At 62.3% G+C, this 57,671-nt stretch carries 49 protein-coding genes (1 of these 49 cut by a window edge); 32 read left to right on the top strand and 17 right to left on the bottom strand.

Translation table 11 applies throughout. The features are described from left to right. Positions 1 to 401, bottom strand: the beginning of a protein-coding gene (locus VOI22_RS00270) for an aminopeptidase P family protein (RefSeq protein WP_323794603.1). Its footprint begins 820 nt before the window's first position; only the first 401 of its 1,221 coding nucleotides appear in the window; the start codon lies at positions 399 to 401; its stop codon lies off the left edge, out of view. Positions 402 to 668: 267 nt separating this feature from the next. Between VOI22_RS00270 and VOI22_RS00275 the strand changes: the two genes are divergently transcribed. The 14 genes from VOI22_RS00275 (at position 669) to VOI22_RS00340 (ending at position 16,057) form a co-directional block, all read left to right on the top strand. Continuing rightward, complete coding sequence (locus VOI22_RS00275; protein WP_323794604.1) at positions 669 to 1,490, top strand: GntR family transcriptional regulator; 822 nt, start codon at positions 669 to 671, stop codon at positions 1,488 to 1,490. Positions 1,491 to 1,530: 40 nt separating this feature from the next. Further along, positions 1,531 to 2,772, top strand: coding sequence for an ABC transporter substrate-binding protein (locus VOI22_RS00280; protein WP_323794605.1), 1,242 nt, complete (start codon positions 1,531 to 1,533; stop codon positions 2,770 to 2,772). A gap of 79 nt (positions 2,773 to 2,851) precedes the next feature. Then, positions 2,852 to 3,751 carry a branched-chain amino acid ABC transporter permease gene (locus tag VOI22_RS00285; RefSeq protein WP_323794606.1) on the top strand — a complete coding sequence of 300 codons (900 nt, stop codon included), beginning with the start codon at positions 2,852 to 2,854 and terminating at the stop codon, positions 3,749 to 3,751. Further along, complete coding sequence (locus tag VOI22_RS00290) at positions 3,748 to 4,794, top strand: branched-chain amino acid ABC transporter permease (protein ID WP_323794607.1); 1,047 nt, start codon at positions 3,748 to 3,750, stop codon at positions 4,792 to 4,794. Before VOI22_RS00285 ends, VOI22_RS00290 begins: the two co-directional genes overlap by 4 nt. Next, positions 4,787 to 5,533: an ABC transporter ATP-binding protein gene (locus VOI22_RS00295; protein WP_323794608.1), complete on the top strand. Its 747-nt coding sequence runs from the start codon at positions 4,787 to 4,789 to the stop codon at positions 5,531 to 5,533. The genes VOI22_RS00290 and VOI22_RS00295 overlap by 8 nt, the downstream gene beginning before the upstream one ends. After that, on the top strand, positions 5,526 to 6,227 hold the full coding sequence (locus tag VOI22_RS00300; protein ID WP_323794609.1) for an ABC transporter ATP-binding protein: 702 nt from the start codon (positions 5,526 to 5,528) through the stop codon (positions 6,225 to 6,227). Before VOI22_RS00295 ends, VOI22_RS00300 begins: the two co-directional genes overlap by 8 nt. A 2-nt stretch (positions 6,228 to 6,229) precedes the next feature. Continuing rightward, positions 6,230 to 7,507 carry a 3-isopropylmalate dehydratase large subunit gene (locus tag VOI22_RS00305; RefSeq protein ID WP_323794610.1) on the top strand — a complete coding sequence of 426 codons (1,278 nt, stop codon included), beginning with the start codon at positions 6,230 to 6,232 and terminating at the stop codon, positions 7,505 to 7,507. Beyond that, positions 7,504 to 7,992 carry a 3-isopropylmalate dehydratase small subunit gene (leuD, locus tag VOI22_RS00310; RefSeq protein WP_323794611.1) on the top strand — a complete coding sequence of 163 codons (489 nt, stop codon included), beginning with the start codon at positions 7,504 to 7,506 and terminating at the stop codon, positions 7,990 to 7,992. The genes VOI22_RS00305 and leuD overlap by 4 nt, the downstream gene beginning before the upstream one ends. Further along, positions 7,989 to 8,867 (top strand): oxaloacetate decarboxylase, encoded by an 879-nt coding sequence (locus VOI22_RS00315; protein WP_323794612.1) that lies wholly within the window; start codon positions 7,989 to 7,991, stop codon positions 8,865 to 8,867. Before leuD ends, VOI22_RS00315 begins: the two co-directional genes overlap by 4 nt. After that, positions 8,867 to 10,603 (top strand): hydantoinase B/oxoprolinase family protein, encoded by a 1,737-nt coding sequence (locus VOI22_RS00320; protein WP_323794613.1) that lies wholly within the window; start codon positions 8,867 to 8,869, stop codon positions 10,601 to 10,603. Before VOI22_RS00315 ends, VOI22_RS00320 begins: the two co-directional genes overlap by 1 nt. Continuing rightward, positions 10,600 to 12,669 (top strand): hydantoinase/oxoprolinase family protein, encoded by a 2,070-nt coding sequence (locus tag VOI22_RS00325; RefSeq protein WP_323794614.1) that lies wholly within the window; start codon positions 10,600 to 10,602, stop codon positions 12,667 to 12,669. Before VOI22_RS00320 ends, VOI22_RS00325 begins: the two co-directional genes overlap by 4 nt. Next, positions 12,669 to 13,277, top strand: coding sequence for a cysteine hydrolase (locus VOI22_RS00330; RefSeq protein ID WP_323794615.1), 609 nt, complete (start codon positions 12,669 to 12,671; stop codon positions 13,275 to 13,277). Before VOI22_RS00325 ends, VOI22_RS00330 begins: the two co-directional genes overlap by 1 nt. After that, positions 13,274 to 14,650: an FAD-dependent oxidoreductase gene (locus VOI22_RS00335; RefSeq protein WP_323794616.1), complete on the top strand. Its 1,377-nt coding sequence runs from the start codon at positions 13,274 to 13,276 to the stop codon at positions 14,648 to 14,650. The genes VOI22_RS00330 and VOI22_RS00335 overlap by 4 nt, the downstream gene beginning before the upstream one ends. A 225-nt stretch (positions 14,651 to 14,875) precedes the next feature. Beyond that, positions 14,876 to 16,057, top strand: coding sequence for an MFS transporter (locus tag VOI22_RS00340; RefSeq protein WP_323794617.1), 1,182 nt, complete (start codon positions 14,876 to 14,878; stop codon positions 16,055 to 16,057). A 58-nt stretch (positions 16,058 to 16,115) separates the two neighbouring features. Here VOI22_RS00340 and fabF read toward each other — a convergent pair whose 3' ends face one another. Continuing rightward, the gene (fabF, locus tag VOI22_RS00345; protein WP_323794618.1) at positions 16,116 to 17,390 is read right to left on the bottom strand and encodes a beta-ketoacyl-ACP synthase II; all 1,275 of its coding nucleotides are present in this window, start codon (positions 17,388 to 17,390) and stop codon (positions 16,116 to 16,118) included. Between the two features lie 44 nt (positions 17,391 to 17,434). Continuing rightward, positions 17,435 to 17,869: a MarR family winged helix-turn-helix transcriptional regulator gene (locus tag VOI22_RS00350; RefSeq protein ID WP_323794619.1), complete on the bottom strand. Its 435-nt coding sequence runs from the start codon at positions 17,867 to 17,869 to the stop codon at positions 17,435 to 17,437. A 159-nt stretch (positions 17,870 to 18,028) separates the two neighbouring features. Here VOI22_RS00350 and VOI22_RS00355 point away from each other — a divergent pair, with 159 nt between their 5' ends. The 4 genes from VOI22_RS00355 to VOI22_RS00370 all read left to right on the top strand — a co-directional run bounded on the left by VOI22_RS00355 (position 18,029) and on the right by VOI22_RS00370 (position 23,355). Then, the gene (locus VOI22_RS00355; RefSeq protein ID WP_323794620.1) at positions 18,029 to 19,189 is read left to right on the top strand and encodes an ATP phosphoribosyltransferase regulatory subunit; all 1,161 of its coding nucleotides are present in this window, start codon (positions 18,029 to 18,031) and stop codon (positions 19,187 to 19,189) included. An 85-nt stretch (positions 19,190 to 19,274) separates the two neighbouring features. Continuing rightward, a complete protein-coding gene (locus tag VOI22_RS00360) occupies positions 19,275 to 20,567 on the top strand; it encodes an adenylosuccinate synthase (protein WP_323794621.1) in 1,293 nt (430 codons plus the stop codon). A gap of 229 nt (positions 20,568 to 20,796) precedes the next feature. Next, positions 20,797 to 22,794: a hypothetical protein gene (locus tag VOI22_RS00365; protein ID WP_323794622.1), complete on the top strand. Its 1,998-nt coding sequence runs from the start codon at positions 20,797 to 20,799 to the stop codon at positions 22,792 to 22,794. A gap of 63 nt (positions 22,795 to 22,857) precedes the next feature. Then, positions 22,858 to 23,355: a hypothetical protein gene (locus tag VOI22_RS00370; RefSeq protein ID WP_323794623.1), complete on the top strand. Its 498-nt coding sequence runs from the start codon at positions 22,858 to 22,860 to the stop codon at positions 23,353 to 23,355. A 20-nt stretch (positions 23,356 to 23,375) separates the two neighbouring features. Here the strand turns inward: VOI22_RS00370 and rpoH are convergent, their stop codons facing one another. Together rpoH and VOI22_RS00380 are read right to left on the bottom strand one after the other, a co-directional pair. Next, complete coding sequence (rpoH, locus tag VOI22_RS00375) at positions 23,376 to 24,263, bottom strand: RNA polymerase sigma factor RpoH (RefSeq protein WP_028465869.1); 888 nt, start codon at positions 24,261 to 24,263, stop codon at positions 23,376 to 23,378. Between the two features lie 165 nt (positions 24,264 to 24,428). Next, the gene (locus VOI22_RS00380) at positions 24,429 to 25,385 is read right to left on the bottom strand and encodes an RluA family pseudouridine synthase (protein WP_416366048.1); all 957 of its coding nucleotides are present in this window, start codon (positions 25,383 to 25,385) and stop codon (positions 24,429 to 24,431) included. Between the two features lie 34 nt (positions 25,386 to 25,419). Between VOI22_RS00380 and VOI22_RS00385 the strand changes: the two genes are divergently transcribed. The 4 genes from VOI22_RS00385 to VOI22_RS00400 are packed head-to-tail and all read left to right on the top strand — an operon-like array spanning position 25,420 to position 29,033. Beyond that, positions 25,420 to 25,833 (top strand): hypothetical protein, encoded by a 414-nt coding sequence (locus VOI22_RS00385; protein ID WP_323794624.1) that lies wholly within the window; start codon positions 25,420 to 25,422, stop codon positions 25,831 to 25,833. 2 nt (positions 25,834 to 25,835) lie between these two features. Next, the gene (locus VOI22_RS00390) at positions 25,836 to 26,918 is read left to right on the top strand and encodes a low specificity L-threonine aldolase (RefSeq protein ID WP_323794625.1); all 1,083 of its coding nucleotides are present in this window, start codon (positions 25,836 to 25,838) and stop codon (positions 26,916 to 26,918) included. Next, positions 26,915 to 28,144, top strand: coding sequence for a CoA transferase (locus VOI22_RS00395; protein WP_323794626.1), 1,230 nt, complete (start codon positions 26,915 to 26,917; stop codon positions 28,142 to 28,144). The genes VOI22_RS00390 and VOI22_RS00395 overlap by 4 nt, the downstream gene beginning before the upstream one ends. Position 28,145: 1 nt before the next feature. Beyond that, positions 28,146 to 29,033: a CoA ester lyase gene (locus tag VOI22_RS00400; protein WP_323794627.1), complete on the top strand. Its 888-nt coding sequence runs from the start codon at positions 28,146 to 28,148 to the stop codon at positions 29,031 to 29,033. A 154-nt stretch (positions 29,034 to 29,187) separates the two neighbouring features. Here VOI22_RS00400 and VOI22_RS00405 read toward each other — a convergent pair whose 3' ends face one another. From VOI22_RS00405 to VOI22_RS00415, 3 genes are all read right to left on the bottom strand, one after another. Next, positions 29,188 to 29,559 carry a hypothetical protein gene (locus VOI22_RS00405; protein WP_323794628.1) on the bottom strand — a complete coding sequence of 124 codons (372 nt, stop codon included), beginning with the start codon at positions 29,557 to 29,559 and terminating at the stop codon, positions 29,188 to 29,190. 166 nt (positions 29,560 to 29,725) lie between these two features. Next, a complete protein-coding gene (locus VOI22_RS00410) occupies positions 29,726 to 31,540 on the bottom strand; it encodes a sodium:solute symporter family protein (RefSeq protein ID WP_323794629.1) in 1,815 nt (604 codons plus the stop codon). Positions 31,541 to 31,552: 12 nt separating this feature from the next. Next, the gene (locus tag VOI22_RS00415) at positions 31,553 to 31,828 is read right to left on the bottom strand and encodes a DUF4212 domain-containing protein (protein ID WP_323794630.1); all 276 of its coding nucleotides are present in this window, start codon (positions 31,826 to 31,828) and stop codon (positions 31,553 to 31,555) included. A 210-nt stretch (positions 31,829 to 32,038) separates the two neighbouring features. Between VOI22_RS00415 and VOI22_RS00420 the strand changes: the two genes are divergently transcribed. The 4 genes from VOI22_RS00420 to ettA all read left to right on the top strand — a co-directional run bounded on the left by VOI22_RS00420 (position 32,039) and on the right by ettA (position 37,673). Then, a complete protein-coding gene (locus VOI22_RS00420) occupies positions 32,039 to 32,680 on the top strand; it encodes a hypothetical protein (RefSeq protein WP_323794631.1) in 642 nt (213 codons plus the stop codon). Positions 32,681 to 32,737: 57 nt separating this feature from the next. Continuing rightward, positions 32,738 to 34,075, top strand: coding sequence for a 3'-5' exonuclease (locus VOI22_RS00425; RefSeq protein ID WP_323794632.1), 1,338 nt, complete (start codon positions 32,738 to 32,740; stop codon positions 34,073 to 34,075). An 8-nt stretch (positions 34,076 to 34,083) separates the two neighbouring features. Further along, complete coding sequence (locus VOI22_RS00430) at positions 34,084 to 35,529, top strand: DUF294 nucleotidyltransferase-like domain-containing protein (protein ID WP_323794633.1); 1,446 nt, start codon at positions 34,084 to 34,086, stop codon at positions 35,527 to 35,529. A 461-nt stretch (positions 35,530 to 35,990) separates the two neighbouring features. Further along, entirely contained in the window at positions 35,991 to 37,673 is a 1,683-nt protein-coding gene (gene ettA / locus VOI22_RS00435) for an energy-dependent translational throttle protein EttA (protein ID WP_323794634.1), read from the top strand. Positions 37,674 to 37,747: 74 nt separating this feature from the next. Here the strand turns inward: ettA and VOI22_RS00440 are convergent, their stop codons facing one another. The 4 genes from VOI22_RS00440 to VOI22_RS00455 all read right to left on the bottom strand — a co-directional run bounded on the left by VOI22_RS00440 (position 37,748) and on the right by VOI22_RS00455 (position 42,229). Further along, positions 37,748 to 38,269, bottom strand: coding sequence for an ABC transporter substrate-binding protein (locus tag VOI22_RS00440; protein ID WP_323794635.1), 522 nt, complete (start codon positions 38,267 to 38,269; stop codon positions 37,748 to 37,750). A 116-nt stretch (positions 38,270 to 38,385) separates the two neighbouring features. Further along, on the bottom strand, positions 38,386 to 39,207 hold the full coding sequence (locus VOI22_RS00445; protein ID WP_323794636.1) for a VacJ family lipoprotein: 822 nt from the start codon (positions 39,205 to 39,207) through the stop codon (positions 38,386 to 38,388). A 227-nt stretch (positions 39,208 to 39,434) separates the two neighbouring features. Next, a complete protein-coding gene (locus VOI22_RS00450; RefSeq protein ID WP_323794637.1) occupies positions 39,435 to 41,186 on the bottom strand; it encodes a hypothetical protein in 1,752 nt (583 codons plus the stop codon). Between the two features lie 113 nt (positions 41,187 to 41,299). After that, entirely contained in the window at positions 41,300 to 42,229 is a 930-nt protein-coding gene (locus VOI22_RS00455; RefSeq protein ID WP_323794638.1) for a hypothetical protein, read from the bottom strand. A 75-nt stretch (positions 42,230 to 42,304) separates the two neighbouring features. Here VOI22_RS00455 and VOI22_RS00460 point away from each other — a divergent pair, with 75 nt between their 5' ends. The 4 genes from VOI22_RS00460 (at position 42,305) to VOI22_RS00475 (ending at position 48,147) form a co-directional block, all read left to right on the top strand. Further along, positions 42,305 to 42,781 carry a thioesterase family protein gene (locus VOI22_RS00460; RefSeq protein WP_323794639.1) on the top strand — a complete coding sequence of 159 codons (477 nt, stop codon included), beginning with the start codon at positions 42,305 to 42,307 and terminating at the stop codon, positions 42,779 to 42,781. A gap of 3 nt (positions 42,782 to 42,784) precedes the next feature. Then, complete coding sequence (locus tag VOI22_RS00465; RefSeq protein WP_323794640.1) at positions 42,785 to 44,593, top strand: chloride channel protein; 1,809 nt, start codon at positions 42,785 to 42,787, stop codon at positions 44,591 to 44,593. Positions 44,594 to 44,920: 327 nt separating this feature from the next. After that, the gene (locus tag VOI22_RS00470) at positions 44,921 to 47,230 is read left to right on the top strand and encodes an ATP-dependent helicase (RefSeq protein WP_323794641.1); all 2,310 of its coding nucleotides are present in this window, start codon (positions 44,921 to 44,923) and stop codon (positions 47,228 to 47,230) included. A 14-nt stretch (positions 47,231 to 47,244) separates the two neighbouring features. Then, entirely contained in the window at positions 47,245 to 48,147 is a 903-nt protein-coding gene (locus VOI22_RS00475) for a 50S ribosomal protein L11 methyltransferase (protein WP_323794642.1), read from the top strand. 96 nt (positions 48,148 to 48,243) lie between these two features. On the opposite strand, the gene VOI22_RS00480 is transcribed toward VOI22_RS00475, so the two are convergent. Continuing rightward, on the bottom strand, positions 48,244 to 48,687 hold the full coding sequence (locus VOI22_RS00480; protein ID WP_323794643.1) for a DUF1127 domain-containing protein: 444 nt from the start codon (positions 48,685 to 48,687) through the stop codon (positions 48,244 to 48,246). Positions 48,688 to 48,954: 267 nt separating this feature from the next. Between VOI22_RS00480 and VOI22_RS00485 the strand changes: the two genes are divergently transcribed. Together VOI22_RS00485 and VOI22_RS00490 are read left to right on the top strand one after the other, a co-directional pair. Then, entirely contained in the window at positions 48,955 to 50,763 is a 1,809-nt protein-coding gene (locus tag VOI22_RS00485) for an aminopeptidase P family protein (RefSeq protein WP_323794644.1), read from the top strand. 27 nt (positions 50,764 to 50,790) lie between these two features. Further along, complete coding sequence (locus VOI22_RS00490) at positions 50,791 to 51,579, top strand: enoyl-CoA hydratase/isomerase family protein (RefSeq protein ID WP_323794645.1); 789 nt, start codon at positions 50,791 to 50,793, stop codon at positions 51,577 to 51,579. Positions 51,580 to 51,975: 396 nt separating this feature from the next. On the opposite strand, the gene ligA is transcribed toward VOI22_RS00490, so the two are convergent. From ligA to lpxC, 4 genes are all read right to left on the bottom strand, one after another. Continuing rightward, on the bottom strand, positions 51,976 to 54,066 hold the full coding sequence (ligA, locus tag VOI22_RS00495; protein WP_323794646.1) for an NAD-dependent DNA ligase LigA: 2,091 nt from the start codon (positions 54,064 to 54,066) through the stop codon (positions 51,976 to 51,978). 13 nt (positions 54,067 to 54,079) lie between these two features. Next, positions 54,080 to 55,744: a DNA repair protein RecN gene (gene recN / locus VOI22_RS00500; RefSeq protein ID WP_323794647.1), complete on the bottom strand. Its 1,665-nt coding sequence runs from the start codon at positions 55,742 to 55,744 to the stop codon at positions 54,080 to 54,082. A 6-nt stretch (positions 55,745 to 55,750) separates the two neighbouring features. Then, a complete protein-coding gene (locus VOI22_RS00505; RefSeq protein ID WP_323794648.1) occupies positions 55,751 to 56,587 on the bottom strand; it encodes an outer membrane protein assembly factor BamD in 837 nt (278 codons plus the stop codon). Positions 56,588 to 56,709: 122 nt separating this feature from the next. Further along, on the bottom strand, positions 56,710 to 57,624 hold the full coding sequence (gene lpxC, locus VOI22_RS00510) for a UDP-3-O-acyl-N-acetylglucosamine deacetylase (RefSeq protein ID WP_323794649.1): 915 nt from the start codon (positions 57,622 to 57,624) through the stop codon (positions 56,710 to 56,712). Between the last annotated feature and the right edge of the window lie 47 nt (positions 57,625 to 57,671).

Here is a 57,671-nt window from a genome sequence, read left to right on the forward strand (position 1 = left end):
TGCAGGGTCAGGTGATCGCCCTCGATGCCGATCCGGTCGGCCCTGCCGATCAGATCGCGGACCGCGCGCCAGAAATTGTCCCGCTGCCAGTCCGTGTAGATGACGTTGTCGGCGATGCTCCGGCGCCAGGGCTGGCCGCCGTCGATATTCGCCGAAACGGTGGTGCAGGCATCCATGGTAACGACACAGCCGAACGGCCGGCCGAAGCTGCAATAGAGGAAGCCAGAATAATAGGCGATGTTGTGCATCGAGGTGAACAGCACGGCGGGCAGGCTGCGCTCGGCCATGACCTCCCGCAACTCGAAGAGCCGGCGCTCATATTCCGCCGTCGAGAAGGGAAGCGGCGCCTTCTCTCCATTGTGCCGGGTGAAATGCGTGGGGCGTTGTTGTGGGGTCATCATCCTGATCTCCATCCGAAACGGACGCGGGCGCGCCCGGTAATCCATCCGGGCGTACAGGATGCTGGATCACCCCCGATTTCTCCCGGAGGCCGCATGCGTGAACCACGTTCGCGGCGACGCCATCGCCGCACATGCTGGTGCGAGACTAAATCCAGGAATCCGCTCCGGTCAACGGCAAGTATCGTGATGAAGTGGGGCTGCAGAATTTTCTGCTTGCCCACTCTCTTAAACGCATATCAATATATCATTTAGCGTTTAGGGGAATTCATGACGGATCGGTCGGTCAATATCAGTGCGCAGGGGGCGAGCGGGGCATTGCGGATGCCGCTCTACCACCAGATCTTCCTGATTCTGCGGCAGCAGATCATGGATGGCTTGCACGAATATGACGCGCTGATCCAGGGCGAGCAGGAGCTTGCCGAGACCTATGACGTCTCCCGCATCACCGCGAAACGAGCGCTGGACGAGTTGGCCGCTGAAGGTCTGGTTGTCCGGGAGCGCGGGCGCGGGACGCGGGTGCGGTACCGGCCGAAGGCGCGGGCTTACAAGGCCTCGATGGACGGGTTGCTGGAAAACCTTATCGCCATGGGCCTGGAGACGGAAGTGAACCTTCTGTCCTTCGGCTATGTCCCGGCGGCGGAAGAGGTCGCGGCGGCGCTGTCCTGCCCGATCGGCCAGGAAGTGCAGCGCTCGGTCCGGGTGCGCAGTGTCGAGGGTCAGCCCTTCTCCTTTCTCACCACCTTTGTTCCCGCCGATATCGGCCGCCGCTATGGCGCCGAGGATCTGGCGAACAAGCCGTTGCTGTCGCTGCTTGAGCGCGGCGGCATTCAGGTCGATGCCGCCAGCCAGCTGATTTCCGCGACCCTCGCGGATGCCGAGGTGGCGGGACATCTCGGGGTCGAGGCCGGGTCCGCCCTGCTGAAGATCAATCGCATCGTGCGCGACCGGGACGGGCGTCCGGTCGAGTACATCACTGCTCTCTATCGCCCGGATCAATACCAGTACCGGATGGTGCTCTCGCGCGTTCAGGGCGAGACGCACAATACCTGGACGCCGAGCCAGGACGCGGCAACGACCGCGGCGGAATGAAACGATAAACCAAACGCGCTTACCAAACAGGGGAATGGCTATGAAAAAGACCTATACGTTCAATCATCTCTCGCGCCGCCAGGTGCTGGCCGGTGTTGCCGCAGGCGGCGCGGTTGCCGCTGCCGGAACGCTCGGCATGCCGCATATCGCCCGTGCTGCCGATGCCGTGAAAGTCGGTGTCGTGCATCCGGTGACCGGCTTCCTGCAGTTCTCCGGCACCCAGTGCCGCTTCGGCGCGCTTGCCGCGATCGAGGAAATCAACGCGTCCGGCGGCATCAAGGCGCTCGGTGGCGCAAAGCTTGAGGCGGTCCTGGGCGATGCCCAGTCGAAAGCCGAAATCGGCGCGGCCGAAGTCGAGAAATTCAACGAGGCCGGTGTCTCCGCCATTGTCGGTGCCTATGCCTCCGGTATCTGCCTCGCCACCACACAGGCTGCTGCAAAATACGGCATCCCGCATGTCGTCGACGTCGGCGTGAACGACAAGATCGTCGGTCGCGGTCTCGAGAACACCTTCCGTTTCGGCCCGGGCTTCGGCAGCATCACCAAGTCTGGTGTCGATCATCTGATCGCCATCAACGAGGCTGCCGGCAAGCCGACCAAATCGGTCGTTATCGTGCATGAAAACACCACGCCGTTCGGCAGCTTCATGGCCGGCCTGCTGGAAAAGAACCTGGCCCCGGCCGGGTTCGAGGTGAAGGAAGTTCTGCCGCACCCGACCGGAAACAAGGACTTCAGCAATATCGCGCTGAAGATCAAGGAAGCGAACCCGGACCTGGTCATTCCGTCCCACTATTACGGTGACGGCGTGCTGTTCCTGCGCACCCTGCAGCGCCAGCGGGTGAAGCCGAAAGCGATCTATTCCGTGCTCGGCGGGGCCTCTTCCCAGTATCGCTTCGTGAACGAGTTCCCGGATGCGGCCGATTACGTGATGGACTGCAATCACTGGTTCGACCCGCGGAAAGCAGCGGCTCAGGCCCTGCGCAAGAAGACTGAAGCGGCAGGCAAGTCCTTCTCTTACGAAGTCTTCCTGGCCTATGAGGCGATGATGTTCGCCGCCGATGCCATGGAGCGCGCCGGCTCCGCTGATCGTGCCAAGATCATCGAAGCGATGGCTTCCAGCACCTGGTCCGACCACTTCATGCCGTATGGCGCAACCAAGATGGTCAATGGCCAGAACGAAGGCGCTCAGGCCATGGTCATGCAGGTCCTGAACAAGGATATCGAAGTCGTCGCACCGAAAGAATTCGCGACCAAGGCCGCGGTGTTCCCGCGCCCGGCCTAAGTACTGGCTCTGACAAACAGCGATGGGGGCGGAGTACCCGCCCCCATCGTTCCACGCGGCCCGAACGCGATAGTAATTCATGGATTTTCTCGGTATCAGCCTGCCGTCCTATTCTCTCGAGACGGTCTTCGGCTCCGCCATCAGCGGTATTTTCCTCGGTGCGATCTACGCTCTGGTCGCGCTCGGATTGACGCTGATCTATGGCGTTTTGCACATCATCAATTTCGCCCATGGCACGCTTCTGATGCTGGCCATGTATGCGGTTTTCTTCCTCTGGAGCGTGTTCGGGGTCGATCCCTATGTCGCCATGCTGATCGTCGTGCCGGGAGGGTATCTTTTCGGCTACGCATTGCAGCGGAGCGTGATCGGCCGGACCAGTCATGGCCGGGACGAGATTATCCTGCTGACCACGCTCGGCGTCTCCATCGTGCTGGAGAATTTCGCCCTTTTCGCCTTCTCCGCGAATGAGCGAAACGTCCAGGTGCCGTATGATTTCGACGGTATTGACCTCGGCGTCGTCTATGTCGTCTGGCCGCAGATCGCGGCGCTTGTCGGCTCCCTGCTGATCACGGCGGCGCTCTGGGTCTTCATGCGCTTCACCGATACCGGCAAGGCCATCCGGGCGGTCGCCAAGGAGCGGCAGGGAGCCCGTCTGATGGGCATCAATGTCGAGCATATCTTCGCCGTCAGCTTCGGCATCGGCACGGCATGCGTTGCCGCCGCCGCCAGCCTGCTGGCGCCCACCTACGCCGTGTTCCCGCAGGTCGGCTACCTCTTCGTGCTGATCGCCTTCACCGTCGTCGTGCTTGGCGGCATGGGCAGCTTCGTCGGCGCTCTCGTCGGCGGACTGGTGATTGGCATAACGGAGCAGATCGGACGGCTCTATCTCGGTGAAAGCCTCGGGCTGATCACCATTTCGGCGATCTTCATCCTGATCCTGCTGTTCCGGCCGACCGGCCTCTTCGGGCAAAGACTATGAGTATGTTCACGACCATGAGTACCGGAAACATGCAGCGGATCGGCTGGGCCGTTCTGATCGGTGCCCTGCTCGCGGCGCCCTTCGCGATCCATTCCGGCCGCTGGATGGAATTCATCGAGCTGACCCTTTTCGCCGCCCTGCTCGGGCAGGGCTGGAACATTCTCGGCGGTTATGGCGGGCAGTATTCTTTCGGTCACGCGCTGTTTTTCGGCACGGCGGCCTATCTGCAGGCACTGCTGCAATACAAGCTCGGCTGGAGCCCGTGGCTGACCCTCTGGATCGCCATCGGCGGCTCGGTCGCGGTCGCTGCATTCGTCGGTTTTCTCAGCTTCCGCTATGGCTTGCGCGGCTCATACTTCGCGCTTGTGACGCTTGCATTTGCCGAGGCGTTCCATGTTCTGTCCCGCTCGCTGGTTTCGGTCACCGAAGGCGGGCGCGGCGTGCAGCTTCCGCTCAATCAGGACCCGGAGCAGGCACTGGCCACATTCCAGTTTACGTTCGCCGGGCCGTTCCTGTCGGAAGCCGGATATTATTACACCATTCTGGCCTTTCTGCTGATTGGCTTCGCGGTCACCGGCTGGCTGAACCACTCCCGTTTTGGCGCGCAGCTCCAGGCCGTGCGCGAGGACGAGGATGCGGCGTCGGCTCTCGGCATCGATCCTTTCCGCGTAAAGATGAGTGCGATCTGCCTCTCTGCCGGTGTCACGTCGCTTGCCGGGATCTATTACGTGCAGAAATTCCTGTTCGTCGATCCGGGCATTGCCTACGGGCCGGGCAAATCGGTGGAGGCGCTGTTCGCGGCCATCATTGGTGGCGTCGGCACCGTGCTTGGCCCGCTGCTCGGCTCGGCCTTCATTCATCTCGTCGGCGAATTCGCCAAGGAAACCATCGGCGCGATGCTGGGGGACCGGCCGGGTGTCGACCTGATCCTGTTCGGGATCATCCTTGTGCTGATGCTGGCCTATATGCCGCGCGGGCTGGTCGGTCTTGTGGAATTGCTCTGGCGGAAACTCATGACGAAGCGGGGAGACGGCAATGCTTGACGTTTCTTCCCTGACCAAGCGCTTCGGCGGCCTTGTCGCCGTCAATGGCGCCAGCCTGACCGTTGCCGAGGGTGAGATCGTCTCCCTGATCGGCCCGAACGGAGCTGGCAAGACCACGCTGTTCGCCTCCGTCGCAGGCTTCCTGAAGCCGAATGAGGGTAGTGTCGTGCTCGACGGAGAGGACATCACCGGACACAAGCCGCACGAGATCTGTAGGCGCGGCATGGTCCGCACATTCCAGGTGGTGAAGCCGTTCGCCGGGCTCAGCGTGCGGGAGAATATCGCCGTCGGCGCGCACACAAGGATCGCCGGACGGGAGGAAGCACTCGCCTTCGCCGGCAAGATCGCCGAGCAGGTCGGCCTCAGCTCCATGCTGGACCAGTCGGCGGGGGACCTGACTGTTGCTGGTCGCAAGCGGATCGAGCTCGCCCGGGCGCTGGCGACGCAGCCGAAGCTGCTGCTGCTGGACGAGGTCATGGCCGGGCTCAACGCGACGGAGATTCTAGAGATCGTCGAGATCATCCAGCAGATCCGGGATGGCGGTGTCACCATCCTTCTTATCGAACATGTCATGCAGGCCGTGATGAAACTCTCCGACCGGGCCTATGTGCTGAATTACGGCGAGATCATTGCCGAGGGCAGCCCGGTCGAGATCGCGCACGATCCGAAGGTGGTTGAAGCCTATCTCGGACACGGGGCGAGCGAGCGGATGAAGTCCGCGGGAGGTGTCGATGCTTGAGATCATGGACGTCAAGGCCGGGTACGGTCATGCGAAAGTGCTGCACGGTGTCTCTCTGAAGGTCGGCGAAGGCGAGCTTGTCGCGCTGCTCGGCAGCAACGGGGCGGGCAAGTCGACGCTGAACAACAATATTTCCGGCATCTACAAGCCGTTCGCCGGCAGCATCCGGTTCGATGGTATCGAGATTGCCGGCGCGCCGGCAGAAGAGGTCGTCGATCGCGGTCTGATCCAGGTGCCGGAAGGCCGCCGGGTTTTCCCGAACATGACAGTGCGGGAAAACCTGGAACTCGGCTCCTACCGTCGTGCCACGCCGAACCGGGCCCGGAACATAGACAAGGTGGTCGGGATCTTCCCGCGCCTCAAGGAACGGTTCGATCAGTATGCCGGCACGCTTTCCGGTGGCGAGCAGCAGATGCTGGCCATCGGTCGCGGCCTGATGGCTGAACCGCGCCTGCTGATTCTGGATGAGCCGTCGCTGGGCCTGTCGCCGCTGCTGGTGGAGGAGATGTTCGCGCTGATCCAGAAGCTGCGTGCCGAAGGGCTTGCGATTTTCCTGGTGGAGCAGAATGTCGTTCAGTCGCTGGAGATCGCCGACCGGGCCTATGTCATGGAGAACGGCCTGATCACGGTTGAGGGACCGGCGCAGGATCTGATGCATGACGAGGAGCTGCGCCGCTCCTATTTGGGGATGTAGTCATGAGCATGACACTGGCGGAAAAGATCATCGCGAAGGCGGCCGGGCAGGACAGTGTCCGGGCTGGTGAAATCGTCACCTGCACCGTCGATCTCGCCATGATCCATGACAGCGGTGGGCCGCGCCGGGTGAAACCGGTGCTGGAGCGCCTCGGCGTGAAGGTCTGGGACGCGAAGAAAGTGGTCGTGATCTCCGACCATTTTGTCCCGGCGGTGGACCAGCAGAGCGCGGCGATCCTGAAACTGACCCGCGACTGGGTGAAGGATCAGGAGATCGAGGATTTCTACGACCAGCAGGGCATCTGCCATGTGGTCCTGCCGGAACGCGGCCATCTGAAGCCGGGCATGTTCGTGGTCGGCGGCGACAGTCACTCCCCGACCGGCGGCGCCTTCGGTTGCTACATGTTCGGCGTCGGGGCGACGGATATGGCGGGTGTGCTGGTCACGGGGGAGACCTGGATCAGGGTGCCGGAAACAATCCGGATCGACTGGTCCGGCGCCCTACCGCGCGGCTCTTCGGCCAAGGACATGATGCTGAAGCTTTGCGCCACCCTCGGCATGGATGGCGGCGATTATCAGGCGGTGGAATATACCGGCAGCACGATCGCCGGCCTCTCCATGACCGAACGCATGACCATGTCGAACATGGCGGCCGAGCTCGGCGCGCAGGCCGGGTTGATCGCGGCGGACAGGACGACGGCGGACTATATCCGCGCTGCCGGTGCCGATCCGGACGAGGGCACGGCCTTCGCCGGGGACGAGGATGCGGCTTACCGCGTGGTCCACAAGTTCGATGCCAGCGCGCTTGGCCCGCAGGTTGCGGCGCCGGACAGTCCCGCCAATTCGGGTCCGGTAGAGGATGCCGACGATGCGCCGGTCGACCAGTGTTATATCGGCGCCTGCACCGGCGCGAAGCTGGAAGACCTGCATATGGCGGCCGAAGTGCTTGGTGGCCGCAAGGTTGCGAGCGGGACACGTCTTCTGTTGGCCCCGGCCTCGACCCGGATTACCGCCGCCGCTGCCGCTGACGGCACGCTTGTGAAGCTGACGGAAGCGGGCGCGATCCTTATGCCGTCCGGCTGTGGTGCCTGTGCAGGCTACGGCGCGGGCGTGCTTGCCGAGGGCGAGACCTGCATGGCCTCGACCGCGCGGAATTTCAAAGGCCGGATGGGGGCGCGCTCCTCGAAAGTCTATCTCGGCTCGCCCTATACCGTTGCCGCGACCGCCGTGCGCGGCCGGGTCGCCGACCCGCGCCCCTTCCTGGCGGAGAACAAATCATGAGCGGTAAGGCTTGGAAATACGGCGACAATGTCGATACCGACCTGCTTGCCCCCGGCGCCTACATGAAGGGCCCGGTGGAGGAGCTGGCGAAACATTGCCTTGAAGCCATCGACCTTGAATTCGCGCCCAACGTGCAGCCGGGCGACGTCATCGTCGCGGGCCGGAATTTCGGCATCGGCTCCAGCCGGGAGCAGGCGGCGGAAGTGCTGGTTCTGCTCGGCGTGAAGGCGGTTATCGCCAAGAGCTTCGGCGGCATCTTCTACCGCAACGCCTTCAATCTCGGCCTGCTGGCGCTGGTCGCCGACGCCGAGGCGGATATCGAGGCAGGGCATGTGCTGGACCTCGATCCGGCCAGCGGCACCATCAGCAACACAACCACCGGCGCGCAGATCGCCGCCGAACCCGTTCCCGAGCATCTCCGCCGCATTGTCGCGGCCGGCGGGCTCGTTCCCTATCTCGAGCAGAAACTGGAGAAACACTCATGACGCCTTCAAGCGTCCTGAAACAGCGGCTGAAACAGCCCGAGATCCTTGTTGCGCCGGGCGTGTTCGACGCCTTCAGCGCCATGGCGGCGACCAATGCGGGCTTCGAGGCGCTCTATGTCTCCGGCGCCTCGATCGCCTATACCCGTCTCGGCCGCCCGGATATCGGCCTGTTCGGGCTTGAGGAAGTGGCGGACGTGGTCTCGCATATCTCCGAGCGGGTCGACCTGCCACTGATTGTCGATGCCGATACCGGCTTCGGCAATGCGCTGAACGTCCAGCGCACAGTCCGTCTGCTGGAGCGTTCCGGCGCCGCCGGGATCCAGATTGAGGATCAGGCAATGCCGAAGCGTTGCGGCCATCTGGACGGCAAGGCGCTGGTCTCTAAGTCCGAGATGGCGGGCAAGATCCGCGCGGCCGTCGATGCCCGGCGGGACGAGGCGACCCAGATTATTGCCCGCACCGACGCTATCGGCGTCGAGGGCTTCGAAGCGGCCTTGGAACGGGCTGCGGCCTACAAGGAAGCCGGCGCCGACGTGCTGTTCGTCGAGGCGCCGCGCGACGAGGCGGAGATTGCCGAAGTGATCTCCCGCTTCGGCTCCGACATTCCGCTGCTGGCGAACATGGTCGAGGGCGGCAAGACGCCAGCAAAGTCCGCCGAGGACTTGCAGGAAGCCGGGTTCGATATCGTGATTTTCCCGGGTGGCCTGATGCGGGCGCTCGCCGTGACGATCACCGACTATTTCCAGAGCCTGCATGCCAACGGCAGCACCAAGCCGTTCCAGGACCGGATGCTTGATTTCAAGCAGCTGAACGATCTGCTCGGCACGCCCGGTATTCTCGAAGCCGGTAAAAAATATGACGGGGAAGGCGCGTGATGGCGGCTCTCGATCCGGTCACACTCGCGGTTCTGAAGGGCCGTCTCGAACAGATCGCTGACGAGATGGACGCGACCCTGTTCCGCAGTGCCTTCAACCCGATCATCGCCGAAGCGCATGACGCCTCGCACGGGCTTTACCATGCCGAGACAGGCGAGACGCTGGTCCAGGGCAAGTCCGGCCTGCCGATCTTCGTCGGGGCCATGTCCTTCGCGGTGAAGGCCGTGATCGACAAGTTCGGCGCCAGGGGCATGATCAGCGAAGGCGACGTCTTCATCTTCAACGATCCCTATGAAGGCGGCACCCACCTGTCCGACTTCAAGCTGGTGCAGCCCTTCTACCGGGACGGCAAACTGTTCTGCTTCCTTGCTTCGGTTGGCCACTGGCACGATGTCGGCGGCAACGTGCCGGGCAACTACAACCCGGTCGCGACCGAGAGCTTCCAGGAAGGCATGATGATCCCGCCGGTGAAGCTGTTCTCCAAGGGAGAGCTGCGGCAGGACGTGATCGACATCATGCAGGCCAATTCCCGCCTGCCGGGCAGCCTCTATGGCGATCTGAACGGCCAGATCAACGCGCTGCGTCTCGGTAACGACCGGCTGGGTGCGCTGCTCGGCGAATATGGCGCTGACACTGTCGCCGGTGCCATGACGGAGCTGCGGGACCGGGCGGGTCAGCTTATGCGCAGCCTGATCGCGGACATGCCGGACGGACGCTATTCGGCGGACGATTTCCTCGATAATGACGGGATCGTGGACGAGCCGCTCAGGATCGCGCTCGATATCGTCATCGAGGGCGAGACCATGGTGCTGGATTTCTCCCGCACCTCGCCTGCCTGTGCCGGCCCGGTGAACATCTCCCGATCGACCGCGATTGCCTCCTGCTACGTGGCGCTGAAGCATGTCTTCAAGGACGTACCGGCCAATGCGGGCGTGCTGGAGCCGATCACCTTCGTCATTCCGGATGACAGCCTGCTGAGCGTCAAGGCGCCGAAGCCCGTCGGCGGCTATACCGAGACTATCCTGCGTATCATCGACACGGTGTTCGTCGCCCTCAGTACAGCGGCGCCGGAGATGGTGAATGGCTGCGCCTATGGCACCATCAACGCGCTGTCGCTGGCGGGGTACCGCAAGAACGGCCAGCGCTGGGTGATGTTCTCCTTCTTCGGCGGCGGCCATGGCGGTAACCCGGAAGGGGATGGCCTCAACCACGGCAACGCGCCGATCTCGACCGCGACCATCCCGCCGATGGAAATCCTGGAAGCGGCCTATCCTGTGCGCTTTACCCAGTGGGCGCTGCGGCCGGACAGCGGCGGCGCTGGGCGCCATCGCGGGGGCCTCGGCGCGATCTACGAGATCGAGCTTTTGGAAGAGAACGCGGATGTCTTCCTGTTCGGTGAGCGTGGCCGGTTTGCGCCGCATGGCGTGGTCGGTGGCGGAGACGCCGCCCTCAACAAGTTTATCTATGAGCAGGCGGACGGCGATCACACGCCGCCGATGGCCTCCAAGATGGTCGGCATCAAGCTGGCGCAGGGCCAGAAAGTCCGGCTGGAGACACCGGGCGGTGGCGGGTACGGCGATGTGCTTGAACGCGCGCCTGATGCTGTCGCGGAGGACGTCCGGCTCGGCTATGTCAGCGCCGATGCGGCCGCCAAGACGTATCGCACAATCATCGCTGGCGACGGAACCGTCGACACAGCGGCTACCGAAGTCCTGCGCGCGGAGTCTGCGCAATGAATGATCTGAGCCGGAAGACCGTCGTCGGAGTCGATGTCGGCGGGACCTTTACCGATCTTTTTTTCCTTGATGAAGCGGCCGGAACCTGCGGTGTAGCCAAGGTGCCGTCGACCAAGCCGGACCAGTCGGTCGGCATTCGCGGTGGCATCGCTGAGGGCGGTGTGGAACTCGGCGCCATCGGCACCATCGTGCATGGCACCACGGTCGGCACCAATGCGCTGTTGGAGCGTAACGGCGCCCGCACCGGGGTGATCACCACGACCGGTTTCCGCGACGTGCTGGAAATGCGCCGCCGCGACCGGCCGCAGACCTGGGGCCTCTGGGGCAGTTTCGATCCGGTGGTGCCGCGTGATCTGCGGCTTGAGGTGGATGAGCGCGTGCTGGCGGACGGGTCCGTGCATACCGCCGTCGATCCGGAAGCGGTGAAGCAGGCCGCAAAGACCTTGTTGGAGCGCGATGCTGAATCCGTCTGCGTCTTCTTCGTCAATTCCTACGCCAACGACGCGAACGAGAAGGTGGCTCTGGAGGCCGTCCGTGAGGTCTGGCCGAACCCGCATATCACCGCATCCAGCGTGATCCTGCCGGAAATTCGTGAATTCGAACGCGGCTCGACCGCCTCTCTCAACGCCTATCTTCAGCCGCCGGTGGGCAACTACCTGGAACGGCTGGAAGACGGTCTGCGCGATGGCGGCTTCGGCGGTCAGGTGCTGATCGTGCAGTCGAACGGCGGTGTCATGTCGGCCAAGGTCGCGCGGGAACTGCCGGTGCGTACCGCGCTTTCCGGTCCGGCAGCCGGTGTCATCGCCGGTGCTTATATCGCGGAAGCGGCGGGCGAGCCGAACATCATCACCTGCGACATGGGGGGCACCAGTTTCGACGTTTCCCTTGTCGCGGATGGGCAGAGCGCGCTGAGCGCCCAAACCTCCATCGATTTCGGCATGGTCGTCCGCACCCCGATGATCGAGATCACCACCATCGGTGCGGGCGGCGGTTCCATCGCCTCCGTCGACCGGGGCGGGTTGCTGCAAGTCGGCCCGGAAAGCGCGGGCTCCGATCCGGGGCCGGTCTGCTATGGGCTTGGCAACACGCGCCCGACCGTGACCGACGCGAACGTGGTCATGGGCCGGATCAATGCGGAGCGCCCGATCGGCGGCAAGCTCGACCGACTGGATGTGGAAGCCTCGAAAGAGGCTATCCGCGTGCATGTGGCGGAGCCGCTGGGCATTGAGGTGATGGAGGCGGCGGAAGCTATCGTCCGGGTCGCCAATGCAAAAATGGCGGGTGCCATCCGCCTTGTCTCCATCGAGCGCGGGCACGATCCAAAAACCTTCACAGCCATGCCGTTCGGCGGCGGCGGCTCGCTGCATACAGGCGCGCTGATCAAGGAAGTCGGCCTCGCCCGTGCGCTTGTCCCCCGCTACCCGGGCGTCACCAGCGCGCTTGGCTGCGTCATCGCCGACATGCGGCATGACCGGGTGCAGACCCTGAACACCATGCTGGACATGCTCGATCTCTCGGCCCTGAACAAGGCGGTCGAGGAGATTGTGATCGAGGCCGAAGGCCTGCTGGACGGCGCCAATGTCGCTTTTGAGGGCATCGAGCGTCTGGTGGAGTTCGACATGCTCTATCTCGGGCAGACCCATACGGTCTCCGTGCCGGTTCCTGACGCGATGAATGGCAGCAGATCTGAACTCGATACGGTGAAGATCAGGGCGGCGTTTGAGACGGCTTATAAAGCTACCTTCGGCAGTCTGCTGGACGGGATCGGCATAAGGGTGATGAACCTGCGGGTCGCCGTGATCGGCACGCGCCCGAAATTCGATCTCGCACTGCTGGCACCGTCAGAAGGCGGCTCGGTCGACGCGTCCCGCACCGGGGCACGGCAGATCTGGTTTGACGGCAAATGGTGGGACAGCCCGGTCTATGATCGACTGTCATTGCCGGTCGGCGCGGAAGTGCCGGGCCCGGCGGTGCTGGAGCAGGCGGATACCACCATTCTGGTCGATCCGGACCTCACGGGCACGGTCGACAGCTACGGCAACTTCGTCATTGCAAGGAAAGCCTGATGAGCGGGGAATTCGATCCGAAGACGACGGCGCTCCTGCTGGTCGACATGCAGAACGACTTTCTTCACCCGTATGGCGCCTACGCGAGGGGCGGTGCGTCTGCGCCGGAAATCGCGGCCCTGCCGGAAAAGCTGAAACCGGTGGCGGATCGGATGCGCGAGGTCGGCGGCTGGATCGTCTCAACCCATTTCACGCTGGTTCCCGGCAAGGAGGGTGAGCCTTTCGTCTCGCCGCACCTGAAGCAGCTCCGTCCGTTTCTGCGCAAGGGCGATTTCGAGCCCGGCAGTTTCGGTCAGGACTTGATCGAGGGGCTGGCGCCCGCCGATATCAAGGTCGAAAAGGTGGCTTTCTCCGCCTTCTATATGAGCCGGCTCGAATGGGTGCTGAACCGGGCCGGGATCGACCATCTGATTGTTGGCGGTATCGTCACGAATGGCGGCGTTGCCTCGACCGTACGGGACGCGCATGTTCGTGATTTCCATATCACCGTGCTGTCCGATGGCTGCGCAGCTTTCTCCCCGGAAGTGCACGAAACCAATATCGCCGCGCTGAAAAGTGTTGCCGAAATCGACACCTGCGCCAGCGTGATCGGGCGGTTGCAGCCATGATAGGTGTCGCATCCCCGGAAGATGTCGAGTTCCCTGCCTGGGTCCAGACCATCGTTATAGGCGCCGGGGCCTGTGGGTTGACGGCAGCGCTGGCGGCTCAGGATGCGGGTGGCGAGGTGCTGGTGCTGGAACGGGACGAAAGCCCGTTCGGCTCCACCTCCATGTCCTCCGGTTTCATCCCGGCGGCGGCAACCCGCTGGCAGCATGAGCAGGGTATCGACGACGACCCCAGCCTGTTTCTGGAAGACATTCAGCGCAAGTCCCACGACCGCTCCGATCCGACGGTGGCGGCGGAGGTGGTCGAGGCCATTGGTCCCGCGCTGGAATGGCTGGAGGACGAGCACGGCATCCCGTTCGAGGTGCTGGAAGGTTTCCTCTATCCCGGACACAGCCGGCACCGCATGCATGCCGTGCCGGAGCGTACCGGCGAAGCCCTGCTGACCCGGCTTTTGCAGGCGGTGATGGCGGTCGGTATTCCGGTCATGACAGACGCCCGTGTGACGACGCTGTTCGCCGACGAGGACGGCCTTATCTCCGGTGTCGAGGTGACCCGGCCTGATGGCACAACGGAGCTGATCGGCTGCGGCAGTCTGATTCTCGCCTGCAACGGCTACGGTGGGAACCCGCAGATGGTGGCTGCGAACATCCCGGCCATGGCAGAGGCGGAATATCACGGCCATGCGGGCAATACCGGCGATGCTGTTGTCTGGGGTGAGGCGCTTGGCGCCGAGGTGCGCGATCTGACGGCCTGTCAGGGCCACGGCTCCCTCGCCATGCCGCACCGTATACTCATTACCTGGGCGCTGATGATGGAAGGTGGCATCCAGGTGAACAAGAATGGCGACCGTTTCGCCAATGAGCATCAGGGCTATAGCGAGCAGGCCGTTGACGTGCTGAAGCAGCCTGACGGGGTGGCTTTCGATATTTACGACGCGCGGCTGCATGCGCTCGGGCTGGAATTTCCGGACTACAAGGACGCGGTCAATGCCGGTGCGGTCAGGCAATGCGACAGCGTCGAGGAACTGGCCGAGCATATCGGCGTGCCGTTTGACAATCTGGACGCTGCCATTGCCGCAACCCACACGGATGAGGTTGACCGGTTCGGCCGGGATCTCGGCAAGACGCCAGGCCTGGAGGATCCGTTCTTTGCAGTCCGCGTGACCGGAGCGCTGTTTCACACCCAGGGCGGTCTTGCCATTGATGGCGAGGCGCGTGTGCTGCGGGACGATGGCAGTCCTTTTCCGAACCTTTTTGCCGCTGGCGGTGCCGCTGTTGGTGTCTCAGGCCCGGACATTTCGGGTTATCTCTCCGGCAATGGCCTCCTGACGGCTATCGCGCTGGGCCGGATCGCTGGAGAGACCTCTGTCAGGTAAGTTCTCAAGCGGGCGAAGCCAACGTTGACATGCAAGAACGGGGAGGTAAGGTCGTGCCCTTGAGGTAACGTCCTCACCCCAACATGGGGATGAACTCCCCGGGAACGGCCCGGCCCACTTGAAAAAATGGGGCCGGTCGATGGCTTGGCTTTATCTCGTTCTCGCAGTCAATCTTGAAGTTGGTCAGCCAACTGGGCTGAAGTTGACCGGCGCTTAGTACCCAGCATGACAAACGATCCCGATATCCAGGCCGATGGCTCCGGCCGTCCGCTCCCTGAAGCGTCTTCTGATCGCTGGGCGCTGCTGCGCTGGTTCGTATCGTCTGCGACCCTGAGCGTTCCGCAGGCGGCGGCCCCAGTCGCGTTTTCGCTACTCACCCTGAATCTCACCGGTGATACCGGAGGCGGAGCCGCGCTGATCCTCGCCATGACGCTGGCCCAGGTGCTCGGCGCGATCCCGATCACGCGTCTGGGCCGGAACTTCCCGGCGGCTAGGTTCCTGCAAATCTTGATCTTGATCCGTACGCTGGCTCTGGTGTTGATGGCGACTTTGGCAGCGACTGGGGTCCCCCTTGTCTGGTTGTTCGTTCTTGCCGCGGTTGCCGGGTCGGTGAATGGCGCGGCTTTCGGATACCTGCGCTCCATCCTCAACAGCCTCACATCAACGGCCAAGTTGCCTCGGGCATTGGGCATCTCGTCAACACTCGGCGAAGTGACGTTCGTCCTGGCGCCGGTGGTGGCCTCGGGGCTTGGAACTGTCTCGCCGATTTTCGCCATCCTGGCGCTGGCGCTTCTTGGCGCCGTCCCCGTCCTGCTCGTTCCGCATGTTCAGTCGGTTCATGGTGAGAAGGTGCGCGCGGCCAAGACCTCGGTTCTCACCCCCGCGATTGCCTTGTGGCTTATGTGCGGTGCAGCCGGCGGAGCCACCGTCGCGGCCATAGAAATCGGCGCTGTCGCTCTCGCCCTGGAGTTCAGGTGCGAGCCCGCGCTCGCCATCATGTTCACGGTCCCGTTGTGCCTGTCTTCCGTCACAGGCGGCATCCTGGTCAGCATCTACAATCGCACGCTCTCCCGCTGGACGGTCGTGCTTCTGTTGGCGCTAATGGCTATTGGGGCCGCATTAGCCGCGTTCCAACTGTCTCTCACGATAACCATAATTGGAGCTGTTCTGATCGGGTGTGTCCTCGCACCGCTGGGAACCTACTATTCCCTGATCCTCGATACGCTTGCTCCACCGCATAAGCGTCCGGAAGTATTCGCCCTGTTGCGCACCTCGAACGCGGTCGGGGTGATCTTCGCGAGCGGAGTGCTGACCGCTTTCTCAATACCGGTGGCGCTGGGCGTTGTCGCGACGCTGATGTCTATCGTCACGATGGTGGTCGCGGTTGCGTCACTCCGGAAGGGCTGAGACGGCCTAATGATGGGCATACCGGAGAGCATGCCCATCATCAGTGTGTCAGAAGCCTCTACGCGCCAAGCGCTCGCAAGCAGAGGGATGCGTTTACCCCGCCGAAGCCGAAACTGTTGCAGAGGGCACTGCGGATCGTGGCCGCCCGCGCCTTCAGCGGGATGAAATCCAGATCTTCCGCGCCATCGTCGGCGCCGCCGAAATTCAGAGTCGGCGGCAGAACCCCGCGCAGTACGGCGAGGGCGGAGAATACGGCTTCCACGCCGCCAGCCGCACCGAGCAGGTGCCCAATGGAGGATTTCGTCGAGGAGATCGGTATCCCGGCAAGGGCCGCGCCGAACACCCGCCGGAGAGCGGCGAGTTCGCCCTTGTCGCCGACCGGTGTGGAGGTCGCGTGGCCATTGATATAACCGATCTCTGCCCCAGTCAGACCTGAGCGTTTCAGCGCGGCCGAAATGGCAAGTGCTGCGCCCGAGCCGTCTTCCGGCCCCGCTGTCAGGTGGTAAGCATCTGCGCTCGTGCCGTACCCCGCGACCTCAATCAGCGGGGTGGCGCCGCGCGCTTCGGCATGGCTCTTCCGCTCAAGCACCACCAGTCCGGCGCCTTCGCCCAGCACAAATCCGTCCCGGTCCCTGTCATAGGGCCGTGACGCCTGTTCCGGCGCATCGTTTCGGGTGGAGAGCGCGCGCGCTGCCGCGAAGCCTCCGATGGTCAGCCGGTCGATGCAAGCCTCCGTGCCGCCTGCGAGAACCACATCGGCTTCGCCTGCATGGATCAGGCGCATGCCGTCGCCGATGGCCTGGAGCCCGGCGGCGCAGGCGGTGACCGGCGTGTCGATCGGTCCCCTGAAGCCGTAACGGATTGAGATGTTTCCGGCGGCGAGATTGCCGAGGAATGCGGGGATGACGAAGGGGGAGAGGCGGCGGTAGCCGCGCTGGTCCAGCGTGGTCTTGGCCTCTGTGATTACGGGAAAGCCGCCGATGCCGGTGGCGACGGCGGTAGCCGTGCGGTCTTTGCTTTTCTGATCCTCGGGCTTCCATCCGGCCTGGGTAAGCGCTTCTTCGGCCGCCGCCAGCGCATAGATGGTGAAGAGATCGACCTTTTTGCGGTCCTTCGTGGTGACCACAGCATCGATATCCAGTCCTGCTTCCGGATCCTCCTCGATGGAAGGCACCAGTCCGGCAATGCGGGTAGGCAGGTCGGAGACATCAATCCGGTCAACCGCGCGGATGCCGGAACGGCCTGCAAGGAGCCTGCTCCACACCGCCTCGACACCTCGCCCAAGAGGGGTCACGAGGCCCATGCCGGTTATCACAATAGGATCGTCAGACATTTGTTTCTCCAGTTATGTATATGCACAACTTTGCTCAAAAATACTCACTCAAGATCGGCAAGGATCTTCAGGGCTTCCTGTACCTGGTTCCATTTCTCCTCGCCGAGTTCAACGCGCACTTTGTCGTGCGCCTCGAACCAGACGGGGATGAATTCCTCGACATGCCTCTCGCCTTCCTCCGTCAGAGACACGCGCTGGGAACGGCCACGACCTTCATTTTCGGCCTGAATCAGGCCTTTTTTCCGCAATGCCTGCAGGTTCCGTGTCATGGCACTGCGTTCAATGGCGGTGCGCTCGGCAAGTTCGCTTATGGAGGAGAAACCGCCGCCGGCAATGGCGAACAGCAGGCCAAGTTGGGTGGCCTGAAGGCCATGTTCTTTGGCCAGCCGGTTATAGCGCCGGGTGATCGACCGGGCTGCCCGCCGCGAGTTCAGCATCAGGCAATAGGTCGTCATGTGCTTGGCGGTTTTCGCGTCCATGCGCTTTGCATAATGTGCATATGCACTTCTGTAAAGTCCCCGGAATGTCCGGGCGACAATTGCGCGCGGAGCAGGGCTGGGGGCACCATCCGGTTGCGGCAGCGGCCCAAAACGGCTAGGACAAGGCGATTTCCAAGCCTTCTTTTCCGGAGAGACCGCGTGTCGCATCCCGACAGCGAGAGCGAATTGACCAAGCGTGCCCTGCTTCCCGCGGGCCTGCGTGACGTGCTGCCGCTTGATGCGGCGCATGAGGCTGCGATTATCGAGGCGCTGCTGGCCCGCTGCGCATCGCACGGCTACGAACGCGTGAAGCCGCCGCTGGTGGAGTTCGAGACCTCGCTCTTCGCCGGGCCGGGTGCCGCCATGAGCGACAGCACCTTCCGCCTGATGGACCCGGTATCCCAGAAAATGATGGGCGTGCGCGCGGACATGACCGTGCAGATCGCCCGCATCGCGACCACCCGTCTGAAGCAGGAACCGCGGCCCTTGCGTCTTTGCTATGCGGGTGAGGTGCTGCGCGTCTCGGCCAATCAGCTCAACCCGGAGCGCCAGCTGGTGCAGGTCGGCGCGGAGCTGCTTGGTGGGGACAGCGTGGCGGCCGATGCGGAGCCGGTTCTGCTGGCCGTGGAAGCCCTGCGTTCCGTTGGTGTGACCGATCTATCCGTTGACTTGACAGCGCCGCGGGTGATTCCGATCCTGCTGGCTGGCTCTGATCTGGCGGCGGACACGTTGCGGTCCCTGCGCATGGCCATCGACCGTAAACATACAGCCGAAGTCCGCCGTTTGGCGGGGGATCTGGCGCCGGTTTTGACCCAGCTCATGGATGCCGCAGGCTCCTGGCAGGACGCGCTTGGCGAGATGTTGGATATTGAATTGCCGGAGGCGGCGCGTGCCGCCATTGACCGTGTTGCCGCCATCGCGCGGAGCGTGGCGGAGATCGAGCCCGATCTCGCCATGACCATCGATCCGGTCGAGAATCGCGGTTTCGAGTATTACACCGGCTTTGGCTTCAGCCTGTTCGCGCGCGGCGTACGCGGCGAACTCGGGCGTGGTGGCCGCTATCAGGTGGATGGCGGCGACGGGATTGGCTCGACCGGTTTCACGCTGTACATGGAAACCGTGCTGCAGGCTCTGCCGGACCCGACGCGTCCGGAACGGCTTTATTTGCCGTCCGGGACTGCCGTCGATCAGGCCCGTGCGCTCCGGGAGCAGGGCTGGATTACCATCGCAGCATTGGACAAGGACCCCGATCCGGCGCTAGAAGCGTCCCGCCTCGGCTGTACTCATATTTTGAAAGACGGAGCGCCGGTGGCGCTCTGACTGCTGAAAGACGGAGTGCCGGTGGCGCTCTGATTGTGCCGGTGCCGCATCGCGCGGCCGGAATTCAAGAAAGACGAGACGACACATGAAAAATGTCACGGTGATCGGCGCCCAGTGGGGCGACGAAGGCAAAGGCAAGATCGTCGACTGGCTCTCGGAACGCGCCGACGTGATCGTGCGCTTCCAGGGTGGTCATAATGCCGGCCATACGCTCGTTATCGGCAATCAGACCTACAAGCTGAGCCTGCTGCCGTCCGGCGTCGTCCGCGAGGGCAAGCTCTCCGTTATCGGCAACGGCGTGGTCGTCGATCCGTGGGCGCTTGCCAGCGAGATCGAGACGCTGAGGAAGGCCGGGGTGAAGATCACCACGGACAATCTGGTGATCGCGGACAATGCTTCTCTCATCCTGCCGGTGCATCGCCGCATCGACCAGGCCCGCGAAGCGGTTCTGGCTGAGGGCAAAATCGGCACCACCGGACGCGGCATCGGCCCGGCCTATGAAGACAAGGTCGCCCGCCGTGCGGTGAAGGTTTCCGATCTTTCCGATCCGGAAACACTGGAAAAGCGCGTGCGTGCGCTTATCGCCCATCACAATGTGTTCCTGAAGGGCGCCGACGAAGAGCTGATCGACCCGCAGGAAACGCTGAACCTGCTGGCGGAGATCGCCGGTACGGTGCTGCCCTTCGTGAAGCCGGTCTGGCGCGAGCTGCAAACGGCGGTTGCCGCCGACAAGCGCATCCTGTTCGAGGGTGCCCAGGGCGTCATGCTCGATGTCGATCATGGCACCTATCCTTTCGTAACCTCCTCCAACACGGTTGCAGGGCAGGCGTCTGCCGGCTCCGGGCTCGGCCCGCGCGATATCGGCTATGTGCTCGGCCTGGTGAAGGCCTACACCACCCGTGTCGGCTCCGGCCCGTTCCCGACGGAACTGCAGGACGAGAACGGCCAACGGCTGGGTGAGCGCGGCAAGGAATTCGGCACGGTCACCGGCCGGCAGCGTCGCTGTGGCTGGTTCGATGCGGTCATGGTCCGGCAGGCTCTCAAGGTCTCCGGTGTCGACGGCATCGCACTGACCAAGCTCGACGTGCTGGACGGGTTCGATGAGCTGAAAATCTGCGTCGGCTACGAGCTGGACGGTGAAACCCTCGATTACTTCCCGGCCGGTGCCGGCAAGCAGGCCCGGGTTAAACCGGTCTACACCACCGTACCCGGCTGGTCCGAAAGCACGTTCGGGGCACGGTCCTGGGCCGACCTTCCGGCAAATGCGGTGAAATATATCCGCTATGTGGAAGAGCTGATTGAAACCCCGGTCGCGCTTCTGTCCACGAGTCCCGAGCGTGAGGACACCATTCTGGTGCATGACCCGTTCCGCGGCTGAAGGCCTCAGAACACTATAGAATCAGACGGCTAACTCGTCTTCTCCGGATGCTTTTTCTTGCATTTGGAGCGAAAGATTGGGAAACCGGATAGGTTCTGGAGCCTGATCCGTCGGGATCATGTCGATCCGTGCGGCCGGTCAGGTTCCATTAATTCGACTGGATGCAGGAATTGGTGCGGGAAATACGTCCGCGTCGGGGCCTGTGTCAGGAAGAAGAGACCTGCCGCGTATGGCCGATCTAGTCAAATTCAGCGACCGGTTTGAAATCGATCCCGCTCAACCTTTGCCCGACCTCGATTCACCGTCGGGCAAAGCCTATGCCTGCACTGAGGGCAATGGAACCGAGTTTTTTGCCCTGGTCTGCGATCCAAAGGTGCCGCTGCGGATCGAGACCATCAACGGGCTCAAGGGCTTTCCAAAACACAATCTGATGCGCGTTACCGATCATGGGGTGGTTAACTGGACCATCTCCGGTCGGCGCATGCCTGTCCTCATCCTCGACCGGCCGCGCGGTGCGCGCCTTTTCCCCGATCCGGCACAGGCGATTGAGCCTTTCACGGACGAACAGTTGGCGCGGGGCTTCCTGACGCCGCTTGTCGCCACCATGCGGGAGATGTCCCAGCGCGGCGTCACGCACAGGAATATCCGGCCCGACAATCTGTTTTATTCAGATCCCGCGCGCCGTTCCGTCATGGTTGGCGAATGCGTCAGCGGCCCTCCCGGCCTTTACCAGCCGGACAGTTGCGAAAGCCTCGAATGTGTCATGGCCGATCGCACGGCCCGGGGCGAAGGCGGTGTGCTGGACGATCTGTTTTCGGTTGGTGTGACCTTGCTCTCCCTGCTCACGGGCCGAATGATGCCGGAGCCGACCGATCCGCAACGGATGATTTTTGACCGTATCAATTTCGGGTCCTATGCCTGCCTTGTCGGTAACACCAGACTGCAGATGAACATGGTCGAAGTGTTACGCGGTCTGCTGACGGATGAACCGCGGGAACGCTGGACGATCCGTGATCTCGAACTCTGGCTCGGTGGCCGCCGGCTCACCCCGAAGCAGGTGAAGTTGCCGACCAAGGCTGGACGGCCACTGACGGTCGGCGGCGGTACATACGAGAATGTACGGGCCGTCGCACATGCCATCGGGCGTAACTGGAATACAGCGGCGGAGCTTATCCGGGGCCAGGATTTCGACAATTGGCTGCGGCGCTCACTCGGCGACGAGGCTGTGGTCGAAACCGTCAACAAGGTGACCGGTGGCGCGACTGGAATTCAGAGCGCGCCGAAGGAGGAAGACGCCCGCCTGGTGACCAGGGTCGCCATCGGCCTCGATCCGAGCGCCCCAATCCGCCACAAGGGCTTTTCCTGCCATATCGACGGCGTCGGCCCGACCTTGGCGTTGAATTTCAATGACGATGCGACCCGTCAGATGATCGCCGGCTTCATCGGCAGCCGTTCGGTTGGACCGTGGATGTCGGTTCAGACCCGCTCAAAGCAGGACCTGCTCGAGCTGTTCTCGAAATTCGACAAATTGCCGACTTTCCTGAACAGCACGGGACCCGGTTATGGGATCGAGCGTGTCCTGTACGAGCTGAATGAAGATATTCACTGCATGAGCTCGATGATCGAGCATCTCTATGTCACTGATCCGGAAGAAGTGATTCCGTCACTCGAGGCCGTGGCTCAGGGCCAGAACCGGCCTCCGATTCCAATGGACCGGCATCTTGCAGCGTTTCTTGGCGCCCGCTCTTCCGACATTGATGACCGGCTGCTGCGTCCGCTTGGCAACGCCACGGACAAACGTCCCGCGATCGACGCGCTGAATGTCATGCGGCTGCTTGCCCGGATACAGGCACTGTCGCGGAACGGCCCCATGCCGGGGCTATGCAAGTGGTTTACCGAACTGATGAAGCCGGCCGTGAACGGTTTTCACAATTTGAAGGCCCGGGCGGCTGTCGAAACCAGCATGATGAAGGCGTCCGAGAGCGGTCAACTCGGCGAAATCCTGAAAATCTTCGATGATCAGAGGGCTCAGCAGCGGGACCAGCAGGGCTTTGCGCGGGCGCAACAGGAATTCGCCCATTGTGCGGTGCAGATTGCCCAGATGAACCTCGATCTGCAGAACAAGGACAGTCTGGCGGCGGAACTCGGGGAGCAGGCGGCGGCCGTGATCTCCGGTGTTGTCGGCAGTGTGGGAACGACGGCTATCGTGATCCTCTATTTGGTTTAAACTGCGTTCTGCCGCATCCTCGCCGGGTCGCGGGCGGAACGAAACGGGCAATCGGAAACAGAGATGGCATCAAAATCGGCCAACGCATCATCGTTGAAGGTTATTGTCATCACGATCGTTGGCGGCCTGATGCTGTTCACGCTGCCGACCGTCCTGGTTCTGGGGCTTGGCATGTTGCCGACCTTCGCCGCCATGATGGTTGACCAGAGGCGGGAGAAATACACGACGCTTTGCGTTGGTTGCATGAATTTCGTCGGTGTGCTGCCGTTCGTCGCCCGACTCTGGTCGGAGGACCATTCCTACGCCAAGGCATTCGAGATCATGGCTGATCCCTTCGCCTGGCTGACAATGCTGGGGGCTGCGGGGCTTGGCTGGTGCATCTATCTGCTTGCGCCCGGCGTTGTCTCTATGGGGATTGCCATGCGCATCGAACAGCGCATCGGCAGGCTGCGCCGCCGTCAGAGAGAACTTGTCGAGGAATGGGGGCCGGGTGTTGCCGGTGCCCTGGACAATAGCGAGCCGCAGGACTCCAAATCTGCAAAAGAAGGCCGGGACAGTTAAGCCCCGGCCAGTGGTCTTCTTCAGACCGTTTCCAGACGCTGCTCCATGGCAGCGTTGCGCATTGCTTTCTGAAGCTTCTCGAAGGCTCTTACCTCGATCTGCCGGACCCGTTCCCGGCTGATGTTGTAGACCTGACTGAGATCTTCGAGCGTTGTCGGGTTTTCCTGCAGGCGCCGCTCCGTCAGGATATGACGCTCGCGCTCGTTCAGGGTTTCCATGCCGATGGACAATAGTTGCCGCCGCTGGTCCAGCTCCTCGCTTTCCGCGAGCTGCGTTTCCTGGCTATCGCCCTCATCAACCAGCCAGTCCTGCCATTCACCTTCCCCATCAATGCGCAAAGGCGCATTCAGGGAATGGTCCGGGGCGGCCAGCCGTCGGTTCATATTGACGACGTCCTTTTCCGGGACTTCGAGTTTAGTGGCAATCGCCGTCACCCGTTCCGGAGAGAGATCGCCTTCTTCGATGGCCTGCATCTGGCCTTTCAGCTTTCGCAGGTTGAAGAACAGCTTCTTCTGCGCTGCCGTGGTGCCGATTTTCACCAGCGACCAAGAATGCAGGATGTATTCCTGAATGGCCGCCCGGATCCACCACATGGCATAGGTGGCGAGACGGAAGCCGCGCTCCGGATCGAAGCGCTTCACTGCCTGCATCATGCCGACATTGCCTTCGGAGATCAGCTCGGCGACCGGCAGGCCGTAGCCGCGATAGCCCATGGCGATCTTGGCGACGAGCCGGAGGTGGCTGGTGACGAGTTTGTGCGCGGCATCGGAATCGTCATGCTCCCGCCAGCTTTTGGCGAGCATGTATTCCTCTTCCGGCTTCAGCATTGGAAACTTGCGAATTTCCTGAAGGTAACGGGTCAGGTTGCCTTCCACCGACATGGTCGGGAGCTGTGTCGCTTGTGCCATGGTTCCCCTACAATTCTATTCGACGACTACTGAAATCATCGCCTCTAGAGGGGGAACGCATACATATAGCGTCCATTTCCTCCCCCCGTGATCTTTAATATTGTGTGTGAATGTGGACTTTTTAAGGCCTAATTAACGTTCTATTGGACACGACCGGAAAATGACTTATTCAGGATTATTGCGTAATCCAGCCAGAAGCAGCTCCATATCGGTCGGTAACGGGCTCTCGAACCGAAGCATTTCACGGCTTATCGGGTGCTCGAAGCCAAGCACTGCCGCATGCAAAGCCTGCCGGGTGAAAGCCCTGATGGCCTCCGGATCCGATGCCTTGTTGCTCCGCCCGTAAAGCGGATCGCCGATCAGCGCATGGCCGATATTGGCCATGTGAACCCTGATCTGGTGGGTCCGCCCGGTTTCCAGCCGGCATTCGACCAGCGCGGCCTTCATGCCGAACCGTTCCAGCACCTTGTAGTGGGTCACCGCCGGTTTGCCGGTGGCCGTGACCGCCATTTTCTTCCGGTTGCGCTGGCTCCGGCCGATGGCGCCCTCGATCCGGTCCGATGATTTAGTCGGCACACCGCGTACGACGGCCCGGTAGCGGCGCTCGATGGTGTGTGCGGCGAACTGAACCACCAGACCCTGATGCGCATCGTCGCTCTTGGCGACGACCATCAGGCCGCTGGTGTCCTTGTCGATCCGGTGCACGATGCCGGGCCGTTTCACCCCGCCTATCCCGGAGAGGCTGCCGCCGCAATGGGCGAGCAGGGCATTGACAAGCGTACCATCCCAGCTGCCGGGCGCCGGATGCACAACGAGACCAGCCTGCTTGTTGACGACGATCAGATCGTCATCCTCGTAAACTATCGAGAGCGGGATCTCTTCGGCTTCCGGTTCCGCTGGTTCGGGGGGCGGAATATCGACCCGGTAGGTATGGCCCGGTTTGACCGTTTCCGAGGGGTCGGTTATCGTCCCGTCTCCGCAGCTGACGCGGCCTTCCAGGATGAGATTTTTCAAGCGACTCCGGGACAGGTTCGGGCTGTCCGGCATCTCTGCCAGGCGCCCGGCGAGCCAACGGTCGACGCGGTCGACATTCTCTTCCCGTGCCTCGGCATCGCCGGACACGATCTCTATTTGAAAATTTTCTGAAGCAGGATCCATGGCGGCGAACCTACCCGATAGCGATGAAAACAAAAAGCGGGCTGAACCGGGCTGGCTTCTGCCGGCGAAAATAGCCGTTGTGGTGATGGGGCTGATGATCCTCTCCGGCCTCGGTGTGATCGCCTATACGGTCGCCACCCGGCTAAGCGGCGGCGAAGAGAAAACGGTGGCTGCCCCTGCTGCAACACCTGCTGCAACAGGGACGGAAGCCCAGGTTGTCCGGCAGATCGCGACTGCGTTCGGCACTGTCGATGTGGCGATTCCGAACGGTGCCCGTCTCGGCGCGGTCCAGCTCGAAGACGGCAGGCTGATCCTGCGGATGAACCTTCAGAACAGTAAGGTTCGGTTGCTGGTTTACGATCTGGCGACCGGTAAGGAACTGGGCGTCTTCAATATCACCCGGGAAAAGTAAGAATGACCAGTAATCCCAATATCTGGAACGTCAACTTTGCCAGCGACAATGTCGCCGGCGCGGCGCCGGAAATCATGACCGCGCTGCAGGAAGCCTCCACCGGTTTCGCCATGCCTTACGGCAATGACGATCTGACTGAGATCGTCCGCCGCCGGCTGGCCGAGACCTTCGAGACGGAGCTTGCCGCCTATCCGGTCGCCACCGGGACCGCGGCCAACTCGTTGGCCCTGTCGGTGCTATCTCCGCCCTATGGCGTGGTCTTCTGTCATGAAGGCGCGCATATCGAGGAAGACGAGTGTGCGGCGCCGGAATTCTATATAGGCGGCGGCAAGCTGACCCTTCTGTCCGGCGAAAACGGCAAGTTCTCCGCCGACACGCTGGCGAAAAAGCTCGGCGACCCGAGCGCAGCCTCGGCGGTGCATCACGCCCAGCCGGCGGCGGTCAGCATCTCCCAGCTGACGGAGAAGGGCACGGCCTACAGTCTGGACGAGATCCGGGCCATCGCCGATGTCGCCCATGCACACGGCCTCAAGCTGCATATGGACGGCGCCCGGTTCACCAATGCGATGCTTGGCCTCGGCTGCTCACCCGCTGAGGCAACATGGAAAGCCGGAGTGGATGCGCTGTCCTTCGGCGCCACCAAGAACGGTGCCTTTGCGGCGGAAGCGGTGATCTTCTTCGATCCGCAAGCGGCGAAGGATTTTGAGTTCCGGCGCAAGCGCGGCGGCCATCTGTTCTCCAAGATGCGCTTTCTGTCGGCCCAGATCGCTGCCTATCTCGAGAATGACAACTGGCTGCGCTACGCCAGGACCGCGAACGATGCCGCCCGCCGCTTGGCGGACGATCTCACGTCTCTGTCTGGCGTGGAGCTCCTTCACGTGGTCGAAGGCAACGAGATCTTTGCCCGGATATCGGGGCCGGTGCATCAGGCCCTGCGTTCCGCCGGATGCCAGTATTACGCCTTCGCCGAGGCGGATGACGGCAGTGTGGGTATTCGCCTCGTCACCGCGTTCAATACGACCGAGGCCGATACCGAGCATTTCCTGAAGGCGGCCCGTGCTGGAGCAGGGGAGGCCGCAGCATGACCACCGCCGGACGGTATCCCGAAAACGATTACAAGAGTGACGCCACGCTGCCGCTGGACGGTGTGCGGGTGCTCGATCTCTCCCGGCTCGTTGCCGGCAATATGGTGACGCACGTGCTGGCCGATTACGGCGCCGAGGTGATCAAGATCGAGCGGCCGGGCTTCGGCGACGACCTGCGCAACTGGCGGACCGAGGGTGTGGCGACGCACTGGAAGGTCTACTGCCGGAACAAGAAGAGCATCACCCTCGATCTGCGGAAGCCGGAAGGCAAGGCGCTGTTCCTGAAGCTGGTGGAAACCGCCGATGCCATCGTGGAGAACTTCAAGCCGGGCACCCTGGAAGACTGGGGTCTCGGGCCTGACGTTCTGCAGGGACTGAACCCGAAGCTGACGCTGGTCCGCGTCTCCGGCTGGGGGCAGACCGGCCCATGGAAGCACAAGCCCGGTTTCGGCTCGCTGGTCGAGGCGATGAGCGGGTTTGCCGCGCTGAACGGTTTCGGCGACCGGCCGCCGGTACTGCCGCCGCTGGCTTTGGCGGACATGATCGCCGGGCTCTATGGCGCCTTTTCGGTCATGGTGGCGCTGCGTAATGTCGAGGTGTCGGGCGGCAAGGGCCAGAGCATCGATCTCTCCCTGTTCGAGCCGATCCACGCCATCCTCGGCCCGGAGGCGGCGAATTACGCGCTCAGCGGCAAGGTGCCGGAGCGCACTGGCAGCCGCTCCAACCTGACCGCCCCGCGCAATACCTATCGATGCAAGGACGGTAAATATGTGGCGCTGTCCGGCTCCATCCAGGCCATGGCGGAGCGGCTGTTCCGCACCATCGGGCGGCCGGAGCTGATCGACGATCCGCGCTTCAAGACCAATTCCGACAGAGTGAAGCACAACGACATTCTGGACCCGATCATCGCCGAGTATATGGGCGAACGGACCCAGGCCGAATGCCTCGCCATCTTCGAGGAAGCGGGCGTGACTGTCGGCCCCGTCGCCGATGTCGCCCAGCTTGCGGATGACGATTACATGGAAGGCCGTGGCGTGATCGAGAGCTTCCCGGACGCGGAAATCGGCGCCCTGCCGATGCATGCTGTTATCCCGCGCATGTCGGACACGCCGGGCGGTGTGCGCAGCCCGGCGCCGGAACTTGGCCAGCACAATGACGAGGTCTGGTCCGCGCTTGGCCTTGATGCGGCAGAACAGGCAAAACTGACCGATGCGGGAGTGATCTGACATGGCTGGTGCTCTCCCTCTCTGGCGTTCACTGCTCTATGTGCCCGTCACGAACCAGCGCTTTGTCGAGAAGGCTTCGGCGCGCGGCGCGGACGTCATCAAGCTCGATCTTGAAGACAGCATCCCGCCAGCGGAAAAGCCCGCTGCACGGGCGGCCGTGCGCGATGCAGCCCGGCTGATCTCGAATGCCGGCACGGAAGTGCTGGTCCGCATCAACCGGCCCTGGCGGATGACCGTGTTGGATCTGGAAGCCGCAATCTGGCCGGAAGTCTCTGGCCTGTGCCTGCCGAAACTGGAATCCGCCGACCATCTCGCCTTCCTCGACGAAACCGTCGAGGAGCTGGAACGCGAGCGCGACATGGCGGTCGGCTCCGTCCGCTTCATGGGGCTGATTGAAACCCCGCGTGGCCTGAATAATGTGCGCGCCATCGCCAAGGCCAACCGGCGCCTGATGGGCCTGTCCCTCGGCCAGGAAGACTATTCCGCCGCGCTCGGTATGCCATCCCTTGGCCCGGGGGATCTGATCGAGGACATGCGCCTCGTCCAGCGCGCCGCCCGCGAAGCGGATATCCTGCCGCTCGGCTATGCCGGCTCCATCGCCGAGATCACCGACATGGAAGCATTCCGGGCGAGTGCGATGCGTGCTCGTCAGCTCGGCATGGAAGGCGGGTCCTGCGTCCATCCGGCTCAGGTGCCGATCCTGAACGAGGTGTTCAGCCCGACCGCGGACGAGGTGGAGACGGCGGATGCCATGGTCACCGCCTATGACGCCGCCATGGCCGAAGGTCTCGGCGCCGTCAGTTTCCGCGGCAAGATGATCGACGTCCCGGTGGTCGACCGGGCACGGCGGGTGCTGGTGCTGCGCGACCGGATCGCGGGGAAGAGCTAAGGACGTTCCCGACGCCTCCATCAACGTCATTCCCGCGTAAGCGGGGACCCAGGGAAGGAGAGCACAGTCTCATGATCGCCTGGGTCCGGCTCTCCGGCCGGGATGACGACCAGGGGGCGGGATGAAGGTTATTGAGGAGGAGGGTGCACTCGCCCTACTTCAATACCTTCCCGAACAGATCGTAGATCATGAACGACACTTCGCTTTCCAGCGGGAAGGACAGCATGCCCATGACGCTGTACCCGAGCAGCCAGGGCATCAGGTAGAAGCGGATCATGAAGAAGAACCAGGCGACATAGACCGGATGCAGCCAGGGCAGCAGGAAGCCTGGCGTCACTGGCTTGAAGACGCGGATGATCGGGTCGGTCACGCGGACGAAGAAGCGCATGAAGAAGAAATTGCTGTCCTCGGGCAGGAAGATCGACATGGCGAAGCGGCCGAACAGGGTCCACATCACCGTGCCCAGCACATAATCGATGATAATCACCCAGAGGGGGAAGGCGCCGATATCCGTTGGCATGTCCATGGGGGCGGTTCCTCCTGACGCTGGTTTATTGATTGATTGGCCCGCTGCTTTCGATGCGGCGATGCGGGCAGAAAAAATCCGGGACGAAGCTTAGCCGCGTCCCGGATTTATCTTCAAGTCTCGCCGGGACGGATTTGCTGCCGTCCCGGGGTAAGAGATGTTCCGTCTAGTGATTGCTGGCGAGGACCGTGCCGCCGCGCGGGGTGCGCACCGCGTCGACCATGGCTTGCGTTTCCTCGTCCGGCTCTTCCGTCATCAGACTGACCACGATCATGGCAATCAGGCTGACCGGCATTCCGATGATGCCGAACCGGAGATGGTCGATACCCATCCACGGCTCACCGCCGGCAAAGTGGACGTAGTAGAGGTAGGCCGAACCGGAGACGAAGCCGCCGATCATGCCGGCGATCGCCCCCTGCCTGTTCGCCCGTTTCCACCAGATTCCCAGTACCAGCGGGAAAAACAGGCCGGAACAGGCGAAGTCGAACGCCCAAGCCACCGCCCCGAGGATCGAGGTCAGCTTCAGGCTGGCCACGAACGCTCCGGCTGCGCCGACGCCAAGGAGGAGGATACGGGCCACGATGAGCCGTGTCTTGGTCTCCGCCTGCGGGTCGATGATCTTGTAGTACAGATCGTGACTGAGGGCGTTGGCGATGGCGAGCAGCAGCCCGTCCGCCGTCGACATGGCCGCAGCCATACCACCGGCAGCCACCAGACCGGAGATCACATAGGGCAGACCGGCGATTTCAGGCGTTGCCAGCACGACGATGCCGGAGCGCATGAAGAGCTCGTTGATCTGTAATATCCCGTCCCCGTTGGAGTCGGACACCCGGAGGAAATCGACCGCCGCCCATTTCTGGATCCATTCCAGCGCGTTCACCTCGGTAATGCTCTTGCCGATGATGCCGGTTGCAAGGTTCGGGTCCAGCAGGGACAGCTTGGTGAAGGTCGCCAGAGCCGGGGCCGTGAAGTAGAGGAAGAAGATGAACAGGATCGACCAGCCCACTGAAATCCGTGCGGCGCGCACGGACGGCGTCGTGAAGTAACGCATGAGCACGTGCGGCAGGGATGCCGTTCCGCACATCATGCAGAGCACCAGGGTAGCGAACTTCCATTTGTCCATGAAGGTTTCGCCCGGCGCGTTGATCGGGTTCACCAATGCCGAAAGTCCGGCAAAGGTTTCCGTCGGTTTCAGTACGCCAACCTGATGCAGGGCTTCGAGTTCCTGCACGCGCTGGACGGCGTCGCCGTAGGAGAGCTGCGGGATCAGCCCGAAGCCGCTCTTGTTCGACATCCAGACGACCGGGACGACATAGGCGATGATCAGCACGATGTACTGAGCCACCTGGGTCCAGGTCACCGCCCGCATGCCCCCAAGCATGGAGCAGACCAGGATTCCGGCAAGCCCGAACCAGACGCCGACCCCGAACGGGATCTGCAGGGCGCGTGCCGCAACCGTGCCGGTGGCATTGATCTGCGCCGTCACGTAGGTGAAGGACGCGACCACAAGGACGATCACCGCACAGAGCCGGGCGAAATTACCGCCGTAGCGTGTGCCGATGAAGTCCGGCACGGTGTAGCAGCCGAACTTGCGCAGATATGGCGCCATCAGCGAGGCGACGAGCACATAACCGCCGGTCCAGCCGACCAGGAAGGCCATGTAGCCGTAACCGCCGAAATAGATACCGCCCGCCATCGCGACGAAGGAGGCTCCAGACATCCAGTCTGCCGCCGTCGCCATGCCGTTATAGAGTGCTGGTACCTGCCGGCCCGCGACATAGTACTGATCCGTCGCCATGGTGCGCGACAGCACGCCGATCAGTGCATAAATACCGATTGTGAAGCCGACGAACAGATAGCCGATCGTGTCTGGACTGACACCGGCCTGCTCAAGTATGGCCATCAAAATGATGAAGAGGAGGAACCCGCCTGTATAGAGGCCGTAGATCTTCCCCAGATTCTGGATGAAATCACCCTTCATGTCCGGTCTCCTCTACTCGTCATCGTCTGCGTCTTCGGCAACGCCGAATTCCTCGTCGATCCTGTTCTGGGCTCTTGCGAACCAGAAAATGATGACGACGAACGCAAACAGGGAACCCTGTCCGGCCATGTAGAAGCCGAGCGGGAACCCGAGAATGGAGAATTCATTGAGTTGCGGTGCAAACCAATGCACGACGAAAGCAAAGATAAACCAGATAACGAGTACTGTAGTAGTCAGCCCTTTGGTGCGCTGCCAGTGGGCTTCGTGATTGGAGTCGGCTGTAGCCATGACTCACCCCCCTTTCTTGCCCATCGCCTTTTGTTGTGTGGCGATTTTGTGTATCGCGCTCAGCGCGCAATGACCTTAGTCTATAATGGATTAAGGGTTTCAGCTATAGATTTATGAAACCCATAGGTGAGTCAGGAACTCGATGAAACTCGGAAAATTGTTATGTTTCATGGTCTTTTAAGCGGTTTTTGGCGCAAGGTTCGGCTCTTTATGCCGTTCTCAACGCGCTGGAAGGAAAATCCGCTCGATACAGTCGAATCGGCTACGGAGTTCGTCAGTACAAGGGCTGCTTTTGTCGCCCAGACAACACTTTATGGCTATGTTCGTACTCGTGCCGGCACCCGATACACAGCTCTGTTTGACGAAGACCTGTTTGTGCAATCCCTGAATATTGCGAAGTGGCAAGTTTTTCTTGCCTGCTCTGCGGACCTGGCCGGGTTTGTTGCAGCGTCAGTGTGCGAGGGCGGGGACCGGGAGACGGAGGCACGGCTGGCGCTTGCCCTGTTCCGGGGGGCGCTTGCCGATTATCCGGAGCCGGAGGGGGCCGGGCCTGACTGGGAAGAAGAGGTAGAACGCGCGGAAACTCGGTTGCTCGCCAGACGCTCGGACGCGGACACGGCCTTCATGGGAAGTGCCGATGCGTTGGTTCACTGGGCGCCGATATCGGACGAGTTGAAGGTGCTGGATGAGCGGATCGTCCGCAATTCCATCCGCTTCAAGTGGAAGGATGTGCGCGAGCGGGTGGCGTCGCTATTGCGGGCGGAGGCCGTGTTGCAGGATTTCGGCCCCGCCACCGCCACCGCCACCGCCACCGCAAGCGCCTCTGCCGCCGCTTCTGCCACGGGCGACTAGCGGCTGATGCCGGGCACCCCAAGTCAAGAAGACTCACCTCTCCGGCGCGCCATTATCATGCGCTATCGAACCCGGCGCACGCATGCACTGCTGCTTGCGGCAGTTCCGGTCGCGCTTGTCGCAATGCTCTGCGCTATTGCGCTGCGGGTCTGGATGCCGGACGGCGGGACGGACTGGTCGGTGCTGATCCTGCCGGCGGCGGGAGCGGGCATCGCGAGCCTGCTCGGCTATGCCGTCTATGGCATCATTGCCGCTCATATCGGCGATCTCGACCGGATGAAGGAAGATCTCGACCTCGCCGCCACAACTGGCCGGTTGCCTGCACGCTGGCGTCAGTTCACTGGCGGCCCCGGGGAGATCGCGGGCTTGTCCCAGACCATCGAACGGGCGTTTATCCGGCGGGAGCGGCATGGCTCCGAAGGGGCCTGGATCGCGGGCGTGCTGGCTGGCATCCCGAGCGCGGTGATTGTTTTCACGGGGGCGGGTCTCGTGTCGCTTTCGAATGCAGCGGCCCGGCGCCGTCTTGGCGATTACGGCACCGGCCCCGGCCACAGTATCTTTACGCTTGTCGATCACGGGAGGCTGGAGACGGCGCTGGCGCGGGCACGAGAGATCAGACGACCGGTTGAGTTCACCCTCGCAGACACGGAAGGCGCGCCGGTGGAAGCGCAGGTCGCTGCCATGGCCGATGGTGGCGTGATTTCCTTCATGGCACCGGCGGGAGAGGTGGAGCCGGAACAGACCGCGATGGATCTCGGCCTCGGCGCTGCCATGGCCCCGCCCGCGCCACAGCCCTATTTGCCGACGACCCCGCTCAGCGCGCTTCCGCTTGTCAGTCTCGATCTGGAAACGACGGGGCTGGATGCGACGCGGGACAGGATCGTCTCCATCGGCGCCGTGCGGGTGCAGGACGGACACGTCTTCACCTCCGTCACTCTCGACCTTCTGGTCCGGCCGGGCATTCCGATTCCGGAACGTTCCTTCAGCGTGCACGGCATCTCGGACGAGCTGGTCGCGGACGCACCGCTTTTGCCGGATCTTTGGGATGCGCTGGCCGGGTTTGTCGACGGCTGCGTCATCATCGGGCACCAGATCGGCTTCGATCTTGCGGTTTTGGCGGCGGAGGCCCGGCGGCATGGTCTGCCGGATCTCGACCTGCCCGCTCTCGATACCATGGCATTGTTCCGGCTGATTGCGCCCGATCAGCGGATCGGACTCGACAGCGCAGCGGAGGCTCTGGGCCTCAGCGTCTTCGGGCGGCATACAGCGCTCGGCGATGCGATTGTCACCGCAGAGCTGTTCAACGCCATGTTGCCATCCCTTCGGGAGCGGTCAATTGTGGATTTCGCCGCCGCCCGGGAGATCGCGGCGCCGCCTCCCTGGGGCCGGGAATAGGAGTGGGCATGGACGCGAGTATGTCATTCGACAGCTACCCCTACCGGCACCGGTTGAGCGATGTGCTGACCTGGGAGCCGCTGGATATCGACGTGACGGCGACGCTTTCCCAGGCAGCTGCGGCCATGGCGTCGCGGAATGTCGGCTCGATCCTGGTGCGCGATGGGGGCGGTCCGCATGTCGGCATTCTGACCGAGCGCGACATCATGCGCCGGATCGCCATGGGAGAGGATGGTGGCAGTTCGGTGCGCAATGTCATGTCATTCCCGGTCGTGTCATTGCCTGCGGACGCGCTGGTCTACAAGGCGCTCGGCCGGATGGAACGGCTTGGTATTCGGCACCTGGCGGTCACCGATCCGGACGGCAAGATCATCGGAGTCGTCTCTCTCCGGACCATCCTGAAGACCCGGAACACAGCGGCTTTTGCTCTCGGCGATGCCATCGAGTCCGCACCGGACAGTGCCGCCATTGCGGCGGCCCGGGCCCGCTTGCCTGCCCTCGCTAGTGCGTTGTTGCAGGACGGGTCGGGCGCGGCGACGGTGGCGGGGGCCATCAGTGCCGCCATGCGGGACTCGACAGAGCGCGCAGGCACACTGGCGCTTGAATCGATGGAGCGGTCCGGTCTCGGCCCGCCTCCTGTGCCCTTCACCCTGCTTGTGCTGGGCAGTGGCGGCCGCGGGGAGAGCCTGCTGGCGCCGGATCAGGACAATGCAGTGATCTTCGACGGCACCGCGGAGCACGATGCCTGGTTCGCGGAGTGGGGCACGCGTCTGACGGATATCCTCGATGCCGCCGGAATTCCCTATTGCAATGGCGGGGTGATGGTGTCCAACCCGCTTTGGCGCGGCACGCCGGATGACTGGCGCCAGCGGGTCGGGGAGTGGATCGGGAGGGGCAGGGGCGAGAACCTGATGAATGTCGATATCTTCTTCGACTTCGCGCCGGTGCTGGGAGAGGCCGGACTGGCGGCGTCACTGCGCCGTGACGCCATCACGACGGCAAGACGGGAGGTCGTGTTCCTCGGCAATCTGGTCCAGCATATCGGCGCCTTCCGCCCGCCGCTCGCCTGGGATTGGTTTGGCCTGGCCAGCGGGTTCCAGCTTCAGGATGGTCGCGTTGACCTGAAACTGGGCGGTCTCCTGCCGCTGGTGTCCGCCGCCCGGGTGCTCGCCCTGCGGCATGGCATCGAGGCGACCTCGACGTTTGAACGCTTCCGGAAACTACGGGAGCGGAAACTGATTTCGGCAGGTGACGCCATGGCCGTGGCGGAAGCCCTGGAGGCTTTCATGGCCGCAATCCTGCGCCAGCAACTGGCTGATAGCGCCGCCGGTCTCGAGCCGTCATCAAAGATCGACCCGTCGCTTCTGGACCGGCGGGAACGCCGGACGCTGCGCGCGCATCTCACGATGGTGGATATCATCCAGCCGATGGTCGAAGGGGCAGTTGCCCGGTAGAGAAAGGGCTGCGTGGCAGCCCTCCCTTTTTCATCGCTATCCCCCACTCCTCACCATCGTCCCGCCCCTCCGCCATCATCCCGACGCAGGTCGGGATCAATGGAAGACGCGCACTGCCCCATGATCACCTGGGTCCCGGCTCTCCGGCCGGAATGACGATGAAAAACAGCGCGCTCCGCTCTCCAACACCGTCATTCCCGCGCACGCGGGGACCCAGAGATTACAAGCATCGCCTCATCATCGGTGGATCCCGACCTGCGTCGGGATGACGATGGAGGGGCGGGATGGCGACGAAAGGAGGCCGGGGTGACGGGCCGGCCTCGGTACTGGTGGCGTCTGCGAGGGGGTTGCAACCAGCTGTATCCATGCCATATGCAGGCGGCGTGCAGCGGCCCATTGCCGCCGCGGCCGCACTTGGATACAACTCTGCCCTCATTCTCATACTTCATAGGAGCGTCGCCTTGGCTGCGTACCAGTACATTTACGTGATGAAAGGTCTGAGCAAGACCTGGCCCGGCGGGCGCGAGGTTCTGAAGAACATTCATCTGTCCTTCCTGCCCGGCGCCAAGATCGGCGTGCTCGGCGCGAACGGCGCGGGTAAATCGACCCTGCTGAAGATCATGGCCGGGGTCGATACGGAGTATCAGGGCGAGGCCTGGGCCGCCGATGGCATCAAGGTCGGCTACCTGGCGCAGGAGCCGGAGCTGAATGCCGACAAGGACGTGCATGGCAACGTCATGGAAGGCATGGGCGAGACGAAGGACCTGCTCGATCGCTTCAACGAGGTCAGCGCCAAGTTCGGCGAGGAAATGACCGACGATCAGATGAACGATCTGCTGGCCGAGCAGGGCGAGCTGCAGGAGAAGATCGACGCCGCCGACGCCTGGGATCTGGACCGCAAGGTCGAGATCGCCATGGACGCGCTACGGCTGCCGCCGGGCGATGCGGACGTGACCAAGCTGTCCGGTGGTGAACGCCGCCGGGTGGCGCTCTGCAAGCTGCTGCTCTCCACCCCGGACATGCTGCTGCTCGATGAGCCGACCAACCACTTGGACGCCGAATCCGTCGCCTGGCTGCAGCGCTTCCTGCACGATTTCCCGGGCACCGTCGTGACCGTGACCCATGATCGCTACTTCCTCGACGAAGTGGCCGGCTGGATTCTGGAACTCGACCGCGGCAAGGGTATTCCCTACGAGGGGAACTACACCGGCTGGCTGGAACAGAAGCAGAAGCGGATGGAGCAGGAAGGCCGGACCGAAGACGCCCGCCAGCGCTCCCTCAACCAGGAGCTGGAATGGGTCCGGCAGTCGCCGCGTGCCCGGCAGGCAAAGAGCAAGGCGCGTCTCAACGCTTATGAAGAGCTGCTGGCGAAGAGCGAGGAGAAGAGCAACGATACGGCTCAGATCGTCATCCCGGCCGGCCCGCGTCTTGGCGGCCAGGTGATCGAGGCCGATCACCTGAGCAAGGGCTTCGGCGACCGGCTGCTGATCGACGATCTGTCCTTCAAGCTGCCCCCGGGCGGCATTGTCGGTGTGATCGGCCCGAACGGCGCTGGTAAGACTACGCTGTTCCGGATGATCACCGGTCAGGAAACCCCGGATAACGGCACGTTCACGGTCGGCGATACTGTCGTGCTCGGCTATATCGACCAGTCCCGCGATTCCCTTGACGGCAAGAAAACCGTCTGGGAGGAAATCTCCGACGGGCTGGACGAGATCGATCTCGGCAAGCGCAAGATGCAGAGCCGGGCCTATTGCGGGTTGTTCAACTTCCGTGGCGGCGACCAGCAGAAGAAGGTCGGCCAGCTTTCCGGTGGTGAGCGCAACCGGGTGCATCTGGCCAAGATGCTGAAATCCGGCGCCAACCTGCTGATGCTCGATGAGCCGACCAACGATCTTGATGTCGACACGCTCCGGGCACTGGAAGAGGCTCTTCTGGAATTCGCGGGCTGCGCCGTGGTCATCACCCATGATCGCTGGTTCCTCGATCGGATCGCGACCCACATCCTCGCTTTCGAGGGCGACAGTCACGTCGAGTGGTTCGAGGGCAATTACCAGGCCTATGAGGAAGACAAGAAGGCCCGGCTTGGCGCAGATGCGGTGGAGCCGCACCGGATCAAGTACAAGCCAATCGCCCGCGCCTGATCGCTCGCACGCACTAACGAAAAACGCCGGCTTCAAAGCCGGCGTTTTTTATGTGCGGTTTGTCCGAAGAATATTCAGGTGCGCTTGCGCAGCCCTTCGAGGATCTCTTCCATGCGTGCCAGAAGGGGCTCAATCTTGCCGCCGTTGCTCTCGATCACGGAGGAGTACTCGTTGCGCTGGGTGATACCCATGCTGATTCCCTCGATCACCACATCGACGATCTTGAACTGCCCGCCATCCTCGATCAGCCGCCAGTCGATCAGCACGTTGCCCTGCGGGCTTGCGGGGTCGACGATGTTGCTCTTCACCACGGTATAGCGGCCATTCTCACCGCTACCGGTAACCTCGAATTTCTGCCCGGAATAATTGTCGAACTGGTTCGTGTAGGTGAAGACGATGCTTTCTTCGAAGAGCTTCAGGTAGGTCTCCCGCTGCTCTGGGCTGGCCCGGCGCCAGTTGCGGCCAAGCACAAACTGGCCGATCCAGTTAAGATCGAAATGATCGTTCAGAAGCATCCGGAACTTCTCACGCCGAGCCTCGCCGACGACCGCCTTGTCGGTCACCAGCGCGAGCGCCGAATCACCGAGGCCGGCCACGAATTTCTCCGCGGCGGCGCCTTTTTCGTCAGCCCATACCGGTGCTGAAGGAACTGCTACACATAGGAAAAGCAGGATAATCGCGCGATGGAAAATGGTCATCGTGTCTGCCTGACTCAATTCGATTTGGTCGGAAGCTCGCCGGTTTCGGAGACGGGCCGGTCGGACGGAGTGAAGTCCTCGAAGTCCTTGCTGCCGTCCGCTGTGAGCGGCTCCCCCGAAGGCTCTCCATTCCGGATCTCGGCATCCCGGCGCTGCAGATAGATGGAGCGCAGGCGGGCATAGTAATCGAGCGAGGAGGCCTTGAGTTCGTTTATTTGATCGAAGTTGCGGGCGCGGAAATCGACGGCGCGGGTGCCGGCGCGGCTTATGGTGATCGCATTCTTGGCGCCTTGGCCGCTGACGATATAGGTCAGCGGGTCGAAGAAGGTGTCGACAATGCGTCCGGCCAGATCGCGGCCATTCGAAGGGCCGAGAAGGGGCAGCACAAGATAAGGGCCGCCGCCGACCTCGTGTACACCGAGGGTCTGGCCAAAATCTTCATCGCGGTAGGCCCAGTCTTCGCCCTGGCCCCAATCGATCAGTCCGACCGTGATGCCGTTGACAAAGAACTGGCGAGTCGCATTGCCGGCATTGTTCGTGTCGCCCTGCAGCAGGCTGTTGGCAATCACGACCGGGGAGCGCAGCCAGCGCAGGAAGTTGCGGACCATCTCCTGGATCGGATCGGGCAAAGCGGTCTTGTAGACGAAGGCCGTTGGCTGCAGCACGAAGATGTCGACCGTATCGTTCATGGCGAAGACCAAGCGGTTGACCGGCTCAATGGGGTCAAAGATCTGCGGGCCAGCGGCGGTTTCTTCCGGAGGAGTCGCACAACCGGTCAGCGCGATCAGCACGAAAAGGATACCGGCGGCCCGGTGAATGCGAGACAGAAAAGTCATAAACTCAACCCGTTACCTGCGCGTTTCAGCGAATAGCCGCCTCTTGATCCATGGCCTGCGTTTGTCTGATGCAAACGGCAATCCACCAACTCAATAGCCTCAGTCGCAAGGATAAGCTGGTACCACAGAGGTTTCCGCAAGGCCAAGGCCTCGCAATTTATCCGCAATTTCTTACCGCGGTGATGTTGCAAAAATATCGCGCTCTCATGTTGTGTTGCATGCATATGTTACTTGATCCTGCGCGCCAGGGAAAAAGCGCGACGGTTCCATTCTACCGTTCCGACCGCTTTGTAAAGACGTCCTGCCTGAATTGTGAAGGCAGCCGCGGTCGCATTGTCCACATTGATGGACAGCAGCCCGATCATCAGAAGGGAATCGGCTTCGCTGATATGATCGGCGGCCTGCCGGAACAATCCGCGTGCCTCCGCGTAAGCCTGCTGCGCCTGCGCCAATCGCCCAAGTTGTGATTCCAGATCTCCTATGGCTCTCAGGGCCGCACCCTCCAGTCCGATCTCATTGAGGCCACGATACATGGTCCGGGCTTGCGCAAATGTCACCCGGGCCCGGTCTGGATTCTCCACCAGAAGGTCGATCTGACCCATATCCATCAGCGTCTGCGCCGCGTCACGGGCACCGCCGGCATTCTTGTAGTGATTCTGCGCTTCCTTCATCACCTCGCGGGCACCGCGCGAGTTGCCCTTTTGCATTTCGACGCGTCCCTTGCCTTTCAGGGCGTCGGCCAGGATGGGCAGTTTGTCGGTGCCTTTCGAGAGCTGGATCGCCCGCTCGAAGTTCATTCGTGCATCTTCAAGCCGGCCGCCCATGCGCTCCATTTCACCGAGCCCGATGAGTAGCCGGGCCTCCAGTGAGCCATCCTGCGATTCGGCGAGCATGGTGCGGGCAATCGCCCCGTGGGAGCGGGCGATTTCAAAGCGGATCGGTGCCCGTCTGATGTCCCCGCGTCCTGCCAGCATCGGACTGTTACCAACCCGCCGCGCGGCATCGCGGAACCGGTCGGCGGCTTCAAGGGCAGTGGCTTGCGCGTTTGGCGCTCGTCCGAGACGGCGCAGGATGTCGGTCATGGCAAGACGAACAGCCGCCTCGCCGAGAAAATCTCCGGTACGGCGATAGAGGGTGAGGGCGCGCTCGAAGCGGTTCTGGGCATCCGCCGATAGCCGTTTCTGCCGGTCGATCTCGGCGCGGCAATAGAGCGCGTGCGCTTCGCCATTCCGGTCTCCGACCTGGCTGAACAAAAAATGGGCGTGCTCGAATGAGGCGGCGGCTTCATCTGTCTTGGTCAGTTGCATGGAGGCCTCGGCCGACCCGAGCGCCGCATTGGCCTCACCGAACCGGCTGTTCTCCTCGATATAGAGCTTGGCGGCTTCTTCGAAGGCTTGCCGCGCGCCATCTGAGCTTTTCTTGGCGATCAGCAGATAGCCCTGTTGCAGCAGGGCGTTGGCCATTCCCGTCCGGTTCTTAGCCGCGCTTGCCGCGTTGTAGGCAGCTTCGAATTTCTTGGAGGCATCGTCAGGCTGATTACGGGCGCGCTCGAGCTTTCCAAGGCTGATCATGCTTTCGATCACGCCTTCTGTGTCCTTGGCCTCCTTGAACAGGCTCTCCGCCTCGTGGAAATTCTCACGCGCCTCTGTATTCAGGCCATGTAACCGGAAGCCCTCGCCCTGGGCCCAAAGGCGCCCGGCCATGGCGCCGGGGCCGGTGCTGAGTGTGCCGCCTGAACGCATCGCCTGGACGCCGCCGCCACGCTTGATGTCGCGGGCCACCACCCAATCCGCGATCAGGGCGCAAATTCCGAAAACGCTGATCGTGGCGGCAACCAGATGTTGGTAGTTGTCGGCTTTTCCGAGGGTGAAGAAGTAACTCGCGAACACCCCGATGGCGGTCAGCGCGATAATCGTCAGCCGCCGTTGCCAGAGGCCAAGCCGGCCCCGGCGCTTTGCCCGTGTGATCGCAGAACGCAAAGGCGTTCTCCTTTTTGCCTGAGAAGGCTTTGCCGAAATTACCGGCAGTCTAATCCTAAATGGGTGCTAATTCCTTAATATCACAAGATCATTCAGAAATCGTCTCACGGAGATCAAACCGTCTGCGCCGACAGTTTCTGGTAAATGGGTTTTAGCATTACAGGAAGTATATAGATCGGGAACTGGGCGACGGCAAAAAACAGGAAGGCTTCCGGCCCGAGCGCGGAGCCTGCCGCTGCCATGAACAACGCCATGTTGCGATTTCCGGAGGACAGGGCGACAGAGAGTTGATTCTGGCGATCGGTCCAGAAGAACACCAATCCGCCGATCAGCTGCAGGCCGAGACTTCCTGCAAAAGCCGCCCCAACGTAGAGCATTACCGTCGCCGGGTCGGTGACCAGCCAGTCGCGGACACCGTCCATCACGGAGACGGCGAAAACCAGCATCAGAACAACCGCGATGCCGTCAAAAATCGCAGCTTTCTCCCGCAAGACTTCGGTGCCGAGTTTGCGCCTGACAATGGTCGCGACAAGGGCGCACCCGGCAATCATGAGCGCCAGTTTCACGGTCAGGGCGCCCGCGCTCAGGTCAACCTCGATGCCGATCAGCCAGAACAGAAGGCCGGGCAGGATGAAGGGGAAGACGAAAGTCGAGACCACCATCAGGAGCAGGGCGGCCGCCGAGTTCAGTCCGATGATCAGGGCAATGACGGGAACCGTTACCAGAGGCGGACTGCCGCTCCAGATCAGCATCGGCGTCGCCAGTTCCGGCGGTACGTCGAGGAAGACCAGAGTGGCATACATCAGGCACGGTGTGACGATGAGCAGCCAGAGCAGCGCAACCAGGTGGGTTCCGGCCCGGCGGCTCGTCCGGCCAAGAGAGGACGCATCGGTCCTGGTCATGGCGACGGTCAGCATGATCAGAACGGTCGGCGAGAGCAGGGGCTTCGCCACGGCTGCCAGATCCGGCAAGGCAAGGCCGATAAAGACTCCGAGCGCCATTACCAGCGCAGCACGCCGTCCGAGATACTGTAAAAGCCTCACCGCTGAACTTCCGTTTGTGTGCCGTGGCGGGACAAAACAAATGCCGTTAATGTCCGGACTATGGAACAGGTTGATTTGAACAAGTGTTTCGCTTCCGGCGAACTGACGGTCCAGCCCGACTGGGTCGACTATAACGGGCACATGAATGTCGGCTACTATGTCGTTGCCTTTGACAAGGCGACCGACGTCCTGCTGGACTATCTGGGGCTCGGCGCTTCCTATCGTCATGAACATGATGCCTCGGTCTTCGTGCTGGAGGCGCATGTGACCTACGATCGCGAGGTAGGACCCGGAGACGGGCTGTGTTTCACCACGCAAATCCTCGACCATGATGCAAAACGTATGCATGTTTTTCATCGGATGTATCATGCGGAGGAGCATTATCTTGCCGCGACCAACGAATTGATGATCATGCATGTCGACCTGAAAACCCGGCGCTCGGCGCCTTTTCCCGCAGTGGCGCTTGCGCGTCTGCAAGATTTGCAGCGGGTTCATGACGCGCTGCCGAAACCGGATGCCGCCGGCCGCACAATCGCGATCCGGAGATCCTAGGGGATGGCCGGTGATCGTCAGGCCACCTGGCTTCGGATTTTGCAGGACCGTGTGTCTGCGGGGATTCGCAACGACCAGGTCCTGCTTTCCGGGCTTGCGGTTGCTGTGGGTATCGCCGCCGCCTTTGCTGCTGTGTTGTTTCGCGAACTGATCGGGCTGATCCAGACCGGGTTCTATGGCTTTGAGCATGAGCGAGTCGCCTCCGGTGTCGCCGGACTTGCCTGGTGGCATTTGCTGCTGGCTCCGGCTCTGGGCGGTCTGCTGATCGGACTCTATATCCGCTTTCTGATGCCGGGCGGGCGTCCTCAGGGCGTAGCCGATGTGATCGAGGCAAATGCCCTCAGGGCCGGCCGGATGTCCGGGCGTGCAGGTCTCGGCGCTGCTCTGGTCAGTGCCGCGTCCATCGGCTCCGGCGCTTCCGTCGGCCGTGAGGGGCCTGCGGTGCATCTTGGGGCGACCATCGCCAGCTATATGGGGCGCCGTTTCAGGCTGGCCCGGTCGCAATCGCGCACATTGCTCGGCTGCGGCGTCGCTGCGGCCGTTGCGGCCTCGTTCAACGCACCTGTCGCTGGTGTTTTCTTCGCTCTGGAAGTGGTCATCGGCCATTATGCGCTGACCGCTTTCGCGCCGATCGTGATTGCTTCCGTTGCTGGTACGATCGTTTCGCGCACCTATTTTGGTGATGTTCCGGCATTTACCGTGCCGCCGCACGAAATCGCTTCCTTCTTTGAATTCGGTGCCTTCGCGCTGCTCGGGGTCACTGCGGCGGGGGCCGCCATAACCTTCATGCGGCTGGTGCCGGTCATGCAATCCCTCGCCGAGCGCACGCGCTTGCCTGGCTGGATTAGGCCGGTTTTCGGCGGGCTCGCGGTGGGGGCTTTGGCCCTTGTTTTTCCCGAGCTTCTCGGCGTCGGCTATGAAGCGATGGATAGCGCGCTGAACGAGAATTATGTGCTGTGGACCCTGATTGCGCTGGCTCTTCTGAAGATGCTGGCGACCGCGATTTCACTCGGCTTCGGTTTTGGCGGGGGCATATTCAGCCCGAGCCTTTTCATCGGTGCGATGGTCGGCGGGGCATTCGGCATCGTCGCCGCCATTCCCTATCCGCATCTCTCGTCCGGCCACGGCGCCTATACGCTGGTCGGCATGGGGGCTGTATCTGGTGCGGTCCTCGGGGCGCCGATCTCGACAATGCTGATTATCGTGGAGTTGACCGGGGATTACCGTCTGACGATTGCCGTGATGGTGGCGGTCGTTATCGCGTCTCTGCTGACCCGGACGCTGCATGGTCCGTCTTTCTTCCACAATCAGCTCAAGGCCCGTGGCGTCACCGTTCGAGGTGGCCACGATGTCGAGGTGCTGGGCGGAATGACTGTGTCTGACCTGATGCATGAAGGCGCGACCACGATCCGGCGCGATGCTGGTCTCCGGGACGTGCGTGCGGCGTTGCTGAAGGCGAATGGCGGGGTTGTCTTTGTGACCGGTGGGGACGGGCAGTTGATTGGAACCCTGACTCTGGCGGCGCTCGGCCCTGATGCTTTTGCCTCCGATACCGGGAGGGAATTTGACATTGGCCGATTTGTCGATAAATCGCGTCCGGTTCTGGGGGCGTCCGAAAAGGTGGGGCCGGTGATCGACAGTTTCGCTGGGATTGGCGATGGCGTGTTGCCGGTTGTCAGGGGAAAGGACAAGCCGGTTCTGGTCGGCTGGCTTGAAGAAGCGGATGTGATGCGCGCCTATAACCGCGCTCTGGAGCGGCTTCGGGACGAGGAGCACGGCGACCAAGCTAAACGCGGCGGATATATAGGCTGAAAAGGCGACGGGGTGCCTCCGTCTGCTCGTTGGGGACAAGCAGGGGATTGACACCCCGTCTACCGTTTGTCGCGACCATTTGGGACCGGCTCTTGAAAGGTGCGACAACGGATCCGTTAGTCTGTAGTAAAGCGAGCCATGATCTATTGTGTTAAAGGTAGTTCCAGAGGCTTTTGTGGCAATAGACCGAGCCTGCTCTTACATAGGCGTTCATCCAAATCTTCGGAGCCCGTCGGGCTGTTAGTGATAAGATAGATTTGGATTCACTAAAATTTTGTTAAAGGCCTATGGACTTCACCCTACCCGAAATTTTTCCTGCTGCACCGTATGTCTGACTTGTTTTTCGACGATGAGCCCGAAACCCCACCCGCGGGACCGGATGCCGATGCGCCCTATCTGAACGGCCTGAACGACCGGCAGGCCGAGGCCGTTCGTACTGTCGACGGACCGTTGCTGGTCCTCGCGGGGGCCGGGACCGGCAAGACACGGGTTCTGACAACCCGTCTCGCGCACCTGATCTCGACCGGTCGCGCCCGGCCCTGGAATGTGTTGGCAGTGACCTTCACGAACAAGGCCGCGCGGGAAATGCGCGAGCGTGTAGGCGGCATGATCGGGCCGATGGCGGAGCAGGTATGGCTCGGCACTTTTCATGCTCTTGGGGCCAAGATTCTGAGGCGTCATGCGGAACTCGCCGGGCTGCGGTCGGATTTCACCATCCTTGATTCGGACGATCAGCAGCGTCTGCTGAAGCAGCTTCTGCAGGCCGGAAACATCGACGACAAGAAGTGGCCGGCACGGGCCATGATGGGCGTCATCCAGCGCTGGAAGGATCGCGCCCTGACCCCGGACAAGGTCGGACGCGACGAAGCGGGCGATGCCGCCGGCGGCCGGTTGGTGGAGATTTACCGGCAGTACCAGGAACGCCTGAAAATCCTGAACGCGGTCGATTTCGGCGATCTGTTGCTGCTGTGCGTTGACCTGTTTCAGAGCCATCCGGACGTGCTCACGAAATATCACGATCAGTTTACCTACATTCTGGTCGACGAATATCAGGACACAAACGTCGCGCAATATCTCTGGCTCCGGCTTTTGGCGCAGAAAAGCCGGAACATCTGCTGCGTCGGCGATGACGATCAGTCGATCTATGGCTGGCGCGGTGCCGAGGTCGGCAATATCCTGAAGTTCGAGAAGGATTTTCCCGGCGCGAAGACGATCCGGCTGGAGCAGAACTACCGTTCGACCTCGCGCATCCTTGCAGCGGCCTCCGCGCTGATCTCCCACAATGAGGGGCGGCTGGGCAAGACGCTCTGGACCGAGGGCGCTGAAGGCGAAAAGCTGAATGTGCGCGGTCTCTGGGACGGAGAATCCGAAGCCCGGCATGTTGGCGAGGAGATGGAGGCGCTGCAGCGCAAGGGCGTGAAGCTCGCGCAGATGGCGGTGCTGGTCAGGGCCGGCTTCCAGACCCGCGAGTTCGAGGAGCGCTTTCTGACCATCGGTCTGCCCTACCGGGTGATCGGCGGGGCGCGCTTCTATGAGCGGATGGAGATCCGTGATGCGCTGGCCTACCTGAGAGTGGTCAACCAGCGCGATGACGATCTCGCCTTCGAGAGGATCGTCAACAAGCCGAAACGCGGCATCGGCGACGCCACCTTGCAGGTGCTGCATCACCTGGCCCGGAACGAGGGCATGTCGCTCTACAGGGCGGCCTCCCGCATCATCGAAACGGACGAGCTGAAGCCCGCCGCCAAGCGCAAACTGGCTGAGGTGATCGGTAATTTCGAGCGCTGGCGCTCCCTGATCGATGTCGAGGACCACAGCGACCTCGCCCGCATCGTGCTGGACGAGTCCGGCTATACCGAGATGTGGCAGAAGGATAAAACACCGGAAGCGCCGGGCCGGTTGGAGAACCTGAAGGAGCTCTGCGGCGCGATGGAGGAGTTCGAGAATCTCGCAGGCTTCCTCGAACATATCAGCCTGGTCATGGAAAACGCCCAGAGTACCGATCAGGACCAGGTCAGCATCATGACCCTGCACGCGGCCAAGGGGCTGGAATTCGATCAGGTTTTCCTGCCCGGCTGGGAGGACGGCATGTTCCCGCATCAGCGGGCGTTGGACGAGAGCGGTGCCGCCGGGTTGGAAGAAGAGCGCCGTCTGGCCTATGTCGGTCTGACCCGGGCACGCAAACAGGTGCATATCAGTTTCGCTGCGAACCGCCGGGTGCATGGCATGTGGCAAAGCTCGATACCGTCCCGGTTCGTCGATGAGTTGCCGGCCGACCAGGTGGAGGTCAGCAGCGAGACCGGATTTCAGGGCTCGCGCTATGGCGGATTCGGAAGTGCGTCCGGTGACGCTGACGATTGGGGCGGGAGCAGCTTCGGCTATGGCTCGGCCCAGGGCGGACGCGGACCCGGATATGGCCGGCGCGGCGGAGAAAGCCGGGCCAAAGCGCCGTTGCTCGAAGGTAAGGGCTATGTCGTGGATCGCAGCAAGCCGCCGCCCTTCGCAGTTGGCGAGCGTGTGTTCCACCAGAAGTTCGGTATGGGCACCGTGTCGACCGTTGATGGGGACAAGCTGCAAATCGCGTTCGACAAGGCGGGAAGCAAGAAGCTCGTCGCCAGTTTTGTAAGTAAGCCCTAGTTAGAGAGTGAATTATGAAGCCGATCTGGCAAGTTTCCCTGGAAACCTCCGCGGCTGCGGCCCTGCCGCTGTCGGATGTTCTTGAGCCTTTTGTCGAGGCGATCTCGGTCTTCGAGCAGGAAGAAGACAAAGTCTGGATCCTGAAGGGCGTCTCGACCGTGGAGCCGGACCGAGGCGAGATCGTTGGCGCGCTTTCCGTTGCCGCAACCCTCGGCGGGTACGATCTGCCGGAGGTCGAGATCGGGCTGCTGCCGGATACCGACTGGCTGCGTCTCAACAGGGAATCTTTCCCAGCGATGCAGTTCGGCCGGTTCCTGGTGCATGGCTCGCACTTGCGCGGCAAGGCGCCGGTCGGAACCCTGAATATCGAGGTCGATGCGGCTCAGGCTTTCGGGTCCGGCTCGCACGGCACGACCGAGGGATGTCTGCGGGCGATCGACAGACTGTCCAAGCGGATGACGCCGGCCAAGGTGCTCGATATGGGCTGCGGGTCCGGCATTCTCAGCATGGCCGCGGCAAAGATCTGGCCGGCGGCCCGGGTCATGGCCGTCGATATCGATCCTGTGTCGGTGGAAACAACGCTGGAAAACGCGATAGCGAACGGGGTCGGCAAGCGGGTGGAAGCCCGCTCCGGGAATGGATATGCGGTCCTCAAGGACCGCCCGGCCGGAGCTTACGAGCTGATTCTCTCCAACATCCTGGCGCGGCCGCTCTGCAAGATGGCGCCGTCGCTCAACCGCGCGCTGAAGCCTGGCGGGACTGCGGTTCTGTCGGGGCTGCTTTATCACCAGACGTCGGCTGTGCTTTCGGCGCACCGCCAGCAGGGGCTGGTGCTGGCCGGGAAGTGGCGGTTCGGCGACTGGATGACGCTGATGCTGAAAAAGAAAACCGGCGTGGTCTCGGGACCACACCGGTAGAAGCGTACTTCAAGTTGGGGCGGCGGTTCCGAACGGGAGGAGTTTCGGAACCGCCGACTTTCGAGCGCTAGAGAAGCCTCCTGAGGGGAGGGGGAATTAGGCGGCTTCCCGCTGCTCGTCGCTGTTGGCGGCTTCGGTGACGAAGCCAGCCGGAATTTCGGTCATGGTTGCGGCCGGCGTAATGATCGTCCGTGCTGCGACCGGCTGGGTCGAGACGTTGGCGATACGGCGGGCAACAGAAGTGATTTCGCTGCGGGTCAGGCCAATGTCGGCCAGCATCCGGTCGTCGAGGTTGTTCAGCTCGAACATGGTGCGGGAAACGCGCAGGCGGTTGATGAGGTTCTTGAACATGGACTTGGCTCCTTTGGCGATCAGGGTGCCGATGTAACGGTTGTACTCAGCACGGATATGCATCTCAGCGCTGTACAGACTGTGGCGGCGGAGCACTGTGTCGCCGGGATACGTGATCCGGGCGACAAAGGGACCAGCTTCTGACACGTTCAGGGCCTCAAGGCGGTTGGAAAGTTTGTAGTAGTTCATTTTGCTCGTCCCTAAAGGGATGTTTCATCGGGTGTTTAAATCTGATGATGGGAATATAGATGCGGACTTGACATGCGAGGAGCGGTGTGTTTGCAGCGCAGTTATGCGTTGAGTGCATGCATTGTGGGTTTTGTCATGCGTCAAACTTAACCGATTGTTAATAAAACTAATCCGAAGCATTTCGCTCCTTCCCTTGTTCCCGTCCGGTGCGATGCCTAATCTGGCATCAGGCAGATCCGGATACAGGCAAGGCAAGGAGCAGGGAATATGTCCGCAACGGGCACGGCAGCGGAACGGCTCGGTACGTTCAGGGCGGCTTTGGCGGAAGCTGGAGTGGACGGCATGATCGTGCCGCGGGCCGACGCGCATCAGAGCGAATATCTGCCGGCCTCAGCCGAGCGGGTGGCTTGGTTGACCGGCTTCAATGGCTCCGCTGGCACGGCCGTGGTGCTGCGGGATAAGGCGGCGGTCTTCACCGATGGCCGCTACAGCCTGCAGATCGAAAGCCAGGTCGACGGTAACCTTTATCAGCGTTTCAACATCGCGGATAAAACCGCGGCGGACTGGATCAGTGAAGAGCTCGGCAGTGGCCAGCGGTTCGGGATCGATCCCTGGCTGCATACGGACCAGCAGGTGGAGCGATTGCGCACGGCGGTCGAGAAGGCCGGCGGCACATTGGTGCTGCTTGAGGCTAACCCGCTGGATGCCGTCTGGGCCGACCGGCCGGCGGCACCGGCGGAGCCGATGCAGCCGCACCAGGTCGTTTACGCCGGGAAGCGCTCCGAGGAGAAGCGGGCTGAAATCGCCGGGACGCTTGAGCTGACAGGCGCCGAGGCCCTGCTGATTACGTCGGCGGAATCGATTGCCTGGCTGCTGAATGTGCGCGGCAACGATGTCGAGAACACGCCGCTCTGCCTGTGCTTCGCAATCCTGTCCGCGGACGAGACGCTTGATCTTTTTATCGACGGTAACAAACTCGGCCCCGATGTTCTGGCGCATCTCGGCAATGCTGTGACCGTGCGCCCGGAGGGTGAGCTTGGTGCCGCGCTTGACCGGCTCGCAAGCGATGGGGTGACCATCCAGATCGATCCGGCCAGTGCGCCGGTCTGGGCAATGGAGCGGGTCCGGAAGGCCGACGGCAAGCTCGACCTGCAGGCGGACCCGATCCTTCCTGTGAAGGCCGTGAAGAACGATATAGAGATGATCGGCGTGCGGGCCGCGCATTACCGCGATGCCCTGGCCTATGCCCGGTTCCTGTGCTGGTTTGCGAGCCGGGCGCATCAGGGCGGGCTGGACGAGATGACGCTGGTGGAGCGGCTGCACGGCTTCCGGGCCGAGCACGAGATGTTCCGGGGGCCGAGCTTCGACACAATTTCCGGCGCGGGGCCGAACGGCGCCATCGTGCATTACCGGGTGACGGAGGAGAGCAACCGGGACCTGGAGCCGGGTGAGATCTATCTGGTCGATTCCGGGGCGCAATATCTCGACGGCACCACGGATATCACCCGGACGCTTTCTACCGGCATCATCGGTGAGGAGGAGCAGCGCTGCTTCTCGCTGGTGCTGAAAGGCATGATCGCGCTTTCCCGTGCCGTGTTCCCGCAGGGCACCACCGGCGGTCAGCTCGACGCGCTGGCCCGCCGTCCGCTCTGGGAGGCTGGGCTCGATTACGATCATGGTACCGGGCATGGCGTCGGCGCCTATCTCGGTGTGCATGAGGGGCCGCAGCGGATATCCAAGTCCGGTGGCGGGGCCGAGTTGAAACCCGGCATGATCATTTCCAACGAGCCCGGTTATTACCGGGCAGGCGCTTTCGGTATCCGGATCGAGAATCTTGTTGCCGTGGAAGCGCGCGACGTGCCGGGAGCGGAACGGCCGATGCTTGGCTTCGAGACGCTCACGCTGGCGCCGATTGACCGCGCCTTGATCGATCTCTCCCTGCTCGACAGCGGCGAGATCGCTTGGCTCGATGCGTATCATGCGCGGGTGCGGGAGACATTAAGCCCGGATCTCGATCCGGAAACGACCGTCTGGCTGACGGATGCGACGGCGCCGTTGGCGCCACGGGTTGCGTAGGTTTAAGGGGCAAAGGGAGACGTAAACATGGCCTATGAGACTATTCTCTATTCGGCGGCGGACGGTGTGGCTCGGATCACGCTGAACAGGCCTGAGGCGGGTCATGCCGTGAATCTCGCGCTGGCGCATGAACTGCTGGAAGCGTCGATCAATGCCAGCGAGGACCCTGATGTCCGCGCGGTCATTCTGGATGCCAGCGGCTCGGTCTTCGGCTTCGGTGGCGATCTGAAATACTTCGAATCCCAGAGCGCCCGGATTGGCGCCTGCCTGAAAGAGACAACGGCCTATTTTCACGCCGCCATCTCCCGTCTGTACCGGATGAACTCGCCGGTAATCGTTTCCGTGCAGGGCATGGCGGCTGGTGCCGGCTTCAGCACGGCTCTGATCGGGGACATCGTGCTGGCGGGGAAATCGGCGCAATTCAAGATGGCCTATACGTTAGCCGGCCTGTCGCCCGACGGCAGCTCCACCTATTTTCTGCCGCGGATCGTGGGTATGCGCCGGGCGCAGGAGCTGATGCTGACGAACCGGACCTTGAGCGCGGAAGAGGCGCAGGACTGGGGCATCGTCACGCGCGTGATCGAGGATGACGATCTGGCCGAGGAGACCAGCAAGCTGGCGGCCAAATTTGCCTCCGGTCCCACCCGGGCCTATGGCGGTGTGAAGCGCTTGCTGGCTTCCAGCTTTCAGCAATCTGTGGAAGCGCAGATGGAAGACGAAACCCGGACCATCGCCGAATTGGCCCAGACCGAGGATGGCCGAGAGGGTCTCGATGCCTTCCTGAACAAGCGCAAGCCGGTCTTCAAGGGACGCTGACCGGAATACTGCTGCGCCGGGATGTCAGGCGAGCAAGCTGATTCCGGACAAACAAAAACGGGCTCCGTAAATCGGAGCCCGTTTTTGCGGGAGGGGAAATTCCAACCCGGGCTCTTCAACCGATGACGGTAAGAACCAGCGTGAAAAGGCCAATCGCGGCCATGTTCGTCAGTCCAACATAATGAAACGTCGTCATCGCTTCCTCCTAGGGGGGTGAGAGGGGCAACGGGCCCGGGTTTTGTTCCGCTGTGCGGTACGAGCCTCAATTAGGCGATCTACTCTTGAGCGAGTAATCGAGAAACATCAGGGTTGGTATGCGCTGGAAGCATAACGATTGGCATAGGGTGCCCCCTACGTTCACGAAACACGCAGGCCTCGAAGAAAAGTCCTTTTGAATTAGACGTTTGCGCCGATCATTGTGAGCCATTCCTCCTCGCTCAGAATCGTCAGGCCCAGCTCTTCGGCCTTCCGGGCTTTCGATCCGGCATCGGCGCCGACAATCACAAAATCAGTTTTCTTTGAGACGGACCCCGCTACTTTTGCCCCGAGTGACTCCGCTTTTGCCTTTGCTTCGCCACGGCTCACTGTTGTCAGCGTACCGGTGAAGACCACGGTCTTGCCTGCAACGGGGCTGTCGTCCGCCACGGCTCGTTCGAAGGCTTCGATCTCCAGCTCGTTCTCTAGATCCTCCAGAACCGCGCGATTATGGTCCTCATGAAAGAAAGCGATGAGGTCGGCGGCCACGGATTCGCCGATCTGATCGATATTGATCAGGCTCGCATAGGCTTCCGAGTCCGGGTCCGCTGCTTCCAGCATGGCGGCGGTCAGTGCCGGGAGTGTGCCGTAATTGGCGGCAAGCAGTTTCGCGGTGGCTTGGCCAATTTGCCGGATTCCAAGGGAATAGATCAGCCGGTCGAGACCGATTTTCCGGCGCTCTTCGATGGCGGCCAAAAGGTTGGTCAGGGATTTCTCGCCCCAGCCTTCGCGGGTTGAGATCTCCTCTGCCCGGTCCTTCAGGCGGAAGATATCGCCTGGTTGCGCGATCAGGCCGTCTTCGTAGAACGCCTCGACCTGCTTGGCGCCCAGTCCCTCGATATCGAAGGCATCGCGGGAGACGAGATGCTTCAGCCGCTCGACCGCTTGCGCGGCACAGATCAGGCCGCCGGTGCAGCGCCGGATGACTTCACCTTCTGGCCGCACGGCCTCGCTGCCGCAGACCGGACAATGATCGGGAAATACATAAGGAACGGCATCGGCGGGGCGCTTTTCCTCGATCACGCGAACCACCTGCGGGATGACGTCGCCGGCCCGCTGGATAACCACCGTATCGCCGATCCGCACGCCCTTGCGGTGGATTTCGTCCTCGTTATGCAGGGTAGCGTTCGACACCACGACACCGCCGACCGTGATCGGGGTGAGCCGGGCGACGGGGGTGAGGGAGCCGGTGCGGCCGACCTGGATGTCGATGCCTTCCAGCACGGTCTCGGCCTGCTCCGCCGGAAACTTGTGGGCGATGGCCCAGCGCGGCGCGCGGCTGACCATGCCCAGTCGTTCCTGCCAGTCCAGCCGGTCGACCTTGTAGACGACGCCGTCGATATCGTAATCAAGCGCGGCGCGGGCCTCGCCGATGGCTTTGTAGGCCTCGAGCGCCGAGGTCGATCCGTCACAGAGCTTTGTCATCGGATTGATCACAAAGCCCCATTCCTTCAGCTTTTCCAGAAACCCGGTCTGGCTGTCGGCAGGCATCTCGGAAACCTCGCCCCAGGAATAGGCGAAGAAATGGAGCGTGCGCTCCGCCGTGATGTTCGGGTCGAGCTGTCTCAGGGACCCGGCTGCAGCGTTGCGCGGGTTGGCGAAGATCTTCTTCCCGGCTTCCTCCTGACGCTGGTTCAGGGCGCGGAACTCCGCCTTGCCCATGAAAACCTCGCCGCGAACCTCGAACACAGCAGGTGCATCGGCGGGCAGGGTTTTCGGGATATCGCCGATGGTCTGCAGATTGCGCGTGATGTCTTCGCCTTCGGTGCCGTCACCCCGCGTCGCACCCTGAACGAATGTGCCGTTCTCATAGCGCAGGGACGCAGACAGGCCGTCAATCTTGGGCTCGGCGACGAGAGCCACGGGCGCATCCTCGCCGAGGCTGAGAAAACGCCTGATGCGGGCGACGAAGTCCGTAACATCCTCGTCCGAGAAGGCGTTGGAAAGCGACAGCATAGGCTTCTTGTGCCGAACCTTGGAGAAACCGGCAGACGGGGCGGCGCCAACCCGTTTCGACGGACTGTTCGGGCGGATCAGGTCCGGGAAGGCTTCTTCGAGCTCATCGTTCCGGCGGCGCAGCGCGTCATACTCCGCGTCGCTGATGTCCGGGGTGTCTTTCTGGTGATAGAGCTTGTCGTGCTTCTCGATCTGGGCGGCGAGGAAGCGCAACTCGAAATCTGCGTCGTCGCGGCTCAGGGCCTCAACCGGTTTGCGCGTTTCCGGGGCAGTCATGCGAGATCGGTCCTCAGGCTGGGTTGAGAAGGCTGTCGGCTGCTGCCCGGGCTTCGTCAGTCACGGTTGCGCCGGACAGCATGCGGGCAAGTTCCTCGCGGCGTTCGCTGGTCTCAAGCTGGGAAACGGCGGTTTTCACCAACTCGCCATCGGCTTGCTTTGCGACGTGCCAGTGCCGGATGCCACGAGCGGCGACCTGAGGCGAATGGGTGACGACCAGAACCTGCGTGTCGGTGCCGAGGCGGGCCAGACGCTCGCCGACAGCCGCCGCCACAGCACCACCGACCCCGCTGTCGACCTCGTCGAAAACCAGAGTAGAAACAGGGTTGGCCTCGGAGAGCACAACTTTCAGGGCGAGCAGGAAGCGGGAGAGTTCGCCACCGGAGGCAATACGGCCGAGCGGGCCAAGTGGTGCGCCGGGATTGGTCGAGATCAGGAAGCTGACCCGCTCCATGCCGCCCGCGCTCCAGTCGCTTTCGGCTAGAGGATCGAGCCGGGTTTTGACCGTCGCCTTGTCGAGCTTCAGCGGACCCAGCTCAGAGGTGATCGCCGTGTCCAGCTTGTCGGCCGCTTTTGTGCGTGCGGCCGTCAGTAATTCGGCAGCCTTGGTATAGGCATCGCGGGCATCCTGCTCCGCGCGGGCCAGATCGGCGAGCCCGCCGCCGGCATCGTCCAGCGCTGCCAGGCGAGCGGACAGCGCACGGTGTATCTCGGGCAGCCGGTCGGCTTCGGTATTGTGCTTGCGGGCGAGGCCGCGCAGCAGATGCAGCCGGTCGTCGACTTCCTCCAGCCGGCCGGAATCCGCTTCCACGTCGGAGGCGATCTGGGTCAGGGCGTGCTGGGCTTCCTGGATTTCGGCGGCGGCGCGGTCAAGGCCCTCAAGCACGGCATCCAGCTTGTCGCCGGCCCGGTCGCGTACACGCTCCAGGCTGCGCTGGGCCCCGGCAACGGCCCGGTCCGCGCCGTCTTCGTTCTGCAGCGCGTCGACGGCGGCGTTCATCGCTTCCAGGATCTGGGCGGCATTGGCCAGCAAGGTGCGGTCCTGGGCGAGACGGCTTTCCTCGCCGTCCTCAGGCTGCACTGCGTCGAGTTCCTCGACATTATGTCTCAGCAGGTCTTCTTCCGTGCGGGCGCGTTCCAGCTCCTCGCGCGCCCGCTGGTGGGCCGAGCGGGCTTCGCTCCAGGCCGCATGGCTGTTGCGCACGGCTGCTTGCAGCGTGTCGTGTCCACCATATTCATCCAGAGTCTCGCGGTGGGTCGCCGGATCCATCAGGCCGCGTTGGTCGAACTGGCCCTGGATCTCGACCAGAGTTTCCCCGAGGCGTTTGAGGGTAGCGACATTGACCGGCTCGTCATTGGCGAAAGCGCGGCTGCGACCGTCCGCCGTGACGATCCGGCGCAGGATGACCGGGCCATCCACCTCGATGCCCATTTCTTCCAGGATTTCGGCGGAGCCGTGCCCGTCCGGCACGTCGAAACTCGCGGTGACGACGGCCTGTTTTGCGCCGTTGCGGACAAGGCCGCTGTCGGCCCGCGCGCCGAGCGCGAGACCAAGTGCGTCCAGCAGAATGGACTTACCGGCCCCGGTTTCCCCGGTCAGCACGGCGAGGCCGGGCCCGAACGAGAGGTCGAGCCTGTCGATCAGCACCACATCGCGGATCGTGAGGCTGGTCAGCATAGCTGGTCAGAATATCCAGAGATCAAGGCCGAAGAGCCCGTCATCGTCCGCTTTTGAACCGCGACTGGTCCCGGTGGTCATCAGGGCGTAGCTGTCCTGATACCAATCGCTGCCCGGGTAATTGTGCCCGAGAACGGCGGCCGTGCGCTCTGCCTGCTGGTGCAGGCCGAGGGCGCTGTAGGCCTCGGTCAGACGATGCAGGGCTTCTGGAACCTGATCGGTGGTGTCGAAGTTCTCGAGCACGCGCTTGAAGCGGTTGATGGCGGCGAGATATTTTTCCTGGCGCAGATAGAACCGCCCGATCTCCATCTCCTTGCCCGCCAAATGGTTCCGGGTCAGGTCGAGCTTCAGCAGGGCATCGCGGGAATACTGGCTCTCGGGAAAGCGCTGCACAAGTTCCTGCAGCGTATCCATGGCGTTCCTGGTCAGCTTCTGGTCACGGCCGACATCGACGATCTGCTCGTAGTAGCTGAGGCCTTTCAGATAGTAGGCATAGTCGACATTCTGGTTACTCGGGTTCAGCTGGATGAACCGGTCGAGCGCGTTGATCGCTTCGTCGTACTTGTTGCTCTGATACAGGGAATAGGCAGCCATGATCTGCGCCTGCGTGGCCCAGACAGAGTAGGGGTGCTGGCGCTCGACCTCGTCGAACAGGGGCGCGGCTTTTTTGTAGTCGCCTTGCAGCGCACTATCGACAGCCTCATTGTAGAGCTGCTCGACCGGGCGCTCTACATATTCCAGCTTCGACTTGTCATCGCTGCAGGCGGCCAGGGCCAAAATGCAGGTCAGAAAAGCGAGGTTTTTCAGCCGCAGCGGGCCAAAATCACCAAAGGCGAATTTCATCGGATTTCCCCGGACATGTGTCCATAAGAAAATACGGTTCCCGGGCGCCGACGCCAAGGGGTTTGCAGAGGAATCCGCAGCCCGGCCGGTACCCGCCGAATAACACTGTTGGGATAGAGGAGTTACGCGGTCGCGGCAAGCAACGGATGATCGTGGTCCGCCGCGGCCATCTCCGGGGTCATGTCGACCAGCTCCCACGCGGTCTCGTCCGCGAACAGGGCCCGAAGCAGCTTGTTATTGAACAGGTGCCCGGATTTGCAGGCATCGACGCGACCGAGAATCGGCGCTCCGGCGAGATAGAGATCGCCGACGCAGTCGAGGATCTTGTGTCGAACGAACTCGTCCTTGAAGCGCAGGCCGCCTTCGTTGAGGATCGTGTCGCCGTCGACGATCACGACATTGTCGAGATTACCGCCCCGGCCGAGACCGGCCGCGCGCAGGCGGTCGATGTCTTCCATGAAGCCGAAGGTGCGGGCGCCGCTGATGGTTTCGTTGAAGGTGCCGTTGACCAGCTTCACGTCGAGACTTTTCTCGGTGATCGCGGCGCTGTCGAACTCGATCTCGAAATTAACCGAGAAGTGATCGTCCGGGGTGATTTCGATCCGGCGCTTGTCGTCCTGGGCACTGACGGATTTCAGAACCCGGATGGCGCGGCGCGGTGCGGCGAGGGCGGCGGTGCCGGCGCATTCGATCAGCAGTACAAACGGCTCGGAGCTACCATCCATGATCGGCACTTCCGGGCCGTCGATCTCGATCAGGGCATTGTCGATGCGGCAGCCGGCAAGCGCCGCCATCAGATGCTCGACCGTGGAGACCGTCACGCCGTCATTGTTCTGCAGCCGGGTGCACATGGTGGCGTCATGCACCATGTCCCAGCGGGCGCGGACCAGCGGGTCCTTGCCGGAGACATCGGTGCGCTTGAAGACAATGCCGTGATCGGCAGCGGCGGGATGCAGCGTCATGATGCAGTCGACGCCGCCATGCAATCCGACACCCCGGCAAGAGATACTCGTCTTCAAGGTCTGTTGCGCAATCACAAGGATGCTCCTGACACCGGCCCTCGGCAGTTCATTCCGAATTTCTC

The organism is Nisaea sp. (assembly GCF_034670185.1).
Taxonomy (GTDB): Bacteria; Pseudomonadota; Alphaproteobacteria; order Thalassobaculales; family Thalassobaculaceae; genus Nisaea.

Bases quoted from the DNA above. Each gene is read 5' to 3' on its own strand.
- VOI22_RS00485 (WP_323794644.1), top strand. From the start codon at position 48,955: ATGTCCGCAACGGGCACGGCAGCGGAACGGCTCGGTACGTTCAGGGCG.
- VOI22_RS00410 (WP_323794629.1), bottom strand. From the start codon at position 31,540: ATGAAGGGTGATTTCATCCAGAATCTGGGGAAGATCTACGGCCTCTAT.
- VOI22_RS00445 (WP_323794636.1), bottom strand. From the start codon at position 39,207: ATGACTTTTCTGTCTCGCATTCACCGGGCCGCCGGTATCCTTTTCGTG.
- VOI22_RS00275 (WP_323794604.1), top strand. From the start codon at position 669: ATGACGGATCGGTCGGTCAATATCAGTGCGCAGGGGGCGAGCGGGGCA.
- VOI22_RS00480 (WP_323794643.1), bottom strand. From the start codon at position 48,687: ATGAACTACTACAAACTTTCCAACCGCCTTGAGGCCCTGAACGTGTCA.
- VOI22_RS00285 (WP_323794606.1), top strand. From the start codon at position 2,852: ATGGATTTTCTCGGTATCAGCCTGCCGTCCTATTCTCTCGAGACGGTC.
- rpoH (WP_028465869.1), bottom strand. From the start codon at position 24,263: ATGGCACAAGCGACACAGCTCCCGACCATGTCGGTGGAAGGCAACCTG.
- VOI22_RS00280 (WP_323794605.1), top strand. From the start codon at position 1,531: ATGAAAAAGACCTATACGTTCAATCATCTCTCGCGCCGCCAGGTGCTG.
- VOI22_RS00490 (WP_323794645.1), top strand. From the start codon at position 50,791: ATGGCCTATGAGACTATTCTCTATTCGGCGGCGGACGGTGTGGCTCGG.
- leuD (WP_323794611.1), top strand. From the start codon at position 7,504: ATGAGCGGTAAGGCTTGGAAATACGGCGACAATGTCGATACCGACCTG.
- VOI22_RS00305 (WP_323794610.1), top strand. From the start codon at position 6,230: ATGAGCATGACACTGGCGGAAAAGATCATCGCGAAGGCGGCCGGGCAG.
- VOI22_RS00385 (WP_323794624.1), top strand. From the start codon at position 25,420: ATGGCGGCGAACCTACCCGATAGCGATGAAAACAAAAAGCGGGCTGAA.
- VOI22_RS00475 (WP_323794642.1), top strand. From the start codon at position 47,245: ATGAAGCCGATCTGGCAAGTTTCCCTGGAAACCTCCGCGGCTGCGGCC.
- VOI22_RS00425 (WP_323794632.1), top strand. From the start codon at position 32,738: ATGCGCTATCGAACCCGGCGCACGCATGCACTGCTGCTTGCGGCAGTT.
- VOI22_RS00350 (WP_323794619.1), bottom strand. From the start codon at position 17,869: ATGGACGCGAAAACCGCCAAGCACATGACGACCTATTGCCTGATGCTG.
- VOI22_RS00395 (WP_323794626.1), top strand. From the start codon at position 26,915: ATGACCACCGCCGGACGGTATCCCGAAAACGATTACAAGAGTGACGCC.
- VOI22_RS00470 (WP_323794641.1), top strand. From the start codon at position 44,921: ATGTCTGACTTGTTTTTCGACGATGAGCCCGAAACCCCACCCGCGGGA.
- VOI22_RS00370 (WP_323794623.1), top strand. From the start codon at position 22,858: ATGGCATCAAAATCGGCCAACGCATCATCGTTGAAGGTTATTGTCATC.
- VOI22_RS00415 (WP_323794630.1), bottom strand. From the start codon at position 31,828: ATGGCTACAGCCGACTCCAATCACGAAGCCCACTGGCAGCGCACCAAA.
- fabF (WP_323794618.1), bottom strand. From the start codon at position 17,390: ATGTCTGACGATCCTATTGTGATAACCGGCATGGGCCTCGTGACCCCT.
- VOI22_RS00430 (WP_323794633.1), top strand. From the start codon at position 34,084: ATGGACGCGAGTATGTCATTCGACAGCTACCCCTACCGGCACCGGTTG.
- VOI22_RS00295 (WP_323794608.1), top strand. From the start codon at position 4,787: ATGCTTGACGTTTCTTCCCTGACCAAGCGCTTCGGCGGCCTTGTCGCC.
- VOI22_RS00290 (WP_323794607.1), top strand. From the start codon at position 3,748: ATGAGTATGTTCACGACCATGAGTACCGGAAACATGCAGCGGATCGGC.
- VOI22_RS00465 (WP_323794640.1), top strand. From the start codon at position 42,785: ATGGCCGGTGATCGTCAGGCCACCTGGCTTCGGATTTTGCAGGACCGT.
- VOI22_RS00365 (WP_323794622.1), top strand. From the start codon at position 20,797: ATGGCCGATCTAGTCAAATTCAGCGACCGGTTTGAAATCGATCCCGCT.
- recN (WP_323794647.1), bottom strand. From the start codon at position 55,744: ATGCTGACCAGCCTCACGATCCGCGATGTGGTGCTGATCGACAGGCTC.
- VOI22_RS00360 (WP_323794621.1), top strand. From the start codon at position 19,275: ATGAAAAATGTCACGGTGATCGGCGCCCAGTGGGGCGACGAAGGCAAA.
- VOI22_RS00320 (WP_323794613.1), top strand. From the start codon at position 8,867: ATGGCGGCTCTCGATCCGGTCACACTCGCGGTTCTGAAGGGCCGTCTC.
- ligA (WP_323794646.1), bottom strand. From the start codon at position 54,066: ATGACTGCCCCGGAAACGCGCAAACCGGTTGAGGCCCTGAGCCGCGAC.
- VOI22_RS00335 (WP_323794616.1), top strand. From the start codon at position 13,274: ATGATAGGTGTCGCATCCCCGGAAGATGTCGAGTTCCCTGCCTGGGTC.
- VOI22_RS00390 (WP_323794625.1), top strand. From the start codon at position 25,836: ATGACCAGTAATCCCAATATCTGGAACGTCAACTTTGCCAGCGACAAT.
- VOI22_RS00315 (WP_323794612.1), top strand. From the start codon at position 7,989: ATGACGCCTTCAAGCGTCCTGAAACAGCGGCTGAAACAGCCCGAGATC.
- VOI22_RS00330 (WP_323794615.1), top strand. From the start codon at position 12,669: ATGAGCGGGGAATTCGATCCGAAGACGACGGCGCTCCTGCTGGTCGAC.
- VOI22_RS00325 (WP_323794614.1), top strand. From the start codon at position 10,600: ATGAATGATCTGAGCCGGAAGACCGTCGTCGGAGTCGATGTCGGCGGG.
- VOI22_RS00405 (WP_323794628.1), bottom strand. From the start codon at position 29,559: ATGGACATGCCAACGGATATCGGCGCCTTCCCCCTCTGGGTGATTATC.
- VOI22_RS00505 (WP_323794648.1), bottom strand. From the start codon at position 56,587: ATGAAATTCGCCTTTGGTGATTTTGGCCCGCTGCGGCTGAAAAACCTC.
- VOI22_RS00420 (WP_323794631.1), top strand. From the start codon at position 32,039: ATGCCGTTCTCAACGCGCTGGAAGGAAAATCCGCTCGATACAGTCGAA.
- VOI22_RS00400 (WP_323794627.1), top strand. From the start codon at position 28,146: ATGGCTGGTGCTCTCCCTCTCTGGCGTTCACTGCTCTATGTGCCCGTC.
- VOI22_RS00300 (WP_323794609.1), top strand. From the start codon at position 5,526: ATGCTTGAGATCATGGACGTCAAGGCCGGGTACGGTCATGCGAAAGTG.
- VOI22_RS00340 (WP_323794617.1), top strand. From the start codon at position 14,876: ATGACAAACGATCCCGATATCCAGGCCGATGGCTCCGGCCGTCCGCTC.